The 47682-nt window shown below is 50.0% G+C and carries 39 protein-coding genes; 37 read left to right on the top strand and 2 right to left on the bottom strand.

What is annotated here, in order from left to right:
- The first annotated feature begins 455 nt into the window (after window positions 1–455).
- From PCH02S_RS30600 to PCH02S_RS30465, 29 genes are all read left to right on the top strand, one after another.
- Window positions 456–1184, top strand: a complete 729-nt coding sequence (locus tag PCH02S_RS30600) for an amino acid ABC transporter ATP-binding protein (RefSeq protein ID WP_127457888.1) — start codon at window positions 456–458, stop codon at window positions 1182–1184.
- A gap of 97 nt (window positions 1185–1281) precedes the next feature.
- Window positions 1282–2157, top strand: a complete 876-nt coding sequence (locus PCH02S_RS30595; protein WP_127457887.1) for a glutamate ABC transporter substrate-binding protein — start codon at window positions 1282–1284, stop codon at window positions 2155–2157.
- Window positions 2158–2218: 61 nt separating this feature from the next.
- Window positions 2219–2869, top strand: coding sequence for an amino acid ABC transporter permease (locus PCH02S_RS30590; RefSeq protein ID WP_127457886.1), 651 nt, complete (start codon window positions 2219–2221; stop codon window positions 2867–2869).
- Window positions 2870–2873: 4 nt separating this feature from the next.
- Entirely contained in the window at window positions 2874–3524 is a 651-nt protein-coding gene (locus tag PCH02S_RS30585; RefSeq protein WP_127457885.1) for an amino acid ABC transporter permease, read from the top strand.
- A gap of 33 nt (window positions 3525–3557) precedes the next feature.
- Window positions 3558–4319: a TSUP family transporter gene (locus PCH02S_RS30580; RefSeq protein WP_127457884.1), complete on the top strand. Its 762-nt coding sequence runs from the start codon at window positions 3558–3560 to the stop codon at window positions 4317–4319.
- 41 nt (window positions 4320–4360) lie between these two features.
- Complete coding sequence (locus PCH02S_RS30575) at window positions 4361–5614, top strand: sensor histidine kinase (RefSeq protein WP_246069312.1); 1254 nt, start codon at window positions 4361–4363, stop codon at window positions 5612–5614.
- Window positions 5615–5619: 5 nt separating this feature from the next.
- The gene (locus tag PCH02S_RS30570; RefSeq protein ID WP_127457882.1) at window positions 5620–6519 is read left to right on the top strand and encodes a response regulator; all 900 of its coding nucleotides are present in this window, start codon (window positions 5620–5622) and stop codon (window positions 6517–6519) included.
- A gap of 89 nt (window positions 6520–6608) precedes the next feature.
- On the top strand, window positions 6609–6752 hold the full coding sequence (locus tag PCH02S_RS35945) for a hypothetical protein (protein ID WP_164819796.1): 144 nt from the start codon (window positions 6609–6611) through the stop codon (window positions 6750–6752).
- A gap of 109 nt (window positions 6753–6861) precedes the next feature.
- The gene (abc-f, locus tag PCH02S_RS30565) at window positions 6862–8796 is read left to right on the top strand and encodes a ribosomal protection-like ABC-F family protein (RefSeq protein WP_127457881.1); all 1935 of its coding nucleotides are present in this window, start codon (window positions 6862–6864) and stop codon (window positions 8794–8796) included.
- Between the two features lie 356 nt (window positions 8797–9152).
- Window positions 9153–9851, top strand: a complete 699-nt coding sequence (locus PCH02S_RS30560; RefSeq protein WP_127457880.1) for a pirin family protein — start codon at window positions 9153–9155, stop codon at window positions 9849–9851.
- A gap of 16 nt (window positions 9852–9867) precedes the next feature.
- A complete protein-coding gene (locus PCH02S_RS30555; RefSeq protein ID WP_127457879.1) occupies window positions 9868–10197 on the top strand; it encodes a hypothetical protein in 330 nt (109 codons plus the stop codon).
- 66 nt (window positions 10198–10263) lie between these two features.
- Window positions 10264–11367, top strand: a complete 1104-nt coding sequence (locus tag PCH02S_RS30550) for a nitric oxide synthase oxygenase (RefSeq protein ID WP_127457878.1) — start codon at window positions 10264–10266, stop codon at window positions 11365–11367.
- A gap of 849 nt (window positions 11368–12216) precedes the next feature.
- The gene (locus tag PCH02S_RS30545) at window positions 12217–14010 is read left to right on the top strand and encodes a sensor histidine kinase (RefSeq protein WP_127457877.1); all 1794 of its coding nucleotides are present in this window, start codon (window positions 12217–12219) and stop codon (window positions 14008–14010) included.
- Window positions 13976–14785: a response regulator transcription factor gene (locus PCH02S_RS30540; protein ID WP_127457876.1), complete on the top strand. Its 810-nt coding sequence runs from the start codon at window positions 13976–13978 to the stop codon at window positions 14783–14785. Before PCH02S_RS30545 ends, PCH02S_RS30540 begins: the two co-directional genes overlap by 35 nt.
- A gap of 72 nt (window positions 14786–14857) precedes the next feature.
- A complete protein-coding gene (locus PCH02S_RS30535; protein ID WP_407670145.1) occupies window positions 14858–16252 on the top strand; it encodes an extracellular solute-binding protein in 1395 nt (464 codons plus the stop codon).
- 82 nt (window positions 16253–16334) lie between these two features.
- Window positions 16335–17216, top strand: coding sequence for a carbohydrate ABC transporter permease (locus PCH02S_RS30530; RefSeq protein ID WP_127457874.1), 882 nt, complete (start codon window positions 16335–16337; stop codon window positions 17214–17216).
- A gap of 31 nt (window positions 17217–17247) precedes the next feature.
- Window positions 17248–18117, top strand: coding sequence for a carbohydrate ABC transporter permease (locus PCH02S_RS30525; protein ID WP_246069314.1), 870 nt, complete (start codon window positions 17248–17250; stop codon window positions 18115–18117).
- A gap of 191 nt (window positions 18118–18308) precedes the next feature.
- Window positions 18309–19217, top strand: a complete 909-nt coding sequence (rarD, locus tag PCH02S_RS30520; RefSeq protein ID WP_127457872.1) for an EamA family transporter RarD — start codon at window positions 18309–18311, stop codon at window positions 19215–19217.
- Between the two features lie 885 nt (window positions 19218–20102).
- Window positions 20103–20969: a MurR/RpiR family transcriptional regulator gene (locus PCH02S_RS30515; RefSeq protein WP_127457871.1), complete on the top strand. Its 867-nt coding sequence runs from the start codon at window positions 20103–20105 to the stop codon at window positions 20967–20969.
- A 179-nt stretch (window positions 20970–21148) separates the two neighbouring features.
- Window positions 21149–22063: an N-acetylmuramic acid 6-phosphate etherase gene (gene murQ, locus PCH02S_RS30510; protein ID WP_127457870.1), complete on the top strand. Its 915-nt coding sequence runs from the start codon at window positions 21149–21151 to the stop codon at window positions 22061–22063.
- A gap of 31 nt (window positions 22064–22094) precedes the next feature.
- A complete protein-coding gene (locus PCH02S_RS30505) occupies window positions 22095–23534 on the top strand; it encodes an ABC transporter substrate-binding protein (protein ID WP_127457869.1) in 1440 nt (479 codons plus the stop codon).
- Between the two features lie 101 nt (window positions 23535–23635).
- On the top strand, window positions 23636–24541 hold the full coding sequence (locus tag PCH02S_RS30500) for a carbohydrate ABC transporter permease (RefSeq protein WP_127457868.1): 906 nt from the start codon (window positions 23636–23638) through the stop codon (window positions 24539–24541).
- A gap of 19 nt (window positions 24542–24560) precedes the next feature.
- Complete coding sequence (locus tag PCH02S_RS30495; protein ID WP_127457867.1) at window positions 24561–25421, top strand: carbohydrate ABC transporter permease; 861 nt, start codon at window positions 24561–24563, stop codon at window positions 25419–25421.
- 34 nt (window positions 25422–25455) lie between these two features.
- Complete coding sequence (locus PCH02S_RS30490) at window positions 25456–26424, top strand: GNAT family N-acetyltransferase (protein WP_127457866.1); 969 nt, start codon at window positions 25456–25458, stop codon at window positions 26422–26424.
- Window positions 26425–27132: a PIG-L deacetylase family protein gene (locus tag PCH02S_RS30485; RefSeq protein WP_127457865.1), complete on the top strand. Its 708-nt coding sequence runs from the start codon at window positions 26425–26427 to the stop codon at window positions 27130–27132. It abuts the gene before it with no gap.
- Between the two features lie 93 nt (window positions 27133–27225).
- Window positions 27226–28368 carry an exo-beta-N-acetylmuramidase NamZ family protein gene (locus PCH02S_RS30480; RefSeq protein ID WP_127457864.1) on the top strand — a complete coding sequence of 381 codons (1143 nt, stop codon included), beginning with the start codon at window positions 27226–27228 and terminating at the stop codon, window positions 28366–28368.
- A gap of 29 nt (window positions 28369–28397) precedes the next feature.
- Complete coding sequence (locus PCH02S_RS30475; protein ID WP_127457863.1) at window positions 28398–29318, top strand: N-acetylglucosamine kinase; 921 nt, start codon at window positions 28398–28400, stop codon at window positions 29316–29318.
- A 91-nt stretch (window positions 29319–29409) separates the two neighbouring features.
- Window positions 29410–31062 carry a beta-N-acetylhexosaminidase gene (gene nagZ, locus PCH02S_RS30470; protein WP_127457862.1) on the top strand — a complete coding sequence of 551 codons (1653 nt, stop codon included), beginning with the start codon at window positions 29410–29412 and terminating at the stop codon, window positions 31060–31062.
- Complete coding sequence (locus PCH02S_RS30465; protein ID WP_127457889.1) at window positions 31062–32267, top strand: anhydro-N-acetylmuramic acid kinase; 1206 nt, start codon at window positions 31062–31064, stop codon at window positions 32265–32267. The genes nagZ and PCH02S_RS30465 overlap by 1 nt, the downstream gene beginning before the upstream one ends.
- 728 nt (window positions 32268–32995) lie before the next feature.
- Here PCH02S_RS30465 and PCH02S_RS30460 read toward each other — a convergent pair.
- Window positions 32996–34696 carry an MORN repeat-containing protein gene (locus PCH02S_RS30460; RefSeq protein ID WP_127457861.1) on the bottom strand — a complete coding sequence of 567 codons (1701 nt, stop codon included), beginning with the start codon at window positions 34694–34696 and terminating at the stop codon, window positions 32996–32998.
- Window positions 34697–34740: 44 nt separating this feature from the next.
- On the bottom strand, window positions 34741–35127 hold the full coding sequence (locus PCH02S_RS30455; protein WP_127457860.1) for a DUF4280 domain-containing protein: 387 nt from the start codon (window positions 35125–35127) through the stop codon (window positions 34741–34743).
- Window positions 35128–35340: 213 nt separating this feature from the next.
- Here PCH02S_RS30455 and PCH02S_RS30450 point away from each other — a divergent pair, with 213 nt between their 5' ends.
- The 8 genes from PCH02S_RS30450 to PCH02S_RS30415 all read left to right on the top strand — a co-directional run.
- The gene (locus PCH02S_RS30450) at window positions 35341–38604 is read left to right on the top strand and encodes a stalk domain-containing protein (protein ID WP_127457859.1); all 3264 of its coding nucleotides are present in this window, start codon (window positions 35341–35343) and stop codon (window positions 38602–38604) included.
- A gap of 16 nt (window positions 38605–38620) precedes the next feature.
- Window positions 38621–41389 (top strand): adenylate/guanylate cyclase domain-containing protein, encoded by a 2769-nt coding sequence (locus PCH02S_RS30445; RefSeq protein ID WP_127457858.1) that lies wholly within the window; start codon window positions 38621–38623, stop codon window positions 41387–41389.
- Window positions 41390–41408: 19 nt separating this feature from the next.
- The gene (locus PCH02S_RS30440) at window positions 41409–41903 is read left to right on the top strand and encodes a GNAT family N-acetyltransferase (protein WP_164819795.1); all 495 of its coding nucleotides are present in this window, start codon (window positions 41409–41411) and stop codon (window positions 41901–41903) included.
- Window positions 41904–41921: 18 nt separating this feature from the next.
- The gene (locus PCH02S_RS30435) at window positions 41922–44984 is read left to right on the top strand and encodes a HEAT repeat domain-containing protein (RefSeq protein WP_127457856.1); all 3063 of its coding nucleotides are present in this window, start codon (window positions 41922–41924) and stop codon (window positions 44982–44984) included.
- A 37-nt stretch (window positions 44985–45021) separates the two neighbouring features.
- Entirely contained in the window at window positions 45022–45459 is a 438-nt protein-coding gene (locus tag PCH02S_RS30430; RefSeq protein WP_164819794.1) for an ATP-binding protein, read from the top strand.
- A complete protein-coding gene (locus PCH02S_RS30425; protein WP_127457854.1) occupies window positions 45456–45791 on the top strand; it encodes an STAS domain-containing protein in 336 nt (111 codons plus the stop codon). The genes PCH02S_RS30430 and PCH02S_RS30425 overlap by 4 nt, the downstream gene beginning before the upstream one ends.
- Window positions 45792–45842: 51 nt before the next feature.
- The gene (locus tag PCH02S_RS30420) at window positions 45843–47219 is read left to right on the top strand and encodes a PP2C family protein-serine/threonine phosphatase (protein ID WP_127457853.1); all 1377 of its coding nucleotides are present in this window, start codon (window positions 45843–45845) and stop codon (window positions 47217–47219) included.
- A 129-nt stretch (window positions 47220–47348) separates the two neighbouring features.
- A partial coding sequence (locus PCH02S_RS30415) for a hypothetical protein (RefSeq protein WP_218033195.1) occupies window positions 47349–47682 on the top strand: 334 nt, incomplete at its 3' end.

Raw genomic sequence — 47682 nt, 5'->3', positions numbered from 1 at the left:
CTCGTGGTTGCCATTCCACCTAAATCGGCAAAATAGAGGATCGTAGTTCCCTCCAAGTTGCCACATCACAGTTTTCCAGAAAAATAGAGGCTCATACTTCTTTCAAGCAGCCCCGCACTATAATCGTCGCCGTCACGGCGAAGTCCCCGTCTAGGGTTGTCTCGCTCGCGGCCCCGGCGGAGCCCCCGCCGGCCGTTGTCTCGTTCGTCGCCCCGCGCTCGTAGCCGCCGGGACACCGCCGTCCCGCCCCAACCCACTGTTTCACCCAACGATGAGACGGTTAAACATACTATAGGTCGGTACCCCGCCTTAACAAAAATTTCAAATCTTTTTTCTGTCCCATGTCGGATTGTATAAGATTCCATAGTTTGATATTAAGATTTAAAGACATCAAGTGTAAGTTAACATGACAAATAGTTTACATGGTTAAGCTTTTAAGCGAAGGGGGGGTTCCATTGATCTCATTCCAGCAAGTAGAGAAGCATTACGGCAATTTTCATGTGCTCAAGGGAATTGATCTTCAGGTCCAGCAGGGGGAAGTTGTCGTCGTCGTCGGTCCGTCAGGTTCAGGCAAAAGTACGCTGCTCAGATGCATCAATCGACTGGAGACGATCACCAGCGGTGAACTGACCGTAAACGAGCGCAAAGTCAGCGACAGAAAAACGGATATCAACAAGCTGCGCCGTGACATTGGGATGGTCTTCCAACATTTTAATCTGTATCCGCATAAAAAGGTCATCGATAACATCACGCTTGCGCCAATGAAAGTGCTCGGCCTGCCGAAGAAGGAAGCGGAAGAAACGGCGATGTACTACCTTGAGAAGGTAGGCATTCAGGACAAAGCCGGAAGTTATCCCTCGCAACTCTCGGGGGGTCAGCAGCAGCGGGTAGCCATAGCCAGAGGGCTGGCGATGAAGCCGAAAATTATGCTCTTCGACGAACCGACATCGGCGCTGGATCCAGAGATGGTGGGCGAGGTGCTGGACGTCATGAAGGCGCTGGCGCATGAGGGAATGACGATGGTTGTAGTCACGCACGAGATGGGCTTCGCCCGGGAAGTGGCGGATCGCGTTGTGTTTATGGATAAAGGTCAAATCGTCGAAGAATCGCCTCCAGAGGAGTTTTTCGTCAATCCGAAAGAAGAGCGGGCACGACTGTTTCTAAACCGCGTTTTGAATCACTAATATCTGCGTCACTAATTATCTGTTCTGAATCACTAATATCCGTCCTGCATCACTAATCCCGCATTCTAAACCATTAATAATAAGGAGATGAACTTATATGATAGCTAAAAAGTGGAATTTTATCGTGATGTTAACAGCCGTATTCGCATTGGCAGGGTGTGCCTCAACATCCACATCGGGAGGGGCATCCAGTACGCCAGCAGGTTCGCCGGGAGCAAGCGCGAGCGCGCCAAGCTCGGCCAAGCCGGCAGGCGGGGCATCGGTTCTCGATGAGATCAAGAGCAGAGGCAAGCTGGTCGTTGGCGTCAAATACGACACGAAGCTGTTCGGCTTGAAAAATCCGACCGGCGGCGAAGTCGAAGGCTTCGACGTGGATATCGCCAAAGCGCTGGCGAAGGAAATTCTCGGCGATGAGAAGAAAATCGAACTGAAGGAAGTAACGTCCAAAACGCGTATCCCGATGCTCGACAACAAGGAGATCGACATGATTGTCGCCACGATGACGATCACGGACGAGCGCAAGAAGCAGGTTGAATTCTCCGATGTTTATTTTAAAGCGGGACAGTCCCTGCTAGTGAAGAAAGGCAGCCCGATCAAATCGGTTGCCGATATTAAAAAGGGCACCAAAGTACTGGCGGTAAAAGGCGCTACGTCCGTTGGAAACATTAAAGCCAAAGCACCGGAAGCGACGGTACTGGAGTTTGATAACTACCAAGATGCCTTCAGCGCCCTCAAAGCGGGACAAGGGGATACGCTGACTACGGATAATGCGATCCTCTACGGCATGGTGGCACAGGATCCGAACTTTGCGGTTGTCGGCGAGCCGTTCACGGATGAGCCTTACGGCATCGCGATGAAAAAAGGCGAAACAGCGCTTCAAACCGTGGTCAACGACAGCCTCAAGAAGCTGAAATCAAACGGCGAATACGACAAGCTATATAAGAAATGGATCGGCGAGGCGCCATCCAAATAACAAAGATCAGATGGGTGGCCGCAAGCTGCCCATCTTCTGTCTATGAGGGGGGCGCAAGCCGATGCCGGATTTCTCGATTTTTACCGACCACATTGATATTTTTATGAAAGGCTTTGTTAACACCATCTGGGCTAGTCTCATTGCATTAATCGGCAGTTTTATTCTGGGGACGTTGATCGCCATCTGCCGGATCTCATCCGTAAAGCCCTTGCAGTGGCTAGGTACGGCTTACGTGGAGTTCATTCGAAACATTCCGCTCTTGCTCGTCGTGTTTGTCTTTTTTTATGGCTTGCCCTCCTTGGGCGTTACCTTGAGCGGCTTCGTCTGCGGAACCTTGGGCCTGACGGTTTACACGGCAGCTTTCATCGCTGAAGCGATTCGGGCCGGCATCATGTCCGTGCCGCTCGGCCAATCGGAAGCCGCAAGGTCCTCCGGGTTGACCTACGGGCAAGCGATGTGGCATGTCGTCCTCCCGCAAGCGATCAAAATCGTCATACCGCCCCTGAGCAACCAGTTTATTAACCTGGTTAAGAATTCGTCGGTGCTAGGAGTGTTTGCGGGCCTTGATCTTATGTATTTCGGCGACATGATAGCAAGCGAGACGTACGCTACATTTGATACGTATATTTTCATCGCTGTGCTTTATTTGCTCTTAACGCTGCCGTTAAGCTACGGTGCCTTGTATCTAGAACGTAAGCTGGCGAGGGGGTGAATGAATGGATATTTTGCATGCTTTCTCCGCTGACAATATGAGATTTATTCTCGAAGGATTTTACATGACGCTAAAAGTTGCCTTGATTGCCATCATTCTCAGCTTTCTTGTAGGCTGCGTCGTGGGAACGGTCCGTTATACGAAAATCCCCATCGTTTCACCTATTTTAGGCATTGCCGTAGAGCTGCTTCGCAACCTGCCGCTGCTGCTAATCATATTTTTCGCTCGGTTTGCCCTGCCGGATATCGGCATTAAGCTGGGGCCGATGAATGCGACGATTGTGGCGCTAACGCTTTTTGAAGGGGCGATGATCGCGGAAATTGTGCGAAGCGGGCTCAACTCTATCGACAAAGGGCAGATCGAAGCCGCTCGTTCTTCTGGATTAGGCTATGTCCAGACGCTTTGGCATATCGTGATTCCACAGGGGCTTCGCCGTATGGTTCCTCCGCTCGTCAGCCAGTTTATCTCCCTGCTCAAAGATACATCTCTTGCCATTGTTATTTCCTTGCCTGAACTGATGCATCATGCGAAAATAGTAATTGGACAAAGTTATAGCTATACCATACCAATTCTGTTTGTCGTGGCTGTGCTTTATTTTGCAGTCAATTATGCCTTATCGTTGGCGGCGCGAAGATTTGAAGCGAGAATGGTGTAGAGAATTTGAGCAGGAAGAGGAGTTATTGACATCATGTTACACTTGAGTTGGGAAATGTTAGTGTTCGTCATCGTTGGAGGGTTTGTGGCTGCCTATGTCGATTCGGTCGTGGGAGGCGGGGGATTGATCGCCTTACCCGTTCTTCTGGCAACGGGATTGCCACCGGCTATTGCGCTGGGAACGAATAAACTGGCTGGCACGATGTCGTCGCTGACGAGCACCATTTCCTTTATGCGTTCAGGCAATATCGATTTCAAAGCGGTAAAAAGTTTATTCCTTTTATCATTATTAGGAGCTGTTTGCGGAACGATGGTACTTCGGCAAATTCCTTCGGATTTTCTTAAGCCGTTGGTCGTCGTCATGCTGATTCTGATAACCATCTATACCCTTTTTCGGAAAAATTGGGGGAGCAGCTCGACATTCCGCCAGTACTCGACCAAAACAGCCCTTCTCATGGGAGGCGCCGCTTTCGGCTTAGGCTTTTATGACGGCTTTTTTGGACCTGGCACGGGTTCCTTTCTTATATTCGTTTTTCTTATGTTAGGTTTTGATTTTGTGAAAGCGGCTGGCAACGCCAAAATGCTCAATTTCGGAAGCAATATAGCGAGCTTGGCTACATTCATGGTGCTGGGTTCCATCAACTACGGGATCGGGATTCCGATGGGAATCGCGATGATTTGCGGCTCCTTATTAGGCTCGCGCATGGCAATTCGCAAAGGTTCAGCGTATGTACGCCCTTTATTTCTTACCGTATGTATACTTCTAATTAGCAAGCAGATATGGGATTTAATCTAGGGGGTGATCGGCTGGGACGCTTGAAAAATGAAGGGCTACAAATGATTCTGATCGCCATTGTGACGGCGATTGCCGGCGAGTTCAAAATTACGCCCTTCAGCGGCGAAGTGTTTCGGATCGGTCTTGGGAGCAGCACCTTTCTTCTGTGCCTGCTTTTGCTCAAACATTTGCCTTATCTCTATACAGGCCTTATTACCGGCATTACCGTTTTGCTGTTTCGCTCCATAGAGGCGGGGATTATGACGCACGGAGCTGTATCGCTTGGCTGGAGCATGCAGACGCACTTGCCTGCGATGCTGTACTATATAGCTTTTGCGGTGGGCATGAGCTGGATAAAGCAGAAAATGGGGAAATTCCATCCCCTCGTGCTTGGCATATTCCTATCGCTTATTGATCTCATGTCCAATGAGATTGAGCTGCTGGCGCGCAGCGTCATTTTCGATACCCCCTACAAGTTTTCACAGCAGTTAGTATATATTTCGGTGATTGCCCTCGTGAGAAGCTATTTTGTGGTAGGCATCTACAGCAGCGTGACCATTCATCAGATGAGGGTCCTCCACAGTGAGCAGCAGAAGCGGATGGAGCAGATGTTGAATACGAACAGTGGACTATATGGCGAAGTTTTCTACCTGCGTAAGTCCATGGAAACGATTGAGCAGCTGACAGCCAAAAGCCACAATTTATACGAAAGAGTGAACGGCACGGGGCTGAAAAGTTATGCCCGCACGATTTTGGAAATCACGCAACAGATCCATGAGGTGAAAAAAGACTCACAGCGCATCCTTGCCGGCTTATTAAAGCTGTTTGACCGGGAATTCGCTTCGAATATGAGGCTGGCGGAAATCATCGAGTTCGCGATAAAATCCAACCTGGGCTACAGCGGGATGATCGGCAAAAGGATTCAATTTACCACTGATCTACGCATCAATTATGATTCGGATCACTATCTTCCTCTGTTGACGGTTATGAATAATCTGTTGTCCAACAGCGTGGAGGCAATCGAAGATCAGGGGACGATTCACGTCAGTGCTTACGGGCGCGGCGCTGAAACGGTTCTGACGGTCTCGGATACGGGGACGGGGATTGCTGATCTGGAAAAGGATATGATTTTCGAGCCTGGCTTTACAACGAAATTCAATCAGGAAGGTTTTGCTGCAACCGGCATCGGGCTTTCTCACGTACGGGATATTGTTCATTCCTTAGGCGGGGATATTCATTTGCGTTCGGATGAGCCAGGGGCCCAGACAACTTTTGTGATCACCTTATTGACCGATACGTTGAAAAAAGGAGCGTAGAGATCATGCTGTCTTTCGGAATTGTGGACGATGATGCGGTAAGCAGGCTGATGCTGCACAAAATTATTGAAAAAGGCGGGTTAGGTGAAGTCGTAGGAACGGCAGGCAGCGGTAGCGAAGGGGAAAAGGTGCTGCTCGAAACGTCTCCGGATGTCGTTGTCATCGATCTGCTGATGCCGGATCAGGATGGCATTGAGACCATTATTCGACTTAAGGAGCAAGGTTTTCAAGGCAAGTACGTCATGATTTCGCAGATAGAAAATAAAGAGATGATCGGCAAGGCTTATCAAGCCGGAGTCGAATACTATATTCAAAAGCCGATTAACAAAATCGAAGTGGAAGCGGTGCTTTCCAAGGTCAACGAACAGTGGAAGATCAGCCGTTCCCTGAAGGAGATTCAGGACTCTTTAACGAAGTTGAGCCTATTGAACAGTCCGGAGAGCCCTCGTAAAAAACGCAGCGTGCGCGAGATCGTACAGCCTATTCTCATGGACATGGGCATTGTTGGTGAGAGCGGTAGCCGGGATGTAACGGACATTATCGAACATCTGACGAAGCAGCATCGAGGTGACGGGATACCGCCACTGAAGGAGCTGTATGAGACGGCGGCTCGGAGCCACAAACTGGAAGAAGCTGATGTGGAAAAGGAAGGGAAAGCCGTTGAGCAGCGTATTCGCCGCGCCGTTATGGCTGCCTTAGCCCATATAGCTAGCATAGGCTTGACGGATTACAGCAATCCGAAATTTGAGCATTATGCGCCGCTCTATTTTGAGTTTCAGGATGTCCGTTTGAAGATGAAAGAAATCGATGAGAACTTGAAGTCGGAGAAAAGTAAAATTAACATCAAAAAATTTCTCCAGGTGCTTTATCTGGAAGTTACGGACAAGATGCGAAGTGAGCATTAGGCCCGGAAGATGGGTGTTACGCGGTTGCTAATTGACCGACGGTTATGATATGATTTTGTACATAGTGAAGAAAAGGAGGTGAAGGTAGGATGAATCGAGAGTTTGTGAACAACCGTGTGAGCCAGTTACCTATCGCGATGGCTGGCATCGTTCATGTATTTGCGTGCAACGGGAGAAGTCTGTCCAAATTTGCTCATACGGCATCACAACTCACGAAAAGACACCTACCTTAACCTCAATCGGATGATCCGCTGAAGGCCGTAGGAATTTTCCTGCGGCCTTTTTTGCTGCGTTCAGGATGTTCAGGAGGGGGGCTTTCATAACCAAGGAGGATCCTTCACGATGTTAATGATAAATGGTCAAAATATAAAGAAATACCACGGCGCCCAACTGGTGCTGGCGGACGTTGCGTTTGAGATTCACGAAGGCGAACGAATCGGATTGGTCGGACGAAATGGGAGCGGCAAATCGACCTTGCTGCGCCTCATTTCCAAAATGGAAAAGCCGGACGAAGGGCTGCTAACGGTGCGGAAAGATACACGAATCGGCTACTTGGCCCAGATTCCGACGGAATGGGAGAGCGGCACCGTGTATGATGTGCTCGCGGCCAGTTTTGCGGAGCTGCTGGAGTGCCGCGCCGCGATGACGGAGCTGGAACAGCGCATGTCGGAGTCTGCTGCGGACGGTCAGCTTGATCAGCTGCTCGGGCGGTATGCGCAGCTGCAGGAGCGTTTTGAGCGGGAAGGCGGCTATGAGCTGGACGCCAGAATCGACCAGGTGGCAACCGGACTCCGCATTGCCCGCGAGGTGTATGAACGAAGCTTCGCCTCGCTGTCCGGTGGGGAGAAGACGAAGATAGCGCTCGCTTCCCAACTGATCGGCAAGCCGGATGTGCTGCTGCTCGATGAGCCGACGAATCATCTCGATTTATTTGGCGTAGAATGGCTGGAAGAGTACTTGACCCATTATGAGGGCGCGTGTTTCATTGTGTCTCATGACCGCTACTTTTTGGATCGGGTCGTTACCAAAATTGTCGAGTTGGAGGACGGTGAGTCTTCGACTTATCTGACATCCTATACAGGCTACATGAAGGAGAAAGAAGTCCGACTGCTGCAGCAATTCGCGGATTATCAGGAGCAGCAGAAGGTCATCAAGAAAATGAAAGAGACGATCAAACAGCTCATGGAGTGGGGGCGTATCGGAGGAAACGATAAGTTTTTCCGCAGAGCGGCATCGATGCAGAAAGCATTGGACCGCATGGAGAAGCTGAAACGCCCTGTCCTTGATCCGAAGGCCGCTGAATTCGGGCTGAAGGTGGATGATCGCTCGGGCAAGCGGGTTATTGTGTTTGATGACGTAAGCAAGCAGTACGGGGACAAAGTGCTGCTGCGGAAGGCAAGCGGCTTGCTCGAGTATGGCGAGAAAGTGATGCTTCTGGGGCATAACGGTTCAGGGAAAACGACGCTGTTGAAAATGCTTTTGGGCGAGGTGCAGCCGGATGGCGGCGACCTGCAAATCGGCGCGCGCGTGGATATCGGTTACTTGGCGCAGCAGGAGTACCCGGAGGACCAGAAGAAAACGGTGCTGGCTTATTTTTGCGAGGAAGCGAAGCTGGAAGAAGGGGAGGCTAGAAGTCGTCTAGCGGCATATCTGTTCTATGGCGCAGATGTTTTCAAGCCGGTTAGCTCCCTCTCAGGCGGAGAATGGACGCGGCTGCGGCTGGCGCTGCTCGTGCTGCGTAAGCCGAATCTGCTCATTTTGGATGAGCCGACGAATCATATGGACATCGCCTCAAGGGAGGCGCTAGAGGAAGCGCTTGAGGAGTTTCCGGGCACGGTGCTTGCGGTGACGCACGACCGTTACTTCATCAACCGGCTGTCCCAGAAAATTTGGGAGCTGGATCAAGGGCGCATCACCGTTTATTTGGGCAGCTTTGATGCCTACAAAGCGAAAAGCGCGCAGCTGCGCGCGGCGCAGGCGCGCAAGGCGAATGCCGCTCCGGTGACGAAGTCCGCCAGAGGAGGGTCACCGGCAGCGGCGACCAAAGCGGAGCCGCGTGCGGCATCTGTTCCTCGCGGGAGTTCACGCAGCTCGGCTGCGTTCGCGCGCGAGCGGCTGGAGCGGGGCATCGCGGAAGCGGAGGCGCGGCTCGGCGTGCTCGATCAGGCGCTGGAGAATCCGGCGCCTGAGGAGCTGAGCCGCCTCTGGGCAGAGCGCGAAGCCGCCCAGGGGGATCTGGATCAGCTGTATGCGGAGTGGATACAGCTGGAGGAATAGGAGGAGGAGCCTGAGGGCTCCTCTTTTTTTGTGGCGGCGGGAGAGAGGCGGAACTACGAGCCGCTATTTTGAGGTGAGGCGCCCACTTGGCCTGTTAAAGGGAACCAGGGGGCGCTATTTCGCTTGTTTGAGCCGATTTGCAGGTGGCTGCTCGCGAATAAGGCCCTGTAGTTCCACTAGGTCAGCGATATCGGCTGATTTAGCCGAAATAGCGGATTGTAGTTCCCTTGGGTTAGCCCAATTGTTCGCCACGAGGGCTCGACTCTATTTTGCAACCGTTCCGCCACTGTTCTGACATGGAAGTCGATGATTACAATATGATAAGCTTAGAGTACTACATAAAGGAGGCGATAGCTGTGATTCAAGTCTTTCCTGCACATACGCGCAACAGTTCGGATTTGGGTTGGCTCAAGGGGTATAAGAGCTTTTCGTTTGGTGATTATTTTGATGAAAATAATACGAGTTTCGGGGTTATGCGTGTTTGCAATTATGATGAAATTGCCGCGGGTCGCGGTTTTGGTCCTCATCCGCACAGCGATATGGAAATTGTCAGCGTCGTTCTCAGCGGAGCTATTAAGCACGAGGATAGTTTAGGAAATGTGGCGATTACGGCAGTTGGCGGCGTTCAGCGCATGTCAGCGGGCAGCGGCGTGATTCATGCCGAGTATAATGCATCGGATTCGGAGCCGCTCAGCTTGTTCCAGCTTTGGTTTATGCCGGCGAAGCGGGGCACGGAGCCGTCCTTCGAGAATGTGACCTATGTACCGGAGGCCATGACGAATGCCCTGCTGCCGGTTGTAACACCTGAAGGCGGCGAGCACCAAGCGAAAATCTACCAAGATATGAGCATCTATCTCAGCAAGCTGGAAGCTGGTAAAGAGCTGGTCTTCAATCAGGGCGAGAATCGGCGTATTTTCCTTATGGTCATTAGTGGGAAATTAGAGGCCAATAAGGCTCAGTTGGAAACTATGGACAGTGCGCGGATGGAGGCGGAGTCGACGCTTCTGCTCCGTGCTGCGGAAGATGCGCATTTCATGCTAATCGATCTGCCATAACAAGGAGGCTGCGGAGATGAAGGAACAATTTTTGGTGAAACATGCGGTAGGCGGCCGGGCATTTATCGATACAGGCAAGGAGCCGGTTGAGTATACGTATAAGCAAGTAGAAGAACAATGGATTTTTACCGTGAAGATCGATAAGGAGCGTATTGCTGAGCTTTTAAAATGGAAAGATGAACTTAATGTTTTTATTTTTCAAGAGTTTGAGAATCAGCCGACACGGAAAGTATGGTTCTATGTTGGCGATGACGCTGTTCATTATTCAGAGGAGCAGGGCGAGTTGACGATTATCGCCGGCTCTCAAATAGCCTATGTACCGGAGCATTTTAGCGCACAATTGTAAAAGATAAGGAGCCCTGGAGGCTTGAGGGCCAAGGGAGCTTCTATGAATCGGAATGGAGTTACACCTATGAAAGAAGTGCAGGAAGTACAGGATAAACTGCTAGATAAGGCAGTTCCTTTTATTAGAGAGTGTTACGCTGAATTAGGCAAAAGCGAGAGCGAAATGGAAGCTCGCATTGCTGAAGTTACCCGTTCCATCGGGTATAAGGGTACCTATGAGCACACGCTTCAAGAGCTGGAGCATGGTGCCAAAATGGCATGGCGCAACAGTAATCGCTGCATTGGGCGATTGTTCTGGGAGACGCTGACCGTGCAGGATGCCCGTCATGCGGCAACGGAAGATGAGATGGCGCAAGCTCTATTCCGGCATATTGAGACGGCGACGAATGACGGGAAAATTCGCCCGATGATTACGGTATTTTCACCTGTGCAGGGGGCAGGGGCAGCTCCGGGGGCGTTTATTCATAATGCTCAATTAATTCGATATGCAGGGTATGAGACGGAGGACGGCATTGTGGGCGATCCGGCTTCTTTGCAGATCACGGCCATGTGCCAATCTCTCGGGTGGCAGGGAGCGGGGACCCCTTTCGATGTGCTGCCCCTCGTCCTTCAGATGGGGAACAACACGCCGAAATTCTATGAAATTCCGAGCCGACTGGTCAAGGAAGTCGCTATCACGCATCCGGATATCGCGGCCATGGCGGATTTGCGTCTCCAATGGTACGCGGTGCCAATTGTTTCTAACATGTACCTGGAGATCGGAGGCATCCATTACTCGGCGGCTCCTTTCAATGGTTGGTACATGGGCACAGAAATCGGGGCTCGTAACTTCGCTGACGAAGCGCGATACAACATGCTGCCGCGTGTAGCGGAAGTGATGGGGTTAGATACTCGGCGTGACGCATCCCTCTGGAAGGATCGGGCGCTTGTGGAGTTGAACGTGGCTGTGCTGCATTCTTTCCATCAGCAGGGCGTCGCCATAGTGGATCATCATACCGCAGCGCGGCAGTTTAAACGGTTCGAGGAAAAAGAGGAGAAGGCAAGCCGTGAGGTCACAGGTGACTGGACGTGGCTGATCCCGCCGCTTTCCCCGGCGACGACGCATATTTTTCACCAGCATTATAGCAATGAAGTGAAGCTTCCCAACTTTTTTTATCGGGATGAAGAGTAGATGAGCGGAGCAGGCGCCTTTGGCGGCCTGCTTTTTTGTTGGAAGGTGCAGCCTGCCCGCCTCGCACCAAGCAACCCATCCGCTCAGCCTGCCCGCCTCGCACCAAGCAACCCATCCGCTCAGCCTGCCCGCCTCGCGCCAAGTAACCCATTCGCTCTGCATGACTGCCTCGCACAAAGTAACCCATCTGCTCAGCCTGCCCGCCTCGCACCAAGCAACCCCTCCGCTCAGCCTGCCCGCCTCGGGCAATACCCCTCGCCCCCTGTTCTATGTTGTACTTTCTACAACATAGAACAGCTTTAAACCCCAACACCCCACTTTTCATTGTACAGAGTACAATGAATTCAGCCAAAATAGCGTGAAAACCGCGCTATTCTGATTTTACGTTGCACTTCGTACAACGTAGAAGCCGATAACGGCCGAACCGAGGCCATATCGTTGCACAAAGTGCAATATAGAGAAGCAGCGGCCATTATTGGAAACCGCCATTGGAAAAAATCCAATGACAAGCCTATTTTGGCAGTGAAATTGCACACTTCATTGGAGTAAATCCAACGGGGGAGCAACCTATTGCCTCAAATACGCAGATTTGACCAGAAGTGAGTGGATTCTGTCCAATGAAATCACACATTTGGCTTCTCATGAAGCCCCTTTATTGGATTTCATCCAATGCAGCACGCACACCCACAGTAGGTCGTGGCGCAAGGCAAGCAGTTGTGGCAGTCGAACGAGCACTCAGACCAGGTCGCCAATTTTAATCTGAGAAAGCTGGTAGGCAATTTCACACGTCTGTAGTATGATTTGGCGAGAAACATGTGCACGAATCCAGACGGAAAAGGGGAACCCCACATGTGGCAGAAGGTGGCTAATTGGAATACACTGCGCAATCAAATGCTGGCCGGCTTCGTTTTCGTTATGATCATCGTGTTAATTTGCGCTGGAGCCATTACGTTCAACTCGGTGTCCACCCTCCTGAACACGAAAGCGGAAACGCAGATGAAGCAAATCGCCTCGCAAGCGAACGGCAGACTTGAAGCGTTTCTCACGCAAATTGACACGTTAACGCTGCAGGCCGTCAATGACGCCTATCTACAGCAGCTATTTCTTTCCAATGTGCAAGGTAAAGAGGTGACCTTTAGCGAGCGGCAGGCGTTGTCGAAGATCGCCAATCATATACAAGCATATAGCGGTGTAAGCAATGTGGAGCTGTACACCACGGGATTTGTACGTTTGTTCCCATTGGACGATCAGAAAATGTCCGATCGAGTGGACAGCAACTGGATCGAGCAGGCAGACAAGGAAAAAGGAAAACTGGTCTGGATCGGGAATGATCCAAAGGAACCCGGCACGGTTCTAGCGATTCGACGGATCAACTTAATTGACCGTTGGTTCTCGAATGGCGGTTATTTGCTTGTCCGAATTAACAGCAGTTATTTTGATTTTCAGAAACAGTTAACGGATACAGGCAGCCACCAGGAATTGCTGGTGCTTGCAGACAGCTCAGGAACACCGATCATACCGGATGGCGAAGTCACGGACGGTGTGGGCGAATTAATGCAGACCTCCTCTCAGACGGTAACGATCAAACAGAAACGCTACATTTTGGTGAAGCAGCCATCGGAACAAACAGGATGGACGCTTATGATTTTGTATCCGGTCAGCGATATTACCGATGGGATCTCTGTACTGCGCTGGGCCATTATCGTATCAGGGGCGATTGGGTCGGTGTTGTTCATTATTCTCTCATTTTTGCTCTCGATGATGATTACTCGGCCCATTCTAAGGCTAATGAGGGCTATGAGAAATACACGACAGGGCGTGCTGACGCCGAACCTTACGAAAACGTATACAACAGAGCTGAACGATCTGAATATGACCTATAACCAAATGGTTGACAATATCAACGGACTCATTAAACTGGTTTATGAAAAAGAGGTCATCCAAAGCCGGACGGAACTGCAAGCGCTTCAAGCGCAGATAGATCCGCACTTTTTATACAATACGCTGGAAGCTTTGTACTGGTCTTTGCAGGATAAAGATGAGGAGGAACTCGCCGATCTTGTTGTCGCGATGTCCGATTTGTTCCGCTATGTCATCGGCAGCCCCAATAAGGATGAATGGGTGTCGATGGGGGAGGAATTGGAGCACATTAAACGGTATTTGAGCATTATGGGTGTGAGGTTCGGCTCTCGCCTGGTCTGGGAAATCAATATTGACGATGCGTACAATCATGTCCTCATCCCCAAATTGTTGATTCAGCCTCTCGTGGAAAATGCGATCCTACACGGTTTAGAAGGAAAAACAGATCCTGGCCTCATCACGATCCGTGTAGAGCCATCACCCTTGGAAGCTGCGGAGCTGCGGATCACGGTCAGCGATGACGGACCGGGTATGAGCGAGCAGAAGCTCCAAGCCGTTAAGGATGCGATGGAACGCGGCGGTGCACCGTCGGGCAAAGGAAAGGGCATGGCGATTTCCAATGTCCAGCGCCGCATTCAGTTATATTACCCAGCACTGGCGGATGGCAGCAGAGGTTTAACCATCCACAGTATTCCGCGCCAAGGGACAAGCGTCAGCTTCGACATTCCGATTCATAAGGAGGATAACGATGATTCCACCCAGCAAAACCATACTGATCGTTGATGATGAGCCGTTAACGAGAGAAGGCATCCGCAAAACGCTCGAAGCCTGGTCGATTGGCCGCTATCACATCTTAAGCAGCAGCAACGGAACTGAAGCGCTGGAAGTGCTGAATACCCGCCCGGTGCATCTGCTTATCACCGATATTCGCATGCCGGAGATCAGCGGACTGCAAGTGGTAGAGGATTCGCGCAATACAGGGCATAAGCCTGTCGTTATCGTCATCTCGGGACATCCCGATTTCCAATATGCTCAAACTGCGATTCAGCTAGGGGTCGTAAACTATTTGTTAAAGCCGATCAAAAAGAGCAAGCTCCTCGAAGCTGTCGAGCAGGCGCTGCAAATTGAAGAAGAACGCGGGCGCGTGGAAACGATGGAGAAAATGGTGGATTCCCGGCTCATGCAGGCCAAAACCGTCTCCATGAATTATAGCCCTCCTGTCAGGCAAGCCGTGCTCTATGTAGAGGAGCATCTCCAGGAACCTTTGGGCATGAGCGAGGTGGCAGGGCATATCCATTTGAATCCGAGCTATTTTAGCGCTCTTTTTAAGGAGCAGACAGGTTTCACTTTCAGTGAATATGTCACGAGGAGCCGGATTCAGAAAGCGAAGGAGCTGCTTTTGCAAACCAGGCTGACGATTGCGGACATTTCCGAGCAGATTGGGTACCAGACATCGAAATATTTTATTAAACTGTTCAAAGATTATGAAGGCATCAGTCCGAATCAATACCGCAAGCAGGCGAATGAGAGCGAAGAAAACATGGAAAACCAAAATTAGAAACCCAAAAATAGTGGTATATTTCCCGATAGCCGTTACTCCCTGCCGTCGCAATGAAAGCGCTACAATAATATTCGTAGCAAACATAGTTTAAGGGGGAAACAACGCATGGCAAGAAAAACGCTTACATGGACGATGACGACGATGCTTAGTCTCGGTTTGGTTCTATCCGGGTGCTCCAGTTCTACGACAGAGAGTGCCAGCACTCCGCAGCCTGCCAAAGAAACAGCCAAGGCAGCCGGAGAGAGCGCGCAACCCGCTAAGAAAGTAACGATCAAAATGATGCACCTCTGGCCGACCGGTAACTCCGCAACGCAAAACAAAATTGTAAACGATATCATTAAAGAGTATCAAACGGCAAATCCGAATGTGACCATTGAACAAGAAGTGCTTGAGAATGAGCAATATAAAAATAAAATGAAGGTGCTTTCCACTTCCAACGCTTTGCCGGACGTAGGCTTCACATGGGCTGCAGGCTACATGGATCCTTATGTAAAAGGTGACATGTTCGCTCCGCTAGACGACCTGCTGCAGGGAGATTTGAAAGATAAATTCGTTAACGGAACGACGAACGCCTATGCTTTTGGCGGCAAAACCTACGGGCTGCCCGTGGAACTGAACATCGTGCCGGTGTACTACAATAAAGCAATTTTCGCGAAATACAACCTGCAAGTGCCGAAAACCTATGATGAATTTAAAAATGTGGTTAAAACGCTTAGCTCCAATGGCGTTGCTCCAATCGCGCTGGGGAACAAGGACCGCTGGACCGGCTCCCTATGGTACATGTATCTGGCCGACCGCATCGGCGGACCGGAAACATTGAAGAAAGCCATTGACCGCACCGGTTCATTCAACGATCCTGGCCTGGTTCGCGCAGCTTCCGAAATTACCCAATTGGTTGATATGAACGGGTTCAACAAAGGCTTCAACGGACTTTCCAACGATGAGGGCAAAGCGGAATTCATGAACAGCAAAGCGGCTATGTACATGATGGGAACATGGGAACTGCCGAATTACACAACGAATAAGGATGTTCCACAAGCATTCAAGGATCAAATCGGCTTCTTTAAATTCCCGACCGTCGATGGCGGCAAAGGGAACTTGGACAGCTGGGTTGGCGGACCGGGCGTAGGCTTGTTCGTTGCCAACAATTCGAAGGTTAAAGAAGAATCCAAGAAATTTGTTTCCTTCTTCGTTCAGAAGTGGGGCGAGCACGCGATTTCCGAAGCGGGTGTGATCCCGGCGACGAAAGTAGATACCTCTAAGGTGAAGCTGCCGCAAATGTACATTGACTTATTAAATGAACTTAATAAAGCAAGCAACATCACGTTGTTCGCTGACGTACAGATGAAACCGGCTTCCGCAGAAGTTCACTTGAACATGATTCAAGCGTTGTTCGGCAAAGCGGTCACGCCGGAAGAGTTTGCGAAAAAGCATGAAGAAGCCTTGGCCAAAGAAAGCAAGTAACCACATGAATCGAGTGGGAAGGACATATCCCGACACGCGGTATGTCCTTTTCCTTTATCGGTAAGGAAGGGAAGTGTCCGTTATGGATAAAGTCATGTCCAATAAATCCATGATCGCTTTGTACGTCATTCCCTCGTTACTTCTGGTTGTGGCCCTGATCTACATGCCAATCGTCATGACGGGCTATTACGGATTAATGAAGTGGGACGGCGTAGGTAAAATGAGTTTTATCGGCTTGCAAAATTACATGGAGCTGCTTCGTGACGAGCTGTTCTGGAGCAGTGCGAAGCATTCTTTTCTGCTTGCTATTTTTTCAGCGTTGAGCTTGCTCGTCTACTTGCTGGTAGCGCTCGTGCTATCAGCCAATCTTCGTGGAGCCAATCTGTTTCGCAAAGTATACTTAATTCCGATGCTGCTGTCGTCAGTAGCAATTGCCCAACTATGGCTGAAAATTTTCCACCCGACGAACGGAATGCTCAATCATATCCTGACGTCGCTGGGGGTCCAGCATACACCTGAATGGCTCTCGAATCCATCGATTGTTCTCTATGCGATTTTTATTCCGATCCTGTGGCAGTACGCGGGATTCTATATTCTGATTTACTATGCCGCTTTGAAAAATGTACCCAGCTCGCTGATTGAATCAGCGCGCATCGATGGCGCCAGCCCATGGCGAATTGCCCTATCCATTCGTATTCCTCTGATCGCCGAAGTCATGAAAGTGACCGTAGTTCTTGCGGTTGTAGGGTCGCTGAAATATTTTGACCTGATCTATGTGATGACAGGCGGTGGACCGAATGGTGCCAGCGAAGTTATGGCTTCCTACATGTACCGCAAGGCTTTCAAAGGCTACGATTTCGGCTACGCCAGCGCTATTGGCTTTTTCCTGTTGATCATTTGTCTCGTTGTGACATGGTTAATTCGCAAAGCAACGGCATCCAAGGATAACATCCAGTACTCGTAACGAAAGGAGCTTGATTAAGATGAATATCGAAATGATTGAGCGTCAAGCGCAGCCTCAAATCATGCGGAGCAAGCTGCCGGGACGGATTGGATATGGCGTGCTGTATGCTATTTTGACCATCGTTGCTGTGATTCAGGTCGTTCCTTTGTTGTGGCTTATGCTGTTTTCGTTAAAAAATAACGAAGAAATTTTTAATCTGGCGCCAATGGCTTTTCCGGAACGGCTGCGCTGGGAAAATTATGAGAAGGTGTGGACGCAGGGCCATATCAATAATTACTTTTTCAACAGTGTCTGGATGACTGTGGTTTCTGTAGCGGTTACGGTATTGTTGGCCAGCTTGGTCACCTTTGCATTAACGCGAATGAAGTGGAAGCTCCAATCCTTCGTGCTTGGCCTGTTCATGGTCGGATTGATGATCCCGGTGCACTCGACGTTGATTCCGCTGTTCAGTTTTTTCACAAAAACACATCTAACCAATCACCCGTTATCCATCATCCTGTCGTACATCTCGTTCAATCTGCCGATTACGATTATGATCATGCTCGGATTCTACTACACACTGCCTCGTGAGGTGGAAGAAGCGGCCGTCATGGATGGATGCTCGGTGAACCGTATGTTCTTCAGCATCACGCTGCCGATGACCGTCTCGGTGCTTTCCACGGCTGTTATTATCAATATGATCTACAATTGGAACGAGTTTATTTTCGTCAATACCTTCATTAGCTCCGAGAAATATAAAACGCTAACCGTCGGTGTGCAAAATTTCATCGGTCAATATACGACGGACTGGGGAGCTATCGGGGCTACGTTGATGATCAGTATTTTACCGATTCTGCTGGCTTTCCTGCTGCTCAGCAATCGCATCGTGGAAGGTATTGCTGCGGGTTCTGTTAAAGGGTAATAAAATCATAGGGCATCCATTTTTGAAACTCTCGTCTATCGGGGGTTTATTTTTTTGTGAAAAAGTGGACTTAACTAGGTACGGACAGATGTGACACTCTATGTTACAATAGGACAATGCAAAATTGACCCTCGGATGAAACAACTACATTCACAGGGTTCTGTAACTAGACATTGAAAGAAGGTTTGACTATGAAAAAAGGGCTCTGGTACGCCATTATAGCTTATATCGCATGGGGCTTGCTGCCTGTTTATTGGAGATCGTTTGAGTCGCTGTTGGCAGGGGAAATCTTGGCACACCGTGTCATTTGGTCATTTGTTTTTATGGGGCTGCTTCTATTCGTAGGCCGAGGCAAGATGACGCAGCTGCGAAACATGTTTACAAACCGCAAGACTTTGCTCGTGGTCGCGGCAAGCTCGATTCTGATTTCGTCCAACTGGCTGATCTTCATCTGGGCTGTTAACAATGGCCATGTCATTGAGACGAGTATCGGATATTACATTACCCCGTTGTTTAATGTCATGCTCGCCGTCCTGTTTCTGCGGGAAAAGCCGAACTTTAGCCAGTGGATTGCTGTCGCTTTGGCGGGAGCCGGCGTTTTGGTAGCTACGATCGACTACGGCAGATTCCCGTGGGTATCCTTGTCGTTGGCGGCTTCGTTCGGCGTTTACAGCCTGGTGAAAAAGAAGGTGTCCTACGAAGCATCGATTGGACTGGCTGGGGAAACCGCGTTCGTTTTTCCTATCGCTGTCGCTTATATCGTTTACTTGCATTTCACTCATCATGAATCGGCTTGGTCGCTTCCTACTGTTTCGTTTGTGCTGCTTTTATTGTCAGGCGCGGTAACGGCTTTGCCTTTGCTGTGGTTTGCCAAAGCAGCCGCGCGGCTTCCGTTATCGATGCTGGGTTTCATCCAATACATCGGACCCTCGATTACGCTGCTGCTCAGTATTTTCGTATTTAAGGAGAAGTTTTCGCCGGTGCTGTTTATCAGCTTCTCCCTGATCTGGGCGGCGCTTATCGTCTACGCGTTGGCGTCGATGCGGGTGGCTAGGACGAACGCCGCTACTGCTGCCGCTTCGGCTGCGGAGGCGGGGTAAGTTTGGGCGCATATGTGGCAGGGAAGATCTGATTACTTGGAGTAGCTAGTTTAGTCAGAGCGTGAAATGGCGGTAGACGTGGAGTGTCACTTGGAGTACCCGAGCCGCGGATAGAGGAACTACGGGTCGCTATTTGAGCTCAATCGACTCTGACCCCGTCCCAAGCGGAACTACAGGGTACTATTCACCCGCGAATTAGCACAGTTCCGCTGAAATCGGCTGAATAATGGACCGTAGTTCCCTCTAACTAGCCAAATGCCCGCTTTTCAGCAAAATAGCGGACCACAGTTCCCTATCTCATCAGAAGGGCTATCCAACAGGCCTTATTTGCATGAATCGGTGGCAGGTGGAGATGAAGTTTAGCTAATGTGCTGTGGAAGGAAAGATTTGATTACTTGGAGTAGCAAGTTTAGTCGGAGCGTGAAATGGCGGTAGACGTGGAGTGTCACTTGAAGTAGCTAAAATAGATGGAAAGTGTCCTGTTATTTCCGATCTTTCGGGTTGAACCAGCGATATAACTGGAAAAATTCCAGTTATTCACCTGGAAAACGAAGATTTGAATAAATTAGCGGTGGTTTTTTCAGCTAATTTATTAGAGTCCCGTCACCAGTGGTGAGCAGGCCAAGCGAAACCGCCAAAACGGAATAAAGGGCTATCCAGCAAGTCTAACTAGACTTGCTGGATAGCCCTTTATTTTTTTCTTTGGAGCAATCATTTGCTCTGGAATTTAATTTTACATCGGTAAATATTCACTGAAATAAAATTTCTTGATTGGCGACTGGGAATCCGTTAGGATAGGAGAAGATCATCTTGTATTTTCAAAAAAATATTCGTATGATATTAGTAATTTTAGCTCAGATAATATATGGCGAGTAGGGAAGAGCGATGGCAATTAACGATAACATTTTGATCAAAATTCGGGATATGAAAGAAAGTCTTACGCCTGTAGAGAAACTGGTGGCCGAGTATGTCTTAGAGAACTTGGAAGAGATTCCTCACTTATCGATTAAGAGTCTCGCACAATTGACGAAAACGAGCGACGCATCGGTGCTGCGGTTCTGCAAAACGATGGGCTACAAAGGTTACCGTAATTTTATCGTCAGCATCTCTGCTTCAATTGGCTCTATGGATGACGAGCAGAAGGATCAGTATACCGATATTCAGCCTGGGGACGATCTTTCGATCATTATCTCTAATATTTCCCGTAACAATAGCAAATCAATTGAAGATACCTTAAGTGTGATTGATAAAAATGAAATCGCCCGCGCGGTGAAGGTGCTGCGCGAGAGCAGCCGCATTGTTTTCTTCGGGATTGGCGCATCCGGATTGGTGTGCATTGACGCGGAGCAGAAGTTTTCGCGGATTAACAAGATGTGCCATAGCTACACAGACGGACACAGCCAACTCACCAATGCCACACTTCTTGATAAATCAGATGTAGCCATCTTTATTTCCAACTCCGGCAGTACCATTGAAATTATTGAGTCGCTGGACATTGTCAAAAAGAATGGCGCTACCGTCATCGCGATTACCAAATATAACAAAAGCGAGTTAGCGGAAAAGGCGGACATTGTGCTCAGCATTTCGACACCTGAGGTTACAATCCGCAGTGGGGCAATGGGTTCGCGTATTGCTATGCTAACGGTCATTGATATTCTTTTTGCTGGAGTCGCCAGCGCAGAGTACAAAAAAGTGAAGAAATATTTGTCCAAAACACATGATATCATCGCTAGCATCAAACACCGCAAATGAATAAGTAAGACAACGGCTAAGCATCATAAAATCGTTGTCTTTTTTTTGTCGTATTCCAAAATAAAAATTCAAATTTTTTTTGTAAAATAAAATAAAATTTCAAAAAGTATTGACCGTGGTGAAATTTTTCGCTAGTATGAATTTAGAAACTTAAAGAAACAGGATAGGAGGATGAGACAATGGATGAGTATCTGTCGGGGTTGACTACGGAAGAGATTAATGAGAAAACACTGATGATCGACGAATGTACAACAGAACAAATGCTGCATTTGATGAATGAGCAGGATGCGACAGTTCCCGCAGCCGTAGGAGCGGAGATTCCGCAGATTATGAAAGCGGTTGACATTTTGCATCATGCGCTGAAAAATGGTGGCAGAATGTTCTACGTAGGGGCCGGATCTTCTGGCAGACTCGGTGTGCTCGACGCTTCTGAATGTCCTCCTACTTTTGGTGTAGATGCCATGCTGGTGCAAGGTCATATTGCTGGAGGCGACGTGGCCCTAAGATTTGCGGTTGAAGGATTTGAGGATAACGCAGAAGAAGGGGTCGCACTTATTGAGCGTTGCGGAGTGACTGACAAAGATGTGGTTATTGGGATTACAGCTAGTGGAAGCGCACAATTCGTCATTGCTGCTTTGAGAAAAGCGAAGGAAATTGGGGCTGCGACAATCGGCGTTGTAAATAACAAAAACTCGAAATTAGCGCCTGTCTGTGACGTATGCATCGCGCCTGTCGTTGGGCCGGAAGTCATTATGGGATCCACCCGTTTGAAAGCGGGGACAGCACAGAAGCTGGTTCTGAATATGCTTACGACTTGTACGATGGTCAAATTAGGGAAGACTTATAACAACCTAATGGTTGACATGAAAGCAAGTAATATCAAATTGCGTGATCGTTCCGTACGGATTATTCGGGCGGCATCAGGCGTTGACGATGCGACTGCGATCGCCCATTTGGAAGCTGCTTCCATGAATTGTAAACTAGCCATCATGATGATCAAAACAGGCATGAATGCCGCGGACGCTGAACAAGCCCTGCAGCAAAGTGAAGGAAGTTTGAAAAGAGCCATACGTACCTTTGTTCAAGTTGTGTAAATAACTGAAATTATTAGGAGGTCTGTTTTTCATGAAAAGAAAAATGCCCGTATTAGCATCCGTTGTAGCTTTAACAATGGCTTTAACCGCTTGTGGTGGCGCTTCAGGCACGAAAGAGTCAAGTTCACCGGCTGCATCAGCTCCAGCTGCAAGTGCTGGCGCTTCAACAGCGAAAGATACCATTACAGCCCTTTTGCCGCCGGTTTCACCGAACTACCAAAAAACTTTCGAACAAATGTCCAAAGATTTTAAAGCGTTATATCCTAATCTGACGTTGAAAATCGAACCGGCTAGCTGGGAAGATATGAAACAGAAATTGGATACACAAGTGAATGCGGGCAGCCCGCCGGATATTGCATTCGGAGGCTCTGACGGTATCCCGAAATACGTGCAGCAAGGTTTGCTCATGGACATCACGGATACAGCAACTCCTGAAATGATTAATGATTATGACAAAGCTCCACTTGATTATATGAAAAATGGCAAAGGTCTTTACGGCTTCCCGGCGTACATGGAAGTACACGCATTGGGCGGAAATAAAGAGTTCCTAGAAAAAGCAGGAATCGATTGGAAAAAAGTACAGACAAACGGCTGGACGTATGACGAATTCCGCCAAGCGATCAAAAAAGGCGTAGTTACTGAAAACGGCAAAACGCGTTACGGTTTTGTGTTTGCGGTGAAAGGCGTTGCTGCAGTTGACTACTTGGGTATTATGGCGAAAAATGCCGGTATGCCGAACGCATTTGATAAAGATTTGAAATATGCATACACTAGCAAAAATTACTTGGGTCTACTGAAAGACCTTCGTCAGTTGATTGATGACGGATCCATGCCGAAAGAGCTTAGCTCCGTAGATGCTGGTAAACGTTGGAACATGTTCTTGACAGGTCAAACGATGATCACAGGTAAAGGTCTTGCCGTGTTTGAGAACTCTGCAAAAGCAAACAATGCAAAACTAAAAGCAAATGATGCAAGTGCAGTAAAAGATTCCATCCCTGTTGATTATGTAGTATTGCCGGCTCCGACTTTCCAAGGTGCTAAACAATCCGCTGCTGCTGTCGTTGACGGTTACATGACGTTCCGCGGTAAAAAGGAACCAACTGCCGAGCACAAAGCAAACGTTGTAAAAGCGGCTTACTTCCTAGCTAGCGGTAAAAATGCGGCGACAACAAATAATGATTTGTTCTCCGCACACATCACGCAAAGCGCTAAAAAAGCGGCTGAAAGCATGAAAATTGAGAGAAGCCCTGAGAACGTGGCTGCTGTTGAATACATGCTTAAAAATGCAACGCCTGCTCGTTCCGATATCCCAAGTGAACTAGGCGCTAAAGCGATTAAATTGGAAACAGAAGTTATCGTACCTAAGTTCCAAGGTCTGATCGCAGGCGAAGTTACACCTGAAGCGATGTACGAAGCTGTGAAAACTGCCGCAATTGCTGCATTTGGCGCAGACGGCGTAGTTAAAGACTAATTTAAAAAAGTACATTTCGGATAGTCGTGAATGCAACTCACACGGCTATCCGAACTATTTTAATCCGGGTTTTCTGAAACGGGGTTTGGGGGTTAGAGGAAATGGCAACGAATATCGCTAAACCGATAAAAAGAAGAGGAATCAAAGGAGAAGGTGTCTGGGGATATGCATTTATTGCCGTCGCTTTGGTTGTTTTTGCGATGTTCACCGCATACCCGGTTGTAAGTGCATTTATCATCAGTCTCCAGGAATACAAACCTCTTGGTTCCACTTATGTTGGATTCGCCAATTATGCTTCTTCATTAAAAGATCCTTTGTTCTGGCAAGCCATGCGTAATACGGTCGTCTATACGGTACTGACCGTGCCGGTTAACCTGATCTTATCCATGGTGATCGCGATCTTGATTCTTCCGCTGAGGAAGAAAACACAAGGATTCTTCAAAGGTATTTATTATTTGCCTGTCGTAGCATCCGGTGTTGCTTTATCTGTCGTATGGCTTTGGATCTTCGATCCGCTTGAGGGCGGGATTCTCAATCAACTGATTCATTTCTTCGGATTCAGCAATCAGAACTGGTTGGGGTCAAGTAAAACAGCTATGTTTTCTTTGGTCCTGATGTCTTGGCTATCCAGTCACGGCACAAGCATTATCATCTACCTGGCTGGACTTCTTGGTATTGATGATACGTTCTATGAAGCAGCGGAAATGGATGGCGCGAACTTCTTCCAGAAGCTGTGGTACATCGTTGTTCCAGCTTTGAAGCCAGCTACGTTATTCCTTCTGGTAACGGGGGTTATCGGTTCTTTCCAAGTGTTCCAGAACGCTTACCTGATGACCGGCGGTGGCCCGAACAATGCGACGACGATGGTGGGCCTACTGATTTTCAACAATGCCTTTACTTATTTTGAATTCGGTAAAGCCGCGGCACAATCGCTGATTCTGGCTGTTATTATCGCAGGGATTTCCGTTATTCAGTTCAAATTCGCAGGAAAAGATGTCGACTATTAAGAGAGGGGATGGATAAATAATGGCTTTATACAGCAGTCATGCAGGCAAACCTAGAGTAAAAACCATTCGTAATTCAATCATTTTTATCGCCCTTCTCCTTTTTGCTTTGGCGACGATATTTCCAATCTATTTCATGGTTATTTCATCCTTTGCAGATCCGGTTGAGGCAGGAGCGGTGAACTACTCCATTTTACCAAGCAAGTTCACATTCGCTTCCTTCAAATATTTCTTTGATTATAGCGAGTATTCGTATCGGTGGATTCTGAACTCCCTGATCGTAGCTACGACAGTCATGGTATCCAATGTAATTTTCGCCAGTATGGCTGGATATGCGTTCTCCAAACTTCGTTTTAAAGGGAGAGGCGTGCTGTTTGCGGTATTGCTTGTCTCCATGATGATTCCTTACCAAGTTACGCAAGTTCCTTTGTATATTCTTGTTGTGAATGTGTTCAATTTGCAAAACACGTACAGCGCATTAATTATGCCGGGTATCGTTACGGTCTATAATATTTTTCTTGCTAAACAGTTTATGGGCAGCATCCCGAACGAGATTATGGAAAGTGCCAAAATCGAAGGGTGCAGCCAGTTCACCATCTATTGGAGAATCATTCTGCCTTTGTCCAAAACCGTTCTTGCCGTTATGGCGATTCTAACGTTCATGGATAGCTGGAACACGTTCTTCTGGCCGCTTCTGGTCACCAATACGATGGATATGCAGACGATTCAATTGGGACTCAAAAACTTCCGCTTCGCCAATACGACGTTTATCGCGCCGATGATGGCAGGGGCTACGATCTCAGCACTACCGATGTTTATTCTTTTCTTCAGCTTGCAAAAGTACTTCTTGGAAGGTGTAACGGTTGGAGCGGTAAAAGGCTAATACAAGCCGAGCGTGGGGGAGGGTTCACTTCAGCATGATTGTGACTTGGGATCAACAATATCGTCAAGCCGTTATTGATTTGTGGAATGAAGAAGCCGTGAAGGATGGCTATAAGGAACTGACGGAAGAAACTTTTGAGCGGATTTTCACGGCCAATCCTTATTTTGATCGTGATAATACCTTTGTGTTACTGGATCAAAATGAGGTCAAAGGCTTCGCCTGTGGCTGCACAGGGGATGATCTGCCGCTTGGGGAAGTGGCTGGATACATCACCTGCATCGTTTTGGCCGAGGGGTTCCAGACAGATCAGAACTATCAAGGCATGTTAGACGCATTAGAGCATCGTTTTCAGCAATTGGGGAAAAAGCAAGGCGAGGTCTTATTTTTTAATCCAATGTTACTGCCATGGTATATACCTGGGACTCCGAAGCATGAGCATAACAATGCGCCCGGCGTGCCGATCGAAAGTAAATTGTATGCGTTTTTGCTGGAAGCAGGGTATGTGGAACGTGCGAAAGAATGCGCGATGTATTTGAAGCTGGACGGTTTCACCATACCGGAGGATGTAAGAGCCAAGGAGCTTAAGGCGTCAGCTGAAGGATACACGGTGGAATTGTTCGATACGGAAAAGCATAACGGCGTTAAGGAAATGCTTAATGGCTTTAACAATCTTTTGTGGCAAAGGGAAATCGGGCAGTGCACGGCAGATGGTGTGCCAGTGGTCATTGCTGCATATAAAGGCAAAGTCATCGGATTCGCAGGCCCGGTCATTCGTCAAGACAACGGACGCGGCTACTTTGCGGGCATCGGCGTGCTTCCTGAGCATGAGGGCCATGGGCTGGGCAGCCTGCTTTTCTTTAAGCTGTGCGAAGCTTTCCGTTCAATTGGTACGGACTACATGTCGCTTTACACAGGTAGTACGAATCCGGCCATTCGCATTTATGAGAAGGCAGGTTTTACAACCGTCAAACAATTTTCTGTGATGAGAAGGGAGTTTGTGTAAATGAGCGAGCAAAAGTTAACGATATTAGCGATCGGCGGCCATGTTGGGGATGCCGAATTAACAGCTGGAGGCGTATTGGCAAGCCACTTCCTGAAAGGTGATCGCATCGCAACGCTGGCGCTGACAGCAGGCGAACGCGGTGTTCCGGCAGGACAAGATATGTCGGAATATCGCGTGCAGAAAGTGAAAGAGGCGAAAACATTTGCCGAAATGCTGGGCGGGGAAGCATTCGTCTTCGACGATATTCCTGACGGCGAGCTGCAGGATAACCAAGAGATGCGCTTCCGTGTAGCTGATGTCATTCGTCAAGTTCGACCTAACGTGATCATTACGCATTGGAAAAACAGCATGCACAAGGATCACATGACCACGCACCGCATCGTGAATGATGCCCGTTTTTTTGCTGCCTTGCCGACATTTGAACGGGAGCTTCCAGCCCATTTTGCACAGAGATTGTATTATGCCGAGAACTGGGAAGACGCGGTCGACTACCGTCCGTACGTCTATGTTGATTACGATCAGGATGCTTTCGACCTATGGGTCAAAGCCGTTTCCACGCATTGGTTCGTAACCGGCAGCAAGTCGTTCAAGTACTTGGAATACTACAAGCATTTGATGAGAGTCCGCGGGCTTGAGGCCAGAAAAGAATATGCACAAACGTTCATGATTCCAGAAGAAAATATGCGTGTGCTCAAAACTGAATTATAGAAAATCATCCGACCTCTACACGCAGCCGCTTATCACGAATATGGCTTGGGTAGAGGTTTTGTTCAATAAAAAGAAGCGAGCGAGGGAAAAGCTATGATTCTTAATGGGATTGATTGTATCGGGCAGTATGCTCATCTATTCAAAGGGAAACGGCTGGGGTTGATTACGGCGCCAACGGGTTTGAACAAGGATTTTGTTTCTACGATTCAAATTTTGCATGAAAATTTCAACCTAGCGGCCTTATTCTCTCCGGAGCATGGGGTGCGGGGAGATCAAGCCGCTGGCGCGCTGGTGGAAACGTACTTGGACCCGATTACACAGGTGCCGGTACACAGCTTGTATCGCAAAGATTCCAAACGTTTGAGCCAAGAGATGCTGGATGAAGTCGATATGGTCGTCTATGATATTCAGGATGTAGGAACCCGCTATTATACATTTATTTATACGATGTTATATGCTTTGGAAGATTGTGCGAAAGCAGGGAAACCTTTTGTGATTCTCGACCGGATTAATCCTTTGGACGGGGTGACGGTGGAAGGGAATATTTTAAAACCGGAATATCAATCCTTTGTAGGCAATTATCCGCTTGCAGTCCGTTACGGGTTGACGGTTGGAGAACTTGCCATGATGGCAAATGATCAGATGAACTGGCAGTGTGAGCTGCACGTGGTCCGCTGTGAAGGTTGGGAGCGAAACATGCTTTTCCCGGAGACGGGCCAAGAGTGGATCATGCCTTCCCTGGGACTTCCGCGATTTAGATCAGCTTTGCTGTATCCTGGAACTTGCATCTTTGAAGGCACGAACTTGTCGGAAGGACGCGGGACAACCGTTCCTTTTGAAGCCATAGGTGCTCCGTTCATCGATGGGCAGAAGCTGGCGGATGAAATGAATGCCAAGAAGCTGCCAGGCGTCGTTTTCCGGCCGGTCTATTTTAAACCGAGCTTCTCGAAGCATCAGGGAGAGTCCTGCAGCGGCGTTCAAGTTCATGTATTGGATACTCGTACTGTCCAGCCACTTGAAACCGGGATTACCCTGCTCTATACGATCAAAAACAATTATGAAGAGTTTGCCTTCCTGCCACCTTTCCGCGAAGGCTCCAGACCTTTCATGGATTTGTTATGCGGAGACAATGTGTATCGGCAAGATCATGTGAACGTTCCGGATCTGCTTCAGCAATTTCGTGAAGAGAGCCAGACCTTTGCGCAGATGAAACAGCCGTATCATTTGTACAAATAGAATAAACGGAAGAAGTGATAAGTAACCCAATGACAAGATATGTAGCGGGGCTAGATGGCGGAGGTACCAAAACAGCGGTAAAAATAGCTGACGAGAGCGGCCAAGTGGTGCATAGCTTTGCATCTGGAGCGATTAACTATAATGGGCAGGATGCGGAGAGCATCAAGCGGAGCTTTCAGGATATTTTTCAAGGCATTAACGATGCCTGCGGGGGACTGGAGAACTGTGAACAAATCGTAATTGGTGCAGCTGGGGTCAGCAATCCTACGGTTACATCCCGCTTGGAAGCGAATGTCAGAGAATGCGGCTATCAAGGGAACCTATATATCACAGGGGACCAGGAAACGGCGCTTTGCGGCGCGCATGATCGTGAATACGGCATCATTTTAATTGCGGGAACAGGGTCTATTTGTTATGGCAAAAAAGAGGACGGAACGATTCACCGTGCCGGCGGTCTGGGACACCTCATCGATGATGAGGGCAGTGGTTACAGTATCGGCCGCGACCTGTTGTCAGCGCTCGTTCGGGCTAATGATGGAAGGATCGGAGAGACCGTCATTACTGGTATGGTCTACGAACAGCTTCAACTGACGAATGTTCAGCAGATCGTTGGATTCGTTTATAACAAAGAGACGAACAAGAAGGACATCGCAGCCTTGGCGCCTATCCTGTCTATGGCTTGCGAACAAGGGGACGAAGCAGCGCTGGCTATTGCAGCTAAAAACGCTGTATCGCTCTTCGAGACGGTCGTTCCTGTCGTGGAAAAACTGTCTATGCAGCAAGGAAGCCTTGCAATGGCTGGAAGTGTATTGCTGAACAATAGCCATGTGCGGAACGCGTTTGTTCAAAAACTGAGTGAGAAATATCCGGATTTGGCTTGTATTACGGCTAAAAAGGATGCGGCGAGCGGTGCTGTCTTGATGGCGCTGAACCGTTTGAAGAAGAGATAGAGAAAGAAAGAGCAAGAAGAGCAAACATAAAGAAAGACATAAAGAGTTAATTTGCGGATAGAAGTTTTTCTGCGAGGGAGAGGGATTGAGTATGAAAAAGATTCAGGACATGACGCTAAGAGAGAAAATCGGGCAGATGCTTCTTTGCGGGTTTGAAGGCACGGAAGCAACGGAGCAGCTCAAAGCGCTGATTGCTGAACACCATATTGGCGGTGTTATTTATTTTGCGCGTAACGTAGAGCAAACTGGGCAGGTAGCTGAGCTATCCGAGCAGCTGCAGCAAATCGCCGAGCAATCGGACACGTTACCGCTTTGGGTTTCGATCGACCAAGAGGGCGGGATGGTTGCCCGTATTACGGAAGGCGTTGCTTTAATGCCTGGGCAGATGGCGCTTGCGGCGGGGGCGATTGGGCCGAAAGAAGGAACAAAAGTTGGCATAAAAGATGCAGGCGACGCCGCATATGAAGCTGCGTTTATTTCGGGAAAAGAGCTGAGAGCGCTTGGAATTAACTTGAATTTTGCTCCTGTGCTCGATGTGAATAATAATCCGGATAACCCGGTTATTGGCGTTCGATCATTCGGCGAGTCTGCCGAGCTTGTCGCTGAATTCGGACAGCGTTCAGTGCAAGGCTTCCAGGATGCTAACGTTGTTGCGACAGCGAAACATTTCCCGGGACATGGGGATACGAGCGTTGACTCCCATTTGGATTTGCCTACGATCAAGCATGGGCAGGAACGGATTCGTTCCTTGGAGCTTGTGCCGTTCATCCAAGCGATCAAAGGCGGCGTCGATGCGATTATGTCATCGCATATTTATTTCCCGGCTTTTGAGTCGGAGAAGCTGCCTGCGACGCTTTCCAAGTCCGTGTTAACTGGACTGCTACGCGAGGAGCTGGGCTACGAGGGTGTTGTGATGACAGACTGCATGGAGATGAATGCCATTGCAGAACATTATGGTACAGTTGCCGCAAGTGTTATGGCAATCGAAGCCGGGGCTGATCTTGTGCTCATCAGCCATAGGCTTGACCGCCAGATCGGCGCTATCGACGCGATTGAGCAGGCTGTTAAAGAGGGGCGTCTGAGCGAAGCGCGCATCGACGCATCCGTGCAAAGGCTGCTCGCGCTCAAGGAGCGCCGCGGGTTGTTTGCGCCGCAGACAGGCTCGGCGGCTGAAGTAGGGACCGCGGAGCATTGCGCGGTCGCCCAGCGACTCAGCGAAGCCAGCATCACGCTCGTCAAAGACGAGCAGGGGCTGCTGCCGCTGAAGCGTGCAAGAACGCTAGCGGTCACCGTGGCCGCAGCGGTTTCGTCCGGCGTCGACGAAGCGTACGCCGGACCGGCAAGTCTGGGCGCAGCGCTTGCTGAGCGCGGCCTTGACGTGCTCGACCGCGTGCTGCCGCTGGCAGAGGTCGGCGGGTTGACGGGCTCGGTGCTGGCAGCAGCTGAAGAAGCGGAGCAGATCGTCATCGGGACGTACAACGCCCGATTCCATCCAGCGCAGGTCGAGCTGGTGCGCGCCCTGCAAGCACTCGGCAAGCCAGTAATCGTCGTCGCGCTCCGCGTGCCGTACGATTTGCTGGAGCTGCCGGAGGTATCCACCTTCATCGCGGCTTACGAAAGCCGCCCGCTAGCGCTGCAAAGCACAGCCAAAGCTTTGCTCGGCGAACTGGAGATGAAAGGGCGACTGCCAGTCACTCTAGGCGCTGGATATCCTGCGGGTTGGAAATGGGAGGGCGGACTGTGATGCTCCGTACCCTTCTCAACCAAACCTCGCTGACCGTAGCGGGCATCATGTCAGGTACCTCCTTGGACGGCATCGACGTTGCGATTGTCCGGATCGATGGCAGCGGGATTGATGCCAAAGTCAAACTGCTTCACTTCGAAAGCTTCTCCTACGAGGAGGAAGTACGTGAAAAGCTGAAGCAGCTGTGCTCCATCGATCACTCAAATGTTGCCCTTTTGTGCGGCATGAACTTTGCCATTGCCGAGCGGTTTGCTGACGCGGTGGTGCAGACGGTTAAAGCGGCGGGAATGAAAATGGAGGAAATCGATCTCATTTCCACCCATGGACAAACCGTATGGCACATCCCTGTAGCGGATGAAGCCGATCCTTATCTACCGAAATCAACGCTGCAAATTGGTGATTTATCCGTCATCGCCAAGCGGACCGGCCGTGTAGTTGTCGGCGACTTCCGTACCGCCGATATGGCGGTAGGGGGGCAAGGTGCTCCCCTCGCGCCATACGGGGATTTCATTATGTTCCGGGATGCGGCCAAAGGGCGCATCCTGCAAAATATCGGCGGCATCGGCAACTGCACCGCAATCCCGGCCCAGGGAGCGGATGCGACGATGTCCGATGCCAGCGAGCTCATTGCTTTCGATACGGGTCCGGGCAACATGATCATGGATCAAGTCGTCTACGAGTTGTCCGAAGGCCGGCTAACCTATGACGCGGATGGCGCATGGGCGGCTCGCGGTCAAGTCCACACCGAGCTGCTGGAGGAGATGCTGGCGCATCCTTATTTTGCGCAGCTTCCTCCGAAGACCACAGGGCGCGAGCTGTTCGGCAAAGCTTACACGGCAGCATGGCTTAAAAGCGCATTAGCTCGCGGAGTCGCTCACGAAGATATCGTCGCTACAGCGACGGCGTTCACCGCGCACTCCATTGCTCGCGCTTATAAAGATTTTGTTCTGCCGCACTGCTCCATAGCGGAAGTCATCGTAAGCGGCGGCGGAGCACGCAATCGTACGCTGCTTAACATGATGCAGGAGCTGCTCCCTGAGCAAGCGATCCTCACCTCCGACGAGCTAGGCATCTCCGGCGATGCCAAAGAAGCAATCCTGTTCGCGCTGCTGGGCAACGATTTCATCCACGGCGTGCCGAACAATTTGCCGTCGGCGACAGGCGCGGAGCGCCTGACTGTCATGGGCAAGTTGGCTTTGCCTTAAATAATAACCTGCAAAACATACATCAAATATCGCAATTACACGCCATTTTGGGCTGTGAGGTGCATATTTGATGTATGAAATGCAGGTTTTTTGTGTTTATTGGCTGCAGTTTATATCCAAAGTCGCGAGAAAGGGACTCGTCCGAGGGATAAGGCCGAGTCTAACGGACTGAGCTGCTTCTATTTGAGCGATTTAAGCCCAATATGAAATTTAACGGACATGAGAGACGTTAAGTAGCCTGAGATGGCCTAACTCGGCCAATAATCAAGCGAATAAAGGCTCTCAGGTCCGATAGCCTTTTGATATTGGCCGAAATAGCCAATATAAGGGCTGTGGTGTCCGTTATAGTTTATAGTCTGGGTGGTGAGTGAGAGTAAGAGTGAAGGTGGTTGTGAAGATGAGAGGAGTTGGAGGAGCTAGGGTAGAGATTTAGATTACTTTATTGTAGATAGCTCAGATTTTGCGTTACTCAGGGATATTGGTCCGAGTGGACGAGGGCTGTGGCTGTGTGCCATATAGAGCCAGTATGATGCTGATCCGGACGAAAGATTGTGCGTAAAAGTGGTAAGTGGTGGAGAAGGAGGGATTGGTTGGAGTAGCTAGGGTAGTGAGATTTTGATTACTTTATTGTAGATAGCTCAGAATTTACGTTACTCAGGGATATCAGTCACAATGCAGCCCACAAAAAAACAACCGGGAGAACCCAATAGAGCGTCTCCCGGCTGTTTTTATTTTGTTGAGCTCACCTGCAGAAGGTGGGCTTCTTTGGTTTTATCAAAATGCGTCAAGGTGAAGAGGTAATCCCCCTTGTAATAGCTGTTCGTGTAGGTGCCATTCCCGGCACCTACTTCGGTTTCCATTACGACGTAGCCGGCTTCGTTCGGCTCGCCGCGCTTTTTGACGGTCTCGATGGCTGGCTGCAGCAGCGCCAAAGGCTTCGAGCCCCAAATGCTAAGCGAAGTGACAACCGCCTCCTTCGGATTGCCCTTCGCCGGCTCTACCAGCAGTGACAGCTGGTAGGCCGGATAGCTTAGCAGCAGCTTCACGCCTGCCGTTGCTGCTGCTGCATCGCCCGCGCCAGCGCCTGCGGCAGCTGGCGTGGAAGCCCCAACGGCAGCCTCACCAGCGCTAGCGCTAGTGTCAGCGGCGGCTGCCGCAGTCCCCGCGGAGGCGTCAACCGCCGCCTCCTGGCCCGCAAGCATGATGCTGGCATCCTGCAGCGTCACTTCCGCCGGTTTGCCCAGCAAGTCTTCGACTTTTTTGCTGGACAAACCGAGGAAGCCCTGCAGGCTGGCCTGGCCGCCTGCAAAAAAGCTCCGCAGCAGCGGCGCGCCGTCTGCGTCAAACACCGTGCCAAGGCCGTCATAGACGCCGACCTTGAAATCGCCTTTGTAGACGAGTTTGCCCAACTCGTCGTATGCTTCTCCGGCGCCGTTCAGGGCGCCGTTCACATACGTGCCCTTGAAACGGGGCACGCCTTTTTCATCGAAGGCGGTGCCTTCGCCGCCGTACGTGCCCGCCAGGAACTGGCCTTTAAACTTCATCAGGCCGCTAGGGTAGTACTCGGTTCCGTCGCCGGAGTAGCTGCCGTTCTTAAAGCCGCCTTCATAAACGAGAAGGCCTTTGGTATCGAACAGCTTGCCAGCTCCGCTATACTGGCCCGCAGCAAATTCCCCTTCATATTGGGCGATGCCGCCCGAAGAGAACAGCTTGCCCGCCCCATTGTATAGGCCGCCGTTAAACGCGCCTTCGTAAAGCAAATCGCCGCTTGGGGCAAACAATTTTCCGGCCCCGCCGTATTTGCCATTTTGAAATTCGCCGATATACAAGACTTTCTGGTTGGGCGTATATAAGGTACCTGCCCCGTTGTAGGCATCTCCCGCAAAAGCGCCTTTATACAGCAAAGTGCCTTGCTCGTCATAGAGCGAACCGGCGCCTGATTTCTGCCCCTTTTCAAAATCGCCCTCGTAAGCGAGAACGCCGTTCTTGTGATAAAGCTTGCCTTTGCCTGCATACAGCCCGTCAACTAAACCACCTTCATAGCGTGCCGCCTTTTCGGCACCCACTACTTTGCCATTCCCCGAGAAGCTGGTCAGCTTCGTGGTGTTCTCCTGCAGAACAGGAACCCGGTTCAACCATTTATTCACGATCGCAGGCGGGCGTATGAAGATAAAAAAGATCAGGACGAGAATCAACAAGGTGATGAAAAGCAGCAGCCTTTTGGAGACGTAGTAGGAGCCGATCAAAAGATAGTTTTTTAACGAGGTCTCACGCGTTTGCAGCATGACTCTAAGAATCTGTTGAAACTTAATGATCGCTAGTTTGGGCAGCCTTCCAATCGTTTGAAAGGCTTTCATAACATGTCCGATAAAAGGTGCTACAACGGGCCTTAGCACTTTTTCAATGGTTTTGACCGGCTGAATCTCCAATGATTTCACTCCTAAAAGGACGCTCGATTTTTTATAAAAATGCGTTAAGGCACCTGAATGGTCATTTGTCCTGGCTGCTGAACTTGGATGACACCTCCCCAATTGCACATGCATTTGGAGGAGTTGTTCAGAGCAGGCATGTTAGCGACGAGTACCGTCGGCGATCCGGGAACCCAAGGAGCTGCTGTAACCGGTATGCAGGGCATGGGCGTCAGCACGCCGAACGCCGCCGCCGTTGCTGCGGCAACCGTGGGATTGGCCATGGAATTGCACATGCCGAACGGCAAAATGTTCACCATCGGTTTATTATCCATAATGTTTGCGATGGGCATCGCGGTCATGACCATATTCGCTGGCAGCACCATTAACGAACTGGGCGCAGCGCCGAAAGAACATTGCAGCATAGCACCGCCGCAAACAAGGTTCCCCATGGGTATACCTCCTTTAATGTAACAAGTCATTTATGTAGCAGGATCCGATGCAGTTGTAGTTTCTGTTACTTTTATACTACTAGAAAAGCAGATAACCATCAATCTATTACTATATTCGATTCTTTTCGCTAAGTTTCTCCAAAAGATGGGTGCGAGAGTGTAAGAGATATTGTACTATAAAGGAAGAGTTGCAAGCGAGCGGAGGGATTCAGAGTGGCAGGGTTAAAAGCAGTAAAGCTGGGACTCGTAGTGCTGCTGTCGGCAGCGCCGGTTCTGGCGGCAGGGCCAAGTGTGGAAGCTGCGTCGGTAAAAGCTTTAACCATGAAAGAAGCGATGGATCAAGGGTTGAAAATAAGTTCAGTCCTGCGGGACGCCAAAACCGATATTTCAAAGAAAAAGCTGGAGCTGGAGCAAGCGCAGCATGCTGTGAAAAGTGAGGAGGCGAAGGCTTCCGGTCTTTTTGCCAAGCCCCGGAATTTAAGCCAGGACCTGACGACACGTTTGAAGGTGCCTGAGGCCAGCAAGCAGTTATATCTCGCACAGGAAACACTTCGACAATCGATGAACACCGTTCGTTTTGATGTGCAGAAAGCGTACTTAACGGCATATCAGGACGATGCTGCTGAAGAGAACGCACGCAAGAAATGGCAGGACGCCAAAACGGCGTTGGATACGGTGAAAAAGAAGCGGAAATTCGGGCTTGCTGACAATTCTGAGCAGGAAGAGGCGGAGAAGACGCTGGAGAAGGCAACATCCGTCTATAAACAAGCGCAATTGACGGCCAAATCAAGCCGTTTGGCGTTGGGCAAGCTGCTTCAATTGGATATGGAGAATAAAGTTCAGCTTTCTTTTGAACCGGATTACGCGAATCTGGATCAGAAGCAGCTGCCGGCCTACATAACCAGCGGGCTCAAATCGACGGTCAGTCTGCTGAAAGATACGGAGGATCGGCGTTTGGCCGATCATAAGCTAAGCACGACACGTGATTTGTACAGCTCCAAATTTGGCAGCAGCCGCATGAAGGTTATGGATGGTTTGTATAAGGCTAAGGATATCGACATGGACATGTTTCTGGCCAGTTATGAAACGACATTGTCGCAGGTGAAGAAAGATTGGGAAGGTTTTTTCCTTTTGCTTGGATTTATTCCGATTCCCAAATCGTTGCTCCAAGGGGAGTTTGACGGACTGCGTTACCTGGATGACCTGCGGGATGCGTTACCTATTGCCACCATGGAACAAAATAAGGCGGTTTTGCAGGAGAAGGAAAGCAGAACAGCGGTTATAGCAGCAGTCAGAGCCTCCTATATGGAAGCAAAGGGTGCGGAGGAAGGTTACGCGCAAGCTTTACGCGATAAGGATAGTGCTGTAGGAGCGCTGGATAAAGCGGCCCAGAAGGTGAAACTCAGCTTGATGAAAACCGACGAGCTTACGGCTTATAAAGAAGCGGTGAGCAAGGCGGACGAGCAAATTCTAATGGCGCAAATGAGCTATGAAGCCGCGCTTGGCAAGCTGGATATCGACACGGGCGGGGCCGTTGCAAAAACGTTGAAAAAGGGCATCCTGCCTTATCAAAACCTGGATGATGGGCTCGCCGCCGTCAAGCCGCAAAATCCAAAGGTGCCTGCGGGTTCCTGGAAATTGAAGCCGGCTGTCGGTCCGCTGCTTAGTGATTTTAGCGTGACAGTGAATAAAAAAATTGGCGCCACGGACTATGCGTTGTTTACCAAAGATGGTCATGCGATCGGTAAACGTACTAAGCTGAATAAGGCAGTGCGACAATTAACGCTTAAACTCAGTCAACTTGAGAACTTGAAGGTTGTGCTCTACGCGAAGAGAAAACCAATTGGGGAGCTGCTGCTGGAGGGCAAAGGAAATGCCGGACAGTTGGCGGCGGTAGAAGCTGAAGCCACGGATGGTGAAGCAAGTGGTGCAGCAGATGGCGCAGCAAATGAGGGAAGCTCCACAGGAGGAGAAGGAACGGCAAACGGAGAAAGCGGTTCTGGTGCTGACGAGGAAAAAGGGCCAGGTACCGTTATCATCGGTTCCTACAAAGTGCGGCTGGATGCGCTCACTCCTGAAGCTTATAATGCGGCTTCGGCAACGATGTCTTCATCGGGACAGGGGATTTTTTATAAAGCGGATGAGCCTGGAGCGGTATGGTTCGGCATGGATAATGCCGTAGACCCGAGTGCGATCGCCGATCCGACGAGTTCCGCAGCGCTTTCGCAGAAGGACGCTGAGGCTCTGAAGGTCACCGTGGAAATTGCAAAGCCTGGTGCCATTGCTTCTCTGCAAACGCCAGAACAACTGCAGCAGCAGATTGACACGCTGAAGAAAGATATTGTGAAGCTGGAGGCGGCCAAGGAAGCGGCTGTTACGGATATGAAGCTGAGCGAGATCGCCGATTTGGCGGTCGAGATCAAGGATGCGCAGGCCCAGCTCGGGATGCTGGAGGCGCTGCAGAAAGGCGACAACCAGGCCGCTCTTCAGCAGATGGAGCTGGTGAACAACCCGGACGCGCTGATCGCAGCGCTGTCCGAGGAGAACGAGACACCGCCAGGCGAGCCCGGCGGTGAGACACCCCCAGGCGGCACAGCGCCTGGGAAGGACGTGGCCAGCGAGGACGCGCTGGCCGGGCAGGCTGAGCTCCAGCAGACGAAGCTGGAGCAAGCCCTCGCCGCCGGCGAGCCGAAAGCTGCTGCAGCCAATCTGCAGCAGCTCCTGGCGACGCAGGCGCAGCTCGCGGATGCGCAAACGGGCGCATCCGCAGGACAGGCTTCGCTCGCAGAAGCGAAGCTGAAGCTGGAGGCTGCGCTGAAGCTGGCGCAGGCGCAGGGGGACACGGAGCGGGTCGCGACGCTGACCCGCTCGCTCGAAGCCGTCGCCGAGGCGGTGGCGACGGCGAAGAAGGACGCGCTGTTCGCGCAGCTGGACGCCGTTCAGATGCTTGCGGCAGCGTTGCCGCAAGAGGCAGGCGTGCAGACGCAGCTTGAACAGCAGGTCACGAAGCTGCTGGAGGAGCTGCAGCAGCAAGAAAAGGCCAAGTATACGCCTGAGGAGCAGGCGGCCTTGGCCGATGTTTCAGCTTCATTGGCGGCCAGCGCAGCTAGTGCCTCCATTCAACCGATTCCGGCAGAAAACGTGCTTTCTCCCAATATTTTCATCAAATTTGATGCTCCGCCTGTTATAATAAACGGGCAGGCATATTTACCCATAAGATCCGTATCGGAGTCGTTCGGTGCCGCCGTAGATTGGGACCAAGATACTCTCACGGTTACGGTCAGCACGGAATATAGGACGATCACGAGCCGTATCAGTGAAGACAAAGCTTATGTTGATGGCGATCCTGTGCAAATCGACGGCCCGGCCTATCTGCTTGAAGGAAGGACTTATGTTCCATTAAGATTCATTGCAGAATCCTTGGGTCTGCAGGTTGATTGGAACGCACCGACGCAAATCATTCAGATTTCATATTAGAGGAGATTAAAGAGCGATGAAGAAATCGATTGCGGCATTGCTGCTCGTACTGCTGCTTCTGGGTGCTGCTGGAACCTACCTTGGATTAAACAGGGAAAGCTTCACACTATGGCCTTTTCACAAGAGCATGCCTTTCGACGGTTTATCGAAGGCGATCTCGGATGGGCATAACAATTTGTTTGTCATTGATAACGCGAAGAAGACGATTCACAAGCTGAACGGGGATGGTGTTCTTCAGTACTCCATTAGGAGCGAGACCGGGAAAAACGGGGAAGTGTACCGTTTTAACGATATGGCTGTCGATGATTTGGGGTATCTCTACACGATTCGGACCTTGCTTGATCCGTACGGGATTGCAGTGAAGTCCGAGCAGATTGTTCGCTATACGCCCGATGGGCAGTTCGACCGCAGCTTGTTCTCGCAGGAATACAATGATGCGCAAACCCAGCGGTATAGATTGGGGTCTTTGCGAAATGTTCAGGTTCACGACGGGATGGTCTATTTTTTCAATGACGAAGTACAGCAATTAACCCTCTATCAAGCTCCGGTTGGCAAACAGGAGACATTTGATCCCAAGTTGGTCTACACGATAAAGCTCCCGCAAAATAAATTTGTCGCTGAGGCAGACGGCTTTAAGCCTGGCGAGATCTACTATTCAACGCGCAGCGGAGAGATCTATCGCGCTTTTGGCGACGGGCATTCCGAGCTTGTTTATCCGCTTCCCGGGCTTGATCGCACAAGACGCAATTTCCCAGAAAGCCTGCATCTTGATAATCAGGGCCGCCTGATCTTCATCGATTTTAACAATAAAATGATTTCCCGGCTTGATCCTGCACAGCCTTACACGATTGAAGGACTTGTAACCGAAGAGAAGGCGCAAGCAAACGGCATAGATCTTGCTTTTGATGCCACTTCGAGTTCCATCGCGCAGGATGGCAGCCTTATTATCGTAGAATCGACGCAGATTAATCGCCGCCTGCCGGATGGGACCATTACGCCGTCCATGGTAGAGGCTCTATACAGTCAGCCGGTAAGAACCCAATTGTTTGTACATTGGTCGGTTGCCGTAGCGGCTCTAATCCTTGTGCTTTATGCGATCAAGCTTGTTTTCTTCAATTTGCTGCAACGCCGCCTTCCTTTGATGATGAAACAGATCCTCATTCTGGTGCCGGTTATTGCGGCCTCGATGATTCTGCTGTCAACCGTCATTTATGAGAGCTTCTCTAAGAAAATGGAAGAGGAAACGTTTAGCGAGCTTATTTTACTGGCCAAAAACGGTCAAAATCTCGTCGATGGCGATAAGCTGGAAGGTATGACGTCACCGCTTGATTACAACGGTGCAACCTATCAATCCTTCCGCCGAAAGATTCAATCGGTTTTTGAAAATAACGCCAGCGATGATAATCAAGGCTTTTATAAAGCAGTGTATAAATATGAAAATGGGGTCATTTATCGGATTCTCGAAGACGATGATGGCATGCATATGTTTAATCCGTTCCAACAAACCCCAGAGAATCAGCAGGTTGTACTCGAAGGCAAGCCAGCTACGGGACAATGGCAGGATTTCTCAGGCGAGTGGCGTTACGCGATTGCTCCTATTTTTAACTCAGCGGGTAAAATTGTCGGGGTTTTCGAAACGAGTAAAAACCTGGATGGCATTCTTAAACATCGCCAGGCGGTACTTCAATCGATTATCCGTAATATTGCGCTCATTTCCGTTGGTTTGCTGCTTGTACTCGTTGTCATGACCTATGTATTGCTGTCTTCGATCCGGAAGCTGCGCAATAGTGTCGGCGAGATCGCCAAAGGCAATTGGGACACGGTCGTTACGATCAACACACGCGACGAGGTGTCAGATCTGGGCGACAGCGTCAATACAATGGCAGCCCGCATTCGGGACTATATCACCAAGGTAGAGAACTTTAGCCAGTCCTACTACCGCTTCGTTCCGCAGCAGTTTTTGCGATTCTTGAACAAGGAAAGCATTCTGGAGGTTGAACTTGGCGATCAAGTAGAGAAAAATATGTCGATTTTGATTTTTAACATCCGAAGCTTCTATCTGCTTTCCAAGAAGCTCACGCCGGAAGAGAACTTCAACTTCGTCAATTCGTTCCTTAGCCGGTTCGGTCCTTATGTCCGCAAGCATCAAGGTCTTATGAACAAGTATCTGGGTGCAGGCTTCATGGCGCTTTTCCCGAATCAAGCGGATGAAGCGCTGCAGGCGTGCGTTGAGATGCGCAAGGAGCTGGATCTTTACAATTCGCATCGGGCAAAAGTCGGCTATTCGCCGCTGGATTTCGGTATCGGCCTGCATAAAGGACCGCTCCGTCTCGGGATTATCGGCGAGCAGCAGCGCCTGGAGGGCAATGTGATCTCTGACGGTGTGAATGTGGCAAGTATGCTGGAGAAAATGACGGAGCCGCTCGGCGCATCCATTCTCATTACCGATCATGTGGTGCAGTCGCTGCAACAGCCGGCAGCCTTTCAATACCGGAACCTGGGACTGATTCAGGTAGAAGGAGTGAAGGAGCCGCTTCGATTGTTCGACGTTTATCAGGGCGATCCCGATACAATTCGGGTACTGAAGGAGAAGACCAAGACGTTATTCGAGCAGGCGGTCACGTATTACCAGGTAGGACGATTCTATGATGCAAGAGAAGCTTTCTTGATGGTCATTAAACAGAATCGTCAGGATAAGGCGGCACAGCTATACTTCTATATTTGTGATGAATATTTCCAACACGGTACGACAGCAGAGTGGAATGGCACATTATCTGTTTCCTGATGAAAGAGGCGAACTTGACATGAAAGTGCACGAGTTGACCACAGAGAGAGACGCACAACGGATTACGGAATTTTATTTATCTTCTTCCTCGTTCGATGATCAAAGGCATACGCCGGGGGAATTGGAGCATTTTCGCAATGCCCCCCTGCTTAGCTTGACTCAGCGCAATCACTGGCATTGGTTCATTGAGAATGAAGCCGGAGAGATCATTGCGGTGACCAGCTGCAAGGAAAATGAGCATCAATCCGGTGGTTATTTATGGGATTACTTAGCTGTACATCGCGATTATCGCCGGCATGGCTTTGCGAAAGTTTTGTTTCAAGCGTTAGAGACGTTCTCAAGAGAAGCGGGGGGGCGTTATATTCTTACGTATACATGCGATTTACCCGAATATCAGCCTATTCAAAAAATGTTCCGGGCAAACGGCTTTGAACTCATCGGCACTTATCCGAATTACTATTACGAAGGCGAAGCACGATTAGCTTTCTATAAACCGCTTATTGAAGACAAATGATAGATTGGACCTGATGATATGCAAGGAAGCTTAACCAGATGGATGGGACTGCGGACGGAAGATATCCGAAAGCTGTGGATGATGCTGCCGATCTTTTATTTTAGCGGGATTGCGGAGTCATTGAACTATACGGCGTTCATGGCTCTTTTTAACCAAAGATTCGGCGTGCAGTATTTGCCCTACATCTACATTGCCGAAGCGGCCATTATGCCTCTGGAGGGCTGGTTGCTGGCAAAGCTGGCCAATCGGTTGCCGAAGGCCAAATTGATGACGACGCTCTATCTGTTGATGATCGGTTTACTGGTGTTGAACGGTGCGGTGCTGCTGGGCTTCAAGTTGGGCGGCATTGACTTCCGCTATTATTATCCCATTATGTTCATCTCCTCCAACTTTGTTGTAAGGCAGCTGACGCTGCTCTTGTGGAGCACAGCTTTTGACTTATGCCCTACGCAGCAGGCCAAAAGATTGATGCCGGTGTTCATCGCGTCCACAACGACAGGTGGAATTACCGCCGGTGTGCTCGCCCATCAAATCGGCAAGCTGCTCGGGACGGAAGCCGTCTATGCGCTCGCTCCGGTGTTGATGGTGTTCGGCTTCATCTTTTTTCGAAAGGCGCTCGCGCGCTACTTGGTGCCTTTAACGTTAAAAGAAGATCTGCGGCTGAAAAGCCAGAGTGGAACGGTTCAGGCAGAGGAAGAAGAACAGCAGCTGCCTGCCGGCTATTATGCCAAGCAGATGCTGCGCAGCCCGTTCCTATTGTGCGCAGTTGCGTTAATGACGCTGATGCCGGCCGTGTATTTCATGATCGAGTATCAGTACTTTACCGCGGCGGAAGCCAAGTTTCCGCTTGAGGGGGATTTAACCTCTTTTTACGGCTTAATTACGGCCATTCAATTCACATTCTGTCTTTTGCTTCAGACGGTGTCTACTCGCTTAATGAACTGGCTCGGCGCAAGCAATATGCTGCTCGCCATCACCGTTGTGTTCTTCGGTGGATTCGGACTTACGGCCTTATTTATGAATCAGTCCCTTGGATTGGCGCTGGTTTCGGGTTCCTATGCCGTCTTCTATATTTTGCTGTATTACATTGCAGAACCTTGTTATCAGCTTTTTTTCAAAATGATGCCCATCTCCAAAAGGGACGGCTATCGTTATTTTGCTCAGGGTGTCGCTGCCTCGGGCGGGATATTGATCGGCTCCTTGCTGTCGCTGCTGCATTCCTTCGGCTTGATTCAGCTGTCGCTGCTTGCTTGGCTCGGCGTAGGTTTGGCAGCCATTCTTGTCATTGTCGCTTGGTACGGCAGGCACTTATACATTCGCGAGTTGGTCAAAAGTGTGCAATCGCTGCACGCTGATTTGTCTGATATTGCGGAGTCCTTTATTGGGGGCATCCGCAGTTCCAAGGCGCTTTCCGCCATGCTGGGCTACTTGAAGCATCCGAACGATTATGTGCGGGAGCTGGCGCTCGAAGTCATCGGCAAAGCGAAGGATTCCGCGTTCCTGCCCCATTTGATCGGGATGATCGGGGAAGAAAGCTCACGCATCCGCATAGCCGTGCTGCGCGCGATGAATCTCCAAAGCGCTACGATTCAAGATCTCGTACAGGTTGCGTCTTTCCTTGAGGACGAAGACCCGGAGGTGCGCGCGGAAAGCGTGAAACTAATTTCGAAAGCAACGCATCTGAAAAGCCAGTCGCACTTTTTTATTCGCGTCAAGCTGCTGGATAACCATCCGAGGGTTGTACATGAAGGGGTTAAGGCGCTTTACTCGCTCGAAAGCGAAGAAAGCTATCAAGCCTGCGACGAGGCGATTATTAAAATGCTCGATAACGGCGGCGAATGGGCTGTCTATGGCTGCCATACCGTAGCGGATCTGAAGCTGGATAGCTATTCCGCTTGGGTGTTGTCGCTGCTCGATGATCATCGGCCCGCGGTTAAAGTTGCCGCTGCAGCGTGTCTCGGTAAGCTTAGCCACGTCGAGGCGATTCCGATTCTTCTGAACATGGTGCCTTTGGCGGATCAGGAGCTGCGCAAAGCGATTCTTCAAGCCTTGGTCGATATGGGCGATAAAGCATTGCCGGCCCTGTCGGGCAGCCTGAACCATGCGAATCCTTTCATCTGGAACGCAGCCGTTACGGCTCTTGCAGAGCTGCTCGATGAAAATAAACTGAGAACGCAGCTCGTTGACCCTTGCGTAAATCGCATGCTAGCTTCGACGCAGGAACGAGCTTTGTCGGAAGCCTTGCTCCAGCTGGGCATGAAGGGATTGGCAGAGCTTGCGAATCAACGGTGCGCTGAGCTGCACAATGCGCTTGTCGGCGGGGCTTGGGCCGTTATGGCCAAGTTCGTTGACGAACGTGTTGTGGCGACGCTGCGTGAAGCAACGAAGGACGAGAACGAAGAGGTCCGTGAGAATGCGCTTGAGGTGCTGGCCGAGGGGCTGGGGGACCGTAAATTGGCTTTGGCCCTGCTGGAATTATTGAAGCAAGGAACGGCCAGCAGCGATACAGCGATGACCGAGCCGCTCAAGTTATTGCAAGAAGCTGCGAGATGGTCGGACGATTGGCTGAAGGATATTGCGGTTTACGCATTAAGTTCACTGGAGCGTGATGGGATGAGAGAAGAGCGCAAGTTTTTGACCATGCTGGATAAAGTTATTTTCCTGAAGCAGGTATCCTTATTCGCCGATTTGTCCGTGGATGAACTGGGGTTAATTGCTGGCATTGCGACGGAAGAAGTGCACGAAGACTTGACCTATTTATTGCGCCGGGGGCAAAGCAATTCAGCGATGTATTTAATCATTGAGGGCAACGTTGAGCTGAGCAATGAGACTGGTGTAGGCGAGACAGTAACAATTGGTGTTCTGGGACCCAAACAACCATTTGGGGAAACGACGGCTCTGGACGGATCGCCTTCTGCAGTTACAGCTCAGGCTATTTTCGATGAAGTGCGAGTGCTTGCGCTGCAAGGTGAAAGTCTTTCCCGACTGGTGAGGTTGTATCCGGAGATCGGTATCGGCCTGCTGCATGCCTCAAGTGCCCGCGTTCGCTTGCTGGAAAATATGCTTTTGAAAATGGCTTAAATGGGCTAGGCGGATAAGCAGAGAGGGCGGGACGAACGTGTCAGTAGAGACCATCGTGTTAAGCAATGATCTGAAGGAGCTTGAGCGGCTAGGCGCATTCTTAAAAGGGCTGTCATCAGCGATGGGCATGGATGATCAGACGTTATTCCAATTGAATTTGGTATGCGACGAGCTGGTAACCAATGTCATTCTCTATGGGCACCCCCCGGAGGAGCGCGGTATGCACACGATCCGTCTCGACATTGGGGCTGCTGCAGATGGCTGGGAGCTCTGCCTGACGGATCGCGGAGTGCCTTTTAATCCGCTGCTCAAGGCAAGTCCCCGGGTTGATCTTAGTATGGACGAGCGGGGGATCGGCGGTCTGGGCATTCACTTTGTGAAACAAGTGATGGATGATATCCGCTACGAGCGTCTGAACGAAGAAAATAGACTGATGATGACAAAACGCCGAATTCAGAAGGAGGGAATATCATGAATGTAACGGAGAGCATACAGGGGGACATTGTCCTGCTGAGCTTAAATGGCAGACTGGATGCCAATACGTCTGCGAGCTTGGAAGCCGCTTTCTCTAAGTTGGTCGAGCAGGGGAAGGGCAAGTTTGTTTTTGATCTGCAAGGACTTGACTATGTGAGCTCCGCAGGACTTAGAAGCTTATTGTCCGCAGCGAAAATGATCAAGGTCATCCAAGGCAAGTTGGCACTTGTGCGCATGAATGAGAATGTCAAAGAGGTTTTCGATATGTCAGGTTTTAGTTCCATTTTTTCGATTTATGACAAGGAAGATGATGCGATCCATGCCATTTCCTAGCCGAACGAGTAAGTGTAAAGACCGAACCCAAGAACTGGGGAGGCGTGCGAAATGAATATCGTCGTAGGTGCTCTTCTTCTTGTTTGCTTGGTGATTGGCATCGTATGGCAGCTTAGCGAACGAAGGCGCAGGACGGCTGATCTGGAGCTTCAGCGGACGATGCAGCTGTTCGATGTCAGCTTGGAAGTAAACTCGACGATTCACAAACAAGATCTGCTGATCAAAATTATGGAGACCTCCTCCCGCATCATGAATGCAGAAGCTTCTTCCGTCATCTTGGTCGATGAGGAAAAAGATGAGCTGTTTTTCGACCTTGCGCTTGGTGAAAAAGGCGATGAAGTTCGCGAAATTCGCCTCAAAATCGGCGAAGGCATCGCCGGCTGGGTGGCCCAGACCGGCCAATCGGTCAAAATCGACGATGCAGCGCAGGACGAACGCTGGTCCTCGAAGGTTGCCAAACGTGTCGATTACCCGACACGCAACATGCTTTGCGTGCCGCTGGTGAGCAAAGGCAAAATTATCGGCGTCCTGCAGGTGCTGAACAAGCGCGAGGATGTGCATTTTACCGACCGTGATTTGCAGCTACTAGAGTCCATTGCTTCTCCGATCGCGGCATCTTTGGAGAATGCCATGCTCTACGACGTTTTGGAGAAGACGACGGCTGCCAAAGAACGAATGGAAAGCGAACTGCGCATCGCAACCAACATTCAAATGGGTTTCTTGCCACGTCAAGGCTTGTACATGACGGCGGATGCCACTGAAACTACGGCGGAAGCAAGGGCTTTTATTCGTCCGGCACGTGAGGTCGGCGGCGATTTCTACGATTATTTTCGACTTGGCGACGATAAACTGTTTTTCGTTTTGGGGGATGTATCGGATAAAGGGATTCCAGCGGCGTTGTTCATGGCGGTTACGATGACCTTGCTCAAGGGGAAAATGAGCCCGGACATGTCACCTGGAGAGCTGCTTACAGCCGTGAATCAAGAGTTGTACAAGGACGATTCGACGATGTTTGCGACGATTTTCTGCGGTGTGCTTCATATAGGCACGGGGCGTCTGCAGTACAGTGACGGCGGTCATTGTCCGCCATATATTGTCCGTGGTAACGGCGATGTAGAACAGCTGAAGGGGAAAAAGGGACTTCCGCTTGGCGTCATGGACGACATGCTTTATGCGGATAACGAAGTGATGCTTGACAAGGGTGACCGCCTGATCTTGTATACGGATGGCATTACGGAAGCAGAAAACCGGCAGCAGGAGCAATACGGCTTCTCGCGACTTCATGAGCTTTTACAAAAGGAGTTGTCGAGCCAGCCGGCACAGCTACTGGAACAGATGACGAGGGATGTTGACCATTTCGCAAATGGCGCAATTCAATCGGATGATATTGCCGTGCTCATCATAGATCGAAAACCAAACAAAATGTAACCTCAAAAATCAGCAGGTATGATATAGTGAAAAGTAGAAGACATCATGCGCTCAGATACGGATAATGATGGGGCGCAAGCCGTCTATTGATGGCATTTTACTCAGTACGACCATTCTAGGAGGGTTCATATGCCAATGCATCTATCGCGTATCAACAGGCAGCCAGATACTTCCCTGCACAATCAACATCGTAATAAGAGTCATTCACAAGGGCAGTCTGCAGGAGCAGATCTCATGAATATACAACGGACTATTGGGAATAAAGCGGTAGGCAGCATGCTGTCTATACAGACGAAACTGACGGTTGGGCCGGCAGGAGACGCTTATGAACAAGAGGCGGATCAAGTTGGCAAAGAAGTGGCGGACAAAATCGCAGCCTCTGAAAATAGCGGAGCGTCCGCTGATGTGCAGCGGAGCGAAAGTGGAGAGACGGAAGAGGAAGAGCTGCAGATGAAGCCATCCA

The organism is Paenibacillus chondroitinus NBRC 15376 (assembly GCF_004000765.1).
In the GTDB taxonomy this organism is placed as follows: Bacteria; Bacillota; Bacilli; order Paenibacillales; family NBRC-103111; genus Paenibacillus_E; species Paenibacillus_E chondroitinus.
Note: the sequence above shows the minus strand (reverse complement) of the source record. Positions and strands in the feature narration are given on the sequence as shown.

Bases quoted from the DNA above. Each gene is read 5' to 3' on its own strand.
- PCH02S_RS30595 (WP_127457887.1), top strand. From the start codon at position 1,282: ATGATAGCTAAAAAGTGGAATTTTATCGTGATGTTAACAGCCGTATTC.
- PCH02S_RS30590 (WP_127457886.1), top strand. From the start codon at position 2,219: ATGCCGGATTTCTCGATTTTTACCGACCACATTGATATTTTTATGAAA.
- PCH02S_RS30585 (WP_127457885.1), top strand. From the start codon at position 2,874: ATGGATATTTTGCATGCTTTCTCCGCTGACAATATGAGATTTATTCTC.
- PCH02S_RS30580 (WP_127457884.1), top strand. From the start codon at position 3,558: ATGTTACACTTGAGTTGGGAAATGTTAGTGTTCGTCATCGTTGGAGGG.
- PCH02S_RS30575 (WP_246069312.1), top strand. From the start codon at position 4,361: ATGATTCTGATCGCCATTGTGACGGCGATTGCCGGCGAGTTCAAAATT.
- PCH02S_RS30570 (WP_127457882.1), top strand. From the start codon at position 5,620: ATGCTGTCTTTCGGAATTGTGGACGATGATGCGGTAAGCAGGCTGATG.
- PCH02S_RS35945 (WP_164819796.1), top strand. From the start codon at position 6,609: ATGAATCGAGAGTTTGTGAACAACCGTGTGAGCCAGTTACCTATCGCG.
- abc-f (WP_127457881.1), top strand. From the start codon at position 6,862: ATGTTAATGATAAATGGTCAAAATATAAAGAAATACCACGGCGCCCAA.
- PCH02S_RS30555 (WP_127457879.1), top strand. From the start codon at position 9,868: ATGAAGGAACAATTTTTGGTGAAACATGCGGTAGGCGGCCGGGCATTT.
- PCH02S_RS30550 (WP_127457878.1), top strand. From the start codon at position 10,264: ATGAAAGAAGTGCAGGAAGTACAGGATAAACTGCTAGATAAGGCAGTT.
- PCH02S_RS30545 (WP_127457877.1), top strand. From the start codon at position 12,217: ATGTGGCAGAAGGTGGCTAATTGGAATACACTGCGCAATCAAATGCTG.
- PCH02S_RS30540 (WP_127457876.1), top strand. From the start codon at position 13,976: ATGATTCCACCCAGCAAAACCATACTGATCGTTGATGATGAGCCGTTA.
- PCH02S_RS30530 (WP_127457874.1), top strand. From the start codon at position 16,335: ATGGATAAAGTCATGTCCAATAAATCCATGATCGCTTTGTACGTCATT.
- PCH02S_RS30525 (WP_246069314.1), top strand. From the start codon at position 17,248: ATGATTGAGCGTCAAGCGCAGCCTCAAATCATGCGGAGCAAGCTGCCG.
- rarD (WP_127457872.1), top strand. From the start codon at position 18,309: ATGAAAAAAGGGCTCTGGTACGCCATTATAGCTTATATCGCATGGGGC.
- PCH02S_RS30515 (WP_127457871.1), top strand. From the start codon at position 20,103: ATGGCAATTAACGATAACATTTTGATCAAAATTCGGGATATGAAAGAA.
- murQ (WP_127457870.1), top strand. From the start codon at position 21,149: ATGGATGAGTATCTGTCGGGGTTGACTACGGAAGAGATTAATGAGAAA.
- PCH02S_RS30505 (WP_127457869.1), top strand. From the start codon at position 22,095: ATGAAAAGAAAAATGCCCGTATTAGCATCCGTTGTAGCTTTAACAATG.
- PCH02S_RS30500 (WP_127457868.1), top strand. From the start codon at position 23,636: ATGGCAACGAATATCGCTAAACCGATAAAAAGAAGAGGAATCAAAGGA.
- PCH02S_RS30495 (WP_127457867.1), top strand. From the start codon at position 24,561: ATGGCTTTATACAGCAGTCATGCAGGCAAACCTAGAGTAAAAACCATT.
- PCH02S_RS30490 (WP_127457866.1), top strand. From the start codon at position 25,456: ATGATTGTGACTTGGGATCAACAATATCGTCAAGCCGTTATTGATTTG.
- PCH02S_RS30485 (WP_127457865.1), top strand. From the start codon at position 26,425: ATGAGCGAGCAAAAGTTAACGATATTAGCGATCGGCGGCCATGTTGGG.
- PCH02S_RS30480 (WP_127457864.1), top strand. From the start codon at position 27,226: ATGATTCTTAATGGGATTGATTGTATCGGGCAGTATGCTCATCTATTC.
- PCH02S_RS30475 (WP_127457863.1), top strand. From the start codon at position 28,398: ATGACAAGATATGTAGCGGGGCTAGATGGCGGAGGTACCAAAACAGCG.
- nagZ (WP_127457862.1), top strand. From the start codon at position 29,410: ATGAAAAAGATTCAGGACATGACGCTAAGAGAGAAAATCGGGCAGATG.
- PCH02S_RS30465 (WP_127457889.1), top strand. From the start codon at position 31,062: ATGCTCCGTACCCTTCTCAACCAAACCTCGCTGACCGTAGCGGGCATC.
- PCH02S_RS30455 (WP_127457860.1), bottom strand. From the start codon at position 35,127: ATGGGGAACCTTGTTTGCGGCGGTGCTATGCTGCAATGTTCTTTCGGC.
- PCH02S_RS30445 (WP_127457858.1), top strand. From the start codon at position 38,621: ATGAAGAAATCGATTGCGGCATTGCTGCTCGTACTGCTGCTTCTGGGT.
- PCH02S_RS30440 (WP_164819795.1), top strand. From the start codon at position 41,409: ATGAAAGTGCACGAGTTGACCACAGAGAGAGACGCACAACGGATTACG.
- PCH02S_RS30435 (WP_127457856.1), top strand. From the start codon at position 41,922: ATGCAAGGAAGCTTAACCAGATGGATGGGACTGCGGACGGAAGATATC.
- PCH02S_RS30425 (WP_127457854.1), top strand. From the start codon at position 45,456: ATGAATGTAACGGAGAGCATACAGGGGGACATTGTCCTGCTGAGCTTA.
- PCH02S_RS30420 (WP_127457853.1), top strand. From the start codon at position 45,843: ATGAATATCGTCGTAGGTGCTCTTCTTCTTGTTTGCTTGGTGATTGGC.